This is a genomic window from Trinickia mobilis (assembly GCF_017315705.1).
Taxonomy (GTDB): domain Bacteria; phylum Pseudomonadota; class Gammaproteobacteria; order Burkholderiales; family Burkholderiaceae; genus Trinickia_A; species Trinickia_A mobilis.
The window spans coordinates 1-57,080 of sequence record NZ_JAFLRF010000008.1 but is presented as its reverse complement, the minus strand read 5'-3'; the positions used below and the strand labels follow the sequence as shown (position 1 = coordinate 57,080).

51 protein-coding genes, 1 tRNA gene and 4 pseudogenes (1 of these 56 running past the window's edge) are annotated in these 57,080 nt (G+C 59.5%); 30 read left to right on the top strand and 26 right to left on the bottom strand.

What is annotated here, in order from left to right:
* Window positions 1-730: the 5' portion of an SHOCT domain-containing protein gene (locus J3489_RS13205; protein WP_206998631.1), read on the bottom strand. The gene continues 143 nt to the left of window position 1, outside the view; only the first 730 of its 873 coding nucleotides appear in the window; it begins with the start codon at window positions 728-730; the stop codon falls past the left edge of the window.
* Window positions 731-1,048: 318 nt separating this feature from the next.
* Here J3489_RS13205 and scpC point away from each other — a divergent pair, with 318 nt between their 5' ends.
* Complete coding sequence (gene scpC, locus J3489_RS13200) at window positions 1,049-2,560, top strand: succinyl-CoA:acetate CoA-transferase ScpC (protein ID WP_206998628.1); 1,512 nt, start codon at window positions 1,049-1,051, stop codon at window positions 2,558-2,560.
* Between the two features lie 232 nt (window positions 2,561-2,792).
* On the opposite strand, the gene J3489_RS13195 is transcribed toward scpC, so the two are convergent.
* Window positions 2,793-3,377, bottom strand: a complete 585-nt coding sequence (locus J3489_RS13195) for an amino acid synthesis family protein (protein WP_206998625.1) — start codon at window positions 3,375-3,377, stop codon at window positions 2,793-2,795.
* Between the two features lie 197 nt (window positions 3,378-3,574).
* The gene (gene aptA, locus J3489_RS13190) at window positions 3,575-4,927 is read right to left on the bottom strand and encodes an omega-aminotransferase AptA (RefSeq protein WP_206999019.1); all 1,353 of its coding nucleotides are present in this window, start codon (window positions 4,925-4,927) and stop codon (window positions 3,575-3,577) included.
* 103 nt (window positions 4,928-5,030) lie between these two features.
* Between aptA and J3489_RS13185 the strand changes: the two genes are divergently transcribed.
* Entirely contained in the window at window positions 5,031-5,990 is a 960-nt protein-coding gene (locus tag J3489_RS13185) for a LysR family transcriptional regulator (RefSeq protein WP_206998623.1), read from the top strand.
* Between the two features lie 77 nt (window positions 5,991-6,067).
* Here J3489_RS13185 and J3489_RS13180 read toward each other — a convergent pair whose 3' ends face one another.
* Window positions 6,068-6,973 (bottom strand): LysR family transcriptional regulator, encoded by a 906-nt coding sequence (locus J3489_RS13180; RefSeq protein ID WP_206998620.1) that lies wholly within the window; start codon window positions 6,971-6,973, stop codon window positions 6,068-6,070.
* Between the two features lie 96 nt (window positions 6,974-7,069).
* Here J3489_RS13180 and glaH point away from each other — a divergent pair, with 96 nt between their 5' ends.
* Together glaH and J3489_RS13170 are read left to right on the top strand one after the other, a co-directional pair.
* Window positions 7,070-7,999 (top strand): glutarate dioxygenase GlaH, encoded by a 930-nt coding sequence (gene glaH, locus J3489_RS13175; RefSeq protein WP_206998617.1) that lies wholly within the window; start codon window positions 7,070-7,072, stop codon window positions 7,997-7,999.
* Between the two features lie 86 nt (window positions 8,000-8,085).
* A complete protein-coding gene (locus J3489_RS13170; RefSeq protein ID WP_206998614.1) occupies window positions 8,086-9,342 on the top strand; it encodes an alpha-hydroxy acid oxidase in 1,257 nt (418 codons plus the stop codon).
* 183 nt (window positions 9,343-9,525) lie between these two features.
* Here the strand turns inward: J3489_RS13170 and J3489_RS13165 are convergent, their stop codons facing one another.
* The 4 genes from J3489_RS13165 to J3489_RS13150 all read right to left on the bottom strand — a co-directional run bounded on the left by J3489_RS13165 (window position 9,526) and on the right by J3489_RS13150 (window position 13,887).
* Window positions 9,526-10,179 carry a 2-hydroxychromene-2-carboxylate isomerase gene (locus J3489_RS13165; RefSeq protein ID WP_206998611.1) on the bottom strand — a complete coding sequence of 218 codons (654 nt, stop codon included), beginning with the start codon at window positions 10,177-10,179 and terminating at the stop codon, window positions 9,526-9,528.
* Window positions 10,180-10,466: 287 nt separating this feature from the next.
* The gene (gene gorA, locus J3489_RS13160) at window positions 10,467-11,858 is read right to left on the bottom strand and encodes a glutathione-disulfide reductase (RefSeq protein WP_206998608.1); all 1,392 of its coding nucleotides are present in this window, start codon (window positions 11,856-11,858) and stop codon (window positions 10,467-10,469) included.
* Between the two features lie 35 nt (window positions 11,859-11,893).
* Window positions 11,894-13,159 carry a CaiB/BaiF CoA transferase family protein gene (locus tag J3489_RS13155; protein WP_206998605.1) on the bottom strand — a complete coding sequence of 422 codons (1,266 nt, stop codon included), beginning with the start codon at window positions 13,157-13,159 and terminating at the stop codon, window positions 11,894-11,896.
* On the bottom strand, window positions 13,156-13,887 hold the full coding sequence (locus J3489_RS13150) for a glutathione S-transferase N-terminal domain-containing protein (RefSeq protein WP_206998602.1): 732 nt from the start codon (window positions 13,885-13,887) through the stop codon (window positions 13,156-13,158). Before J3489_RS13150 ends, J3489_RS13155 begins: the two co-directional genes overlap by 4 nt.
* Window positions 13,888-14,258: 371 nt before the next feature.
* On the opposite strand from J3489_RS13150, the gene J3489_RS13140 reads away from it, so the two are divergent.
* The 3 genes from J3489_RS13140 to J3489_RS13130 all read left to right on the top strand — a co-directional run bounded on the left by J3489_RS13140 (window position 14,259) and on the right by J3489_RS13130 (window position 18,135).
* Complete coding sequence (locus J3489_RS13140; RefSeq protein ID WP_206998599.1) at window positions 14,259-15,221, top strand: LysR substrate-binding domain-containing protein; 963 nt, start codon at window positions 14,259-14,261, stop codon at window positions 15,219-15,221.
* 158 nt (window positions 15,222-15,379) lie between these two features.
* Window positions 15,380-16,612, top strand: coding sequence for a CaiB/BaiF CoA transferase family protein (locus J3489_RS13135; RefSeq protein ID WP_206998597.1), 1,233 nt, complete (start codon window positions 15,380-15,382; stop codon window positions 16,610-16,612).
* A gap of 137 nt (window positions 16,613-16,749) precedes the next feature.
* Complete coding sequence (locus J3489_RS13130) at window positions 16,750-18,135, top strand: MFS transporter (protein ID WP_206998594.1); 1,386 nt, start codon at window positions 16,750-16,752, stop codon at window positions 18,133-18,135.
* A 148-nt stretch (window positions 18,136-18,283) separates the two neighbouring features.
* On the opposite strand, the gene J3489_RS13125 is transcribed toward J3489_RS13130, so the two are convergent.
* Window positions 18,284-18,889, bottom strand: coding sequence for a LysR family substrate-binding domain-containing protein (locus tag J3489_RS13125; RefSeq protein ID WP_206999017.1), 606 nt, complete (start codon window positions 18,887-18,889; stop codon window positions 18,284-18,286).
* Between J3489_RS13125 and J3489_RS38805 the strand changes: the two genes are divergently transcribed.
* Entirely contained in the window at window positions 18,787-19,227 is a 441-nt protein-coding gene (locus J3489_RS38805) for a LysR substrate-binding domain-containing protein (RefSeq protein ID WP_206998592.1), read from the top strand. The two genes, J3489_RS13125 and J3489_RS38805, sit on opposite strands and share 103 nt — an antisense overlap.
* A gap of 133 nt (window positions 19,228-19,360) precedes the next feature.
* Window positions 19,361-19,900: a TolC family protein gene (locus J3489_RS13115; protein WP_206998589.1), complete on the top strand. Its 540-nt coding sequence runs from the start codon at window positions 19,361-19,363 to the stop codon at window positions 19,898-19,900.
* A 187-nt stretch (window positions 19,901-20,087) separates the two neighbouring features.
* Here J3489_RS13115 and J3489_RS13110 read toward each other — a convergent pair whose 3' ends face one another.
* From J3489_RS13110 to J3489_RS13085, 6 genes are all read right to left on the bottom strand, one after another.
* Complete coding sequence (locus J3489_RS13110; RefSeq protein ID WP_206998587.1) at window positions 20,088-21,353, bottom strand: LVIVD repeat-containing protein; 1,266 nt, start codon at window positions 21,351-21,353, stop codon at window positions 20,088-20,090.
* Between the two features lie 46 nt (window positions 21,354-21,399).
* Window positions 21,400-22,617, bottom strand: coding sequence for an FAD binding domain-containing protein (locus tag J3489_RS13105; RefSeq protein ID WP_255555068.1), 1,218 nt, complete (start codon window positions 22,615-22,617; stop codon window positions 21,400-21,402).
* A gap of 543 nt (window positions 22,618-23,160) precedes the next feature.
* Window positions 23,161-26,178 (bottom strand): FAD-binding and (Fe-S)-binding domain-containing protein, encoded by a 3,018-nt coding sequence (locus J3489_RS13100; protein ID WP_206998582.1) that lies wholly within the window; start codon window positions 26,176-26,178, stop codon window positions 23,161-23,163.
* A 232-nt stretch (window positions 26,179-26,410) separates the two neighbouring features.
* Window positions 26,411-27,202, bottom strand: coding sequence for a TauD/TfdA dioxygenase family protein (locus J3489_RS13095; RefSeq protein ID WP_206998580.1), 792 nt, complete (start codon window positions 27,200-27,202; stop codon window positions 26,411-26,413).
* Between the two features lie 273 nt (window positions 27,203-27,475).
* Complete coding sequence (locus J3489_RS13090) at window positions 27,476-28,582, bottom strand: alkene reductase (protein WP_206998578.1); 1,107 nt, start codon at window positions 28,580-28,582, stop codon at window positions 27,476-27,478.
* Between the two features lie 55 nt (window positions 28,583-28,637).
* Window positions 28,638-29,378, bottom strand: coding sequence for an NHL repeat-containing protein (locus J3489_RS13085; RefSeq protein ID WP_206998576.1), 741 nt, complete (start codon window positions 29,376-29,378; stop codon window positions 28,638-28,640).
* Window positions 29,379-30,743: 1,365 nt separating this feature from the next.
* On the opposite strand from J3489_RS13085, the gene J3489_RS13080 reads away from it, so the two are divergent.
* Window positions 30,744-31,034, top strand: a complete 291-nt coding sequence (locus J3489_RS13080) for a DUF1330 domain-containing protein (RefSeq protein ID WP_206998574.1) — start codon at window positions 30,744-30,746, stop codon at window positions 31,032-31,034.
* 401 nt (window positions 31,035-31,435) lie between these two features.
* Here J3489_RS13080 and J3489_RS13075 read toward each other — a convergent pair whose 3' ends face one another.
* Window positions 31,436-32,338 carry a LysR family transcriptional regulator gene (locus J3489_RS13075; RefSeq protein ID WP_206998573.1) on the bottom strand — a complete coding sequence of 301 codons (903 nt, stop codon included), beginning with the start codon at window positions 32,336-32,338 and terminating at the stop codon, window positions 31,436-31,438.
* 372 nt (window positions 32,339-32,710) lie between these two features.
* Between J3489_RS13075 and J3489_RS38800 the strand changes: the two genes are divergently transcribed.
* Window positions 32,711-32,992: a hypothetical protein gene (locus J3489_RS38800; RefSeq protein ID WP_374193451.1), complete on the top strand. Its 282-nt coding sequence runs from the start codon at window positions 32,711-32,713 to the stop codon at window positions 32,990-32,992.
* A 50-nt stretch (window positions 32,993-33,042) separates the two neighbouring features.
* Window positions 33,043-33,162: pseudogene (locus J3489_RS13065) on the top strand (IS66 family transposase); the annotation flags it as partial.
* A 305-nt stretch (window positions 33,163-33,467) separates the two neighbouring features.
* Here the strand turns inward: J3489_RS13065 and bufA1 are convergent.
* Both bufA1 and J3489_RS13055 read right to left on the bottom strand, forming a co-directional pair.
* Window positions 33,468-33,629: pseudogene (gene bufA1 / locus J3489_RS39070) on the bottom strand (BufA1 family periplasmic bufferin-type metallophore); the annotation flags it as partial.
* A gap of 328 nt (window positions 33,630-33,957) precedes the next feature.
* Window positions 33,958-34,283 (bottom strand): annotated as a pseudogene (locus J3489_RS13055) (sigma factor-like helix-turn-helix DNA-binding protein); the annotation flags it as partial.
* 860 nt (window positions 34,284-35,143) lie between these two features.
* On the opposite strand from J3489_RS13055, the gene J3489_RS13050 reads away from it, so the two are divergent.
* Window positions 35,144-36,280 carry a porin gene (locus tag J3489_RS13050; RefSeq protein WP_206998570.1) on the top strand — a complete coding sequence of 379 codons (1,137 nt, stop codon included), beginning with the start codon at window positions 35,144-35,146 and terminating at the stop codon, window positions 36,278-36,280.
* A 123-nt stretch (window positions 36,281-36,403) separates the two neighbouring features.
* On the opposite strand, the gene J3489_RS37615 is transcribed toward J3489_RS13050, so the two are convergent.
* From J3489_RS37615 to J3489_RS13040, 3 genes are all read right to left on the bottom strand, one after another.
* Window positions 36,404-36,658, bottom strand: coding sequence for a hypothetical protein (locus J3489_RS37615; RefSeq protein ID WP_242539998.1), 255 nt, complete (start codon window positions 36,656-36,658; stop codon window positions 36,404-36,406).
* 106 nt (window positions 36,659-36,764) lie between these two features.
* A complete protein-coding gene (locus J3489_RS13045) occupies window positions 36,765-37,613 on the bottom strand; it encodes a tyrosine-type recombinase/integrase (RefSeq protein WP_242539997.1) in 849 nt (282 codons plus the stop codon).
* 143 nt (window positions 37,614-37,756) lie between these two features.
* Window positions 37,757-37,841, bottom strand: a tRNA-Leu gene (locus J3489_RS13040).
* Between the two features lie 500 nt (window positions 37,842-38,341).
* On the opposite strand from J3489_RS13040, the gene J3489_RS13035 reads away from it, so the two are divergent.
* The 3 genes and pseudogenes from J3489_RS13035 to J3489_RS13020 all read left to right on the top strand — a co-directional run bounded on the left by J3489_RS13035 (window position 38,342) and on the right by J3489_RS13020 (window position 40,770).
* Window positions 38,342-38,617: a MerR family DNA-binding transcriptional regulator gene (locus J3489_RS13035; RefSeq protein WP_206998568.1), complete on the top strand. Its 276-nt coding sequence runs from the start codon at window positions 38,342-38,344 to the stop codon at window positions 38,615-38,617.
* Window positions 38,618-38,991: 374 nt separating this feature from the next.
* A pseudogene (locus J3489_RS13030) lies at window positions 38,992-39,354 on the top strand (porin); the annotation flags it as partial.
* 492 nt (window positions 39,355-39,846) lie between these two features.
* Entirely contained in the window at window positions 39,847-40,770 is a 924-nt protein-coding gene (locus tag J3489_RS13020; RefSeq protein WP_206998562.1) for a LysR family transcriptional regulator, read from the top strand.
* A 179-nt stretch (window positions 40,771-40,949) separates the two neighbouring features.
* On the opposite strand, the gene J3489_RS13015 is transcribed toward J3489_RS13020, so the two are convergent.
* The 3 genes from J3489_RS13015 to J3489_RS13005 are packed head-to-tail and all read right to left on the bottom strand — an operon-like array spanning window position 40,950 to window position 42,686.
* On the bottom strand, window positions 40,950-41,831 hold the full coding sequence (locus J3489_RS13015) for a universal stress protein (protein WP_255555067.1): 882 nt from the start codon (window positions 41,829-41,831) through the stop codon (window positions 40,950-40,952).
* A 31-nt stretch (window positions 41,832-41,862) separates the two neighbouring features.
* The gene (locus J3489_RS13010) at window positions 41,863-42,201 is read right to left on the bottom strand and encodes a hypothetical protein (protein WP_508617094.1); all 339 of its coding nucleotides are present in this window, start codon (window positions 42,199-42,201) and stop codon (window positions 41,863-41,865) included.
* Window positions 42,180-42,686 carry an aldolase/citrate lyase family protein gene (locus tag J3489_RS13005; RefSeq protein WP_242539996.1) on the bottom strand — a complete coding sequence of 169 codons (507 nt, stop codon included), beginning with the start codon at window positions 42,684-42,686 and terminating at the stop codon, window positions 42,180-42,182. Before J3489_RS13005 ends, J3489_RS13010 begins: the two co-directional genes overlap by 22 nt.
* 363 nt (window positions 42,687-43,049) lie before the next feature.
* On the opposite strand from J3489_RS13005, the gene J3489_RS13000 reads away from it, so the two are divergent.
* Genes J3489_RS13000 through J3489_RS12990 form a run of 3 tightly spaced genes read left to right on the top strand, consistent with a single transcriptional unit; the run spans window position 43,050 to window position 45,509 of the window.
* Complete coding sequence (locus tag J3489_RS13000; RefSeq protein ID WP_242539995.1) at window positions 43,050-44,012, top strand: amidohydrolase family protein; 963 nt, start codon at window positions 43,050-43,052, stop codon at window positions 44,010-44,012.
* A gap of 30 nt (window positions 44,013-44,042) precedes the next feature.
* The gene (locus tag J3489_RS12995) at window positions 44,043-44,669 is read left to right on the top strand and encodes a flavin reductase family protein (protein WP_206998551.1); all 627 of its coding nucleotides are present in this window, start codon (window positions 44,043-44,045) and stop codon (window positions 44,667-44,669) included.
* 24 nt (window positions 44,670-44,693) lie between these two features.
* The gene (locus J3489_RS12990) at window positions 44,694-45,509 is read left to right on the top strand and encodes a cupin domain-containing protein (RefSeq protein ID WP_206998550.1); all 816 of its coding nucleotides are present in this window, start codon (window positions 44,694-44,696) and stop codon (window positions 45,507-45,509) included.
* A gap of 11 nt (window positions 45,510-45,520) precedes the next feature.
* On the opposite strand, the gene J3489_RS12985 is transcribed toward J3489_RS12990, so the two are convergent.
* Window positions 45,521-46,459, bottom strand: a complete 939-nt coding sequence (locus J3489_RS12985) for a LysR family transcriptional regulator (protein ID WP_206998548.1) — start codon at window positions 46,457-46,459, stop codon at window positions 45,521-45,523.
* A 260-nt stretch (window positions 46,460-46,719) separates the two neighbouring features.
* On the opposite strand from J3489_RS12985, the gene J3489_RS12980 reads away from it, so the two are divergent.
* From J3489_RS12980 to J3489_RS12945, 8 genes are all read left to right on the top strand, one after another.
* Window positions 46,720-47,169, top strand: coding sequence for a hypothetical protein (locus J3489_RS12980; protein WP_206998546.1), 450 nt, complete (start codon window positions 46,720-46,722; stop codon window positions 47,167-47,169).
* A gap of 265 nt (window positions 47,170-47,434) precedes the next feature.
* Window positions 47,435-48,127 (top strand): c-type cytochrome, encoded by a 693-nt coding sequence (locus tag J3489_RS12975; protein WP_206998544.1) that lies wholly within the window; start codon window positions 47,435-47,437, stop codon window positions 48,125-48,127.
* A gap of 32 nt (window positions 48,128-48,159) precedes the next feature.
* A complete protein-coding gene (locus J3489_RS12970) occupies window positions 48,160-49,107 on the top strand; it encodes a c-type cytochrome (protein ID WP_206998542.1) in 948 nt (315 codons plus the stop codon).
* Complete coding sequence (locus tag J3489_RS12965; RefSeq protein ID WP_206998540.1) at window positions 49,100-49,240, top strand: hypothetical protein; 141 nt, start codon at window positions 49,100-49,102, stop codon at window positions 49,238-49,240. Before J3489_RS12970 ends, J3489_RS12965 begins: the two co-directional genes overlap by 8 nt.
* Before the next feature lie 12 nt (window positions 49,241-49,252).
* Window positions 49,253-49,783, top strand: a complete 531-nt coding sequence (locus tag J3489_RS12960; protein ID WP_242539994.1) for a cytochrome c oxidase subunit II — start codon at window positions 49,253-49,255, stop codon at window positions 49,781-49,783.
* Complete coding sequence (locus J3489_RS12955) at window positions 49,780-51,534, top strand: cbb3-type cytochrome c oxidase subunit I (RefSeq protein WP_206998538.1); 1,755 nt, start codon at window positions 49,780-49,782, stop codon at window positions 51,532-51,534. Before J3489_RS12960 ends, J3489_RS12955 begins: the two co-directional genes overlap by 4 nt.
* Before the next feature lie 18 nt (window positions 51,535-51,552).
* On the top strand, window positions 51,553-52,191 hold the full coding sequence (locus tag J3489_RS12950; RefSeq protein ID WP_242539993.1) for an SCO family protein: 639 nt from the start codon (window positions 51,553-51,555) through the stop codon (window positions 52,189-52,191).
* Window positions 52,188-52,934: a cytochrome c oxidase assembly protein gene (locus tag J3489_RS12945; RefSeq protein ID WP_206998537.1), complete on the top strand. Its 747-nt coding sequence runs from the start codon at window positions 52,188-52,190 to the stop codon at window positions 52,932-52,934. The genes J3489_RS12950 and J3489_RS12945 overlap by 4 nt, the downstream gene beginning before the upstream one ends.
* 121 nt (window positions 52,935-53,055) lie before the next feature.
* Here J3489_RS12945 and J3489_RS12940 read toward each other — a convergent pair whose 3' ends face one another.
* Window positions 53,056-54,180, bottom strand: a complete 1,125-nt coding sequence (locus tag J3489_RS12940) for a TQO small subunit DoxD (protein ID WP_206998534.1) — start codon at window positions 54,178-54,180, stop codon at window positions 53,056-53,058.
* Window positions 54,181-54,491: 311 nt separating this feature from the next.
* On the opposite strand from J3489_RS12940, the gene J3489_RS12935 reads away from it, so the two are divergent.
* The 3 genes from J3489_RS12935 to J3489_RS12925 all read left to right on the top strand — a co-directional run bounded on the left by J3489_RS12935 (window position 54,492) and on the right by J3489_RS12925 (window position 56,912).
* Entirely contained in the window at window positions 54,492-55,262 is a 771-nt protein-coding gene (locus J3489_RS12935; RefSeq protein ID WP_206998532.1) for a ferredoxin--NADP reductase, read from the top strand.
* 43 nt (window positions 55,263-55,305) lie between these two features.
* Window positions 55,306-55,872, top strand: coding sequence for a DsrE family protein (locus tag J3489_RS12930; RefSeq protein ID WP_206998530.1), 567 nt, complete (start codon window positions 55,306-55,308; stop codon window positions 55,870-55,872).
* A 68-nt stretch (window positions 55,873-55,940) separates the two neighbouring features.
* On the top strand, window positions 55,941-56,912 hold the full coding sequence (locus J3489_RS12925; RefSeq protein WP_374193452.1) for a substrate-binding domain-containing protein: 972 nt from the start codon (window positions 55,941-55,943) through the stop codon (window positions 56,910-56,912).
* Window positions 56,913-57,080 lie beyond the last annotated feature (168 nt).

Here is a 57,080-nt window from a genome sequence, read left to right as displayed (position 1 = left end):
TCTGCACCGACGGCGACGCCGGCTGCGGAACTCCATCGACCGAGACAACCGGCAGGCTGGCGACAGCGACCAAGCCGTGCTGGCTCGCAAATGTGAGGGACGCGCCACGGGACTGCTGCTGTGAGAAGCCGCTGATCTGGTGATTGAGCGTATCGTAAACCGTCACCTTGCCGTTCACTTCGATCGCCAGGCGCCGGGGCTGTGCGAAGTAGGCATAGCGGACGTCGTTCTGCGCGCCGGTGCTGTCGGGCCGCCCCAGATCAGCGGGCCACCAGTCGCCAGAGGTGCCGGGGGCGGGCGGAACGAACAGACTCACCGGTCCGACCGGTCCCGCTGCAGTCTGCTGCTGGTTGCTGCCACCGTAACCGGCGCCGCTTTGCTGTTGTTGCTGGCCGCCGCCGTCGTTGCCCTGCTGCCGAGTACCCTGGCTCTGCGACTGGAAGCTGCCGCTGCGAATAAGGTCGGGCTGGTTAGCTATCAGGCGGGAAAGCTCGGTACAGAGCCCATCGACCCGGCCTTTCAGGTAGTTGTTGAACATGTCGGAGACCATGGTCATTCCCCCCTGCATCCACTGGCCGGAGCCGCCAAATTCGGGGTGATTGAACTGGGCCATGCTGCCGTTGCCGCGGATCACAGACTGCAGCATGCTCATCACGGCATCCGTACTGAACCCATGTCGCTGGGCTACTTCTTCGATCAATTGCTGGCCGGCGGGGGTGAGTTTTCGCATGGTGATCCACTCATGGTTTCTTCCGACACCGGGTCATATAAACCGCAGCGCCGCCTGCTCGGTGCCGGACGGGGCAATTCAGCGAGGATCGCGAAAATTAGGCAACGTCGCGGGGGAACAGTTCAGTGCGCCGTGAGCGGTGTTCTTTTACCGCCTGGGTTGCCTGAGCTCGGAAGGCGGCCCATATCAGCGACGAGTAGAATAACCCGGCTGCACACGGATGGGCTGCGCAAGCGCGCTTCATGGGTCCTTGCCGACAGTCAGTCGGTCTTGCGTGACTCGTTAAAAGTCAGGATCTGCAAAGACAGGGGAATCGATATGGAACAGCGCATCCAGAATTCATATCTCGCGTCCAAAGTGATGCCGGCCGATCGGGCGGCGGCGGAAATTCTTCCGGGCATGATCGTCGGAATGAGCGGGTTTACCGGCTCGGGATACCCCAAGGCGGTGCCCCTGGCGCTGGCGGCACACATCGAAGATGCGCATGCCCGCGGAGAAAAGTTCGCACTTCGCATACTGACGGGCGCCTCCACTGCTCCGGAACTGGACGGTGCGCTCGCCAAAGTGGGGGGTATCGACTTTCGCTTGCCCTACCAGTCCGATCCGGAATTGCGCGCACGGATCAACCGTGGCGAGATTGAGTACATGGATATCCATCTGGGGCAGGTCGCGCAGTACACCTGGTTTGGGTTCCTGGGCAAGATCGACGTGGCAGTCGTTGAAGTTTCCGGCATATTGCCCGACGGACGTTTGATTCCATCGACATCGGTCGGCAACAACAAGACGTGGCTTGACCTGGCCGACAAAGTCATCATCGAAGTGAATTCGGCTCAACCTGCCGGTCTGAATGGAATGCACGACATCTACTACGGTACGGCGTTGCCACCGGATCGCCAGCCGATTCCATTGGTCCGTCCCGGTGACCGTATTGGGGAGCCGTACTTGCGCGTCGATCCATCGAAAGTGATCGCCGTTGTGGAAACCCACGGTCCTGACCGTCTGGGCCGATTCGCCCAGCCGGATGACAGCAGCATTCGAATTGCGAATCACCTGGTAGCGTTCTTCCGGCATGAAATCGCCAAGGGAAGGCTCGGGCAGCAGTTGTTGCCGTTGCAGTCCGGGGTAGGGAATATCGCCAATGCGGTGTTGAGCGGGCTGCGCGACGGCGGATTTGAAGGGCTTACTGCGTTTACGGAAGTGATTCAGGATGGGATGCTGGATCTGATCAGGACCGATACCATTCGCACCGCATCGGCGACTGCCCTGTCGCTGAGCCCGGAAGGTGTCGAAGAATTCGGCCGCAATATCGACCACTACCGCAGCCGCGTCGTTCTGCGTCCCCAGGAGATCTCAAACCACGCCGAGCTGGTTCGCAGGTTGGGCTGTATCGCCATCAACGGCATGGTTGAAGCCGATATCTATGGCAACGTCAACTCGACGCACGTGGCCGGCACTTCGATCATCAACGGCATCGGCGGCTCGGGCGATTTCGCTCGCAATGGCTTTCTTGCGTGCTTCGTTACGCCGAGTACAGCCAAGAATGGAGCGATCTCCTGCATCGTGCCGATGGTCAGCCACGTCGACCACACCGAACATGACGTCACCGTGATCGTCACGGAACAGGGGCTGGCAGACCTGCGCGGGTTGTCGCCCAAGCAACGAGCGCGTGTTGTCATCGACAATTGCGCTCACCCAGATTACAGACCGCTTCTGCAAGACTATTTCGAGCGTGCCTGCCGTGACAGTGTCGGGAAGCACACCCCGCACCTGCTTGGCGAAGCCTTGTCGTGGCACCAGCGGTTCGCCGAAATCGGACGTATGAAGCCCTGATCGCAGCCGCCATCCCTTTTATCGAGGTCTGCACTCACCTTCTATCCGCTGGCCTGCTGTGTGACCGGCCCCATCCTGCGTGCGCGCTTCGCCCAACTTTCTGCACGTATCGCTCGCCTCTCGCCTGATGGACGACATTGAGCGCGGACTTTGGGCGGCGGGCCAGCGCCTTCCGTCCGTTAGGCATGGCGAGTTGTCCCAGCAGGTTCGAAAGCATCGGGTCCCTCAGCAATCAGCGCAAACCGTCTTCGCCCTTGATCTCGCTTGCCTGCAGTCCGCCGATGCGCGGCAGCGGCCGGCCGGACGCCGTCACCGCGACGGCGACCACGATCTCGTCGGCGCGCGGCGCGTCGGCCACGCGCGCTTCGATCGCGTCGAAATGGCTGCCGACATACGCGGCATCCTTGTGGCCGAGCGGCACGTCGATCGCGGTGCCGAGCGTGCCCATTTTCTTCGCCGACGGCACGAGCGCCGCGCCCTTTTCCACGGCCGCGCGCAGCGGCGCGCCGAGCTTCGGATGCAGGATTGCGGCCGCATGCTCGAGTTCGCCCGCCTCGCCGACGATCGCCGCCTTGCCGTAACTCTGCGCCTGCCCCGGCGCGATGCCGAGCGCCTCGACGCAGCGCTTGCCGAGCAGCGCGCCGAGCTCCTCGCCGGCTTCGATCAGCGCATCGAGCCGCGGCTCGTAGCGGCCCGCGTAGGGATTGTCGATCACTGCAATCGCCACTGCACGCCGTGCCGGCGGCTCGACGGCCTGCCCCATCTCGATCCGTGTTTCATCGACCTGCACGATCAGCTTGCGAAGCTTGATAGCCATTTGGCTCTCTGTGTATGGGTTCGCTGTTTCTGCGTGGCGGCGTGAGGGGCCTCGCTGCATTGACGGCAACATGCCGACAACGTGACAGTGCCGCCGCGACAGATCAGCGGCAGCCCGAGCATCACCTGCCGTAACCAGCTCCGGGTGACCGGCAACTGGAACAGCACCTCGTCATCGGGCAGTGCCGCGCAGGCGGATCAGTCGACCCCGTTCAGCGCGTCGGACAGCGCGTTGATCAGGTTGTCGATTTCGCGCTTCTCCGCGATGAACGGCGGCGCGAGCTGGATCGTGTCGCCGCCGTAGCGGACGTAGAAGCCCTTCGCCCAGCAGCGCATCGCGATCTCGAAAGGACGGCGTGCCGGCTCGCCCGGCGCGGCCGCGATCGTGAAACCGGCTGCCAGACCGAAGTTGCGGATGTCGGTGATGTGCCGCTGGCCCCTCAGGCCATGCACGGCGGCCTCGAAGTGCGGTGCCAGCGCGCGCACGCGGCCGATCGCGTCTTCCTTCTCGAGCAGGTCGAGCGTCGCGACGCCCGCCGCGCATGCGACCGGGTGCGCCGAATACGTGTAGCCGTGCGGGAACTCGAGCATGTACTCGGGGCCGCCCGCGGCCATGAACGTGTCGTAGATCTCCTTCTTCGCGATCACCGCGCCGAGCGGCTGCACGCCGTTCGTCACCTGCTTCGCGACGTTCATGATGTCGGGCGTCACGCCGAACGCCTCGGCGCCCGTCATTGCGCCCGCGCGGCCGAAACCGGTGATCACTTCGTCGAAGATCAGCAGGATGTCGTGCGCGGTGCAGAGGTCGCGTAGACGCTGCAGGTAGCCCTTCGGTGGGATGATGACGCCCCCCGAGCCCGAGAACGGCTCGACGATCACCGCCGCGATATTCGACGCGTCATGCAGCGCGATCAGGTCGAGCAGGCGGTCGGCCAGCTCGGCGCCGCGCTCCGGCAGGCCGCGCGAGAACCCGTTTTCCCGCAGCTGCGTATGCGGCAGGAAATCGGCGTCGAGGCCCTGGCCGAACAGCTTGCGATTCGGCCCGATGCCGCCGACCGAGATGCCGCCGAAGCTCGCGCCGTGGTAGCCCTTCTCGCGGCCGATCAGGCGCGTCTTCGTACCCTTGCCCTTCGCGCGCCAGTACGCGCGGGCCATCTTCAGCGACGTGTCGGCCGCTTCCGAGCCCGAGCCGGTGAAGAACACGTAGTCGAGCCCGGCCGGCGTCAGATCTTTGATCCGGTTCGCCAGCTCGAACGACTTCGGATGGCCGAACTGGAACGCCGGTGCATAGTCGAGCTGCGCGACCTGGCGGCTCACCGCCTCGACGATCTCCGTGCGGCCGTGGCCGAGGCCCACGCACCAGAGGCCCGACAAGCCGTCGAAGATCTTGCGGCCTTCGCTGTCGGTGTAGTACGCCCCTTGGCCAGAAACGATCATGCGCGGATCGGCCTTGAACTGGCGGTTGCCGCTATACGGCATCCAGTGCGCGTCGAGCCATTCGGCGTCGGTGCGGAGCGTTTCTGCTTGTTGCGATTTGGTCAGAACGGTCATATTGGTCGGCGCGGCGCGCCCCTCGTCGATGAAGGTGTTGCACATTATTGGTTAGCCAATTAGCCTTTTAAATATCGCAATATCAATATTCACTTGCGCATTCATGCAAACAAAGAAACCGAAGAGCCGGGCGCTGCTCGGCCAGCTTAGTGACATGGACCTGCGCCTGTTGCGGGTCTTCAAGGGCGTCGTGCAGTGCGGCGGGATGGCGGCGGCCGAACTGGAGCTGAACATCGGCATCTCGACGATCAGCCGCCACGTGAAAGACCTCGAAACACGCGTCGGCCTCGTGCTGTGCCGGCGCGGACGCGCGGGCTTTACGCTGACGCCCGAAGGGCAGACGGTCTACGAGGAAACGCTGCGGCTGCTCTCGTCGATGGAGGCGTTTCGCAGCCGGATCGACGGAATTCACGACCGGATGGGCGGAGAACTGCATATCGCCGTGTTCGACAAGACGGCGACCAACCCGAACGCGCGACTCGGCGACGCGATCCGCCAGTTCGCCGACGAGGCGCCGGACGTCGCGTTGAACCTGCACGTCGCGTCGATCAACGAGGTCGAGCGCGGCATCATCGACGGCAGCTATCAGGTCGGGATCATCCCGGCGCACCGCAGTTCGGGCAGCCTCGTCTATGCCGACCTGTTCGACGAGCGGATGCTGCTCTATTGCGGCCGGCAGCACCCGCTGTTCGACGCGCCGCACGGCAAGCTGACCTGGACCGCCATCCGCAAGCACGTGTTCGCCGGGCTCGGCTTCCACTCGCCGAACATGCAATTGAGCCACCGCGCGAAGCTGACGCGCAGCGCGACCGCGTCCGATCAGGAGTCGATCGCGACGCTGATCCTGTCCGGCCGCTATCTCGGCTTCCTGCCGGATCATTACGCGGCAAGCTTCGAGCAGAAGGGGCTGATGCAGGCGATCGCGCCGCAGCGCTTTCATTACATATGCCGTTTCGTGAGCCTCTTGCGCCTGTCGCCGCGGCCGTCACGGGCGGCGCTGCTGTTTCAGTCGTGTCTGGAGGCCGCACATGCGTCGGTGCGGCCGAAGAAAGCAGTCGCATAAAATTGCTTTCAAACGGCTGACTTGCCTTGAAATAGACTGGCACTATACGAGCAGCGCTCAATAGGATCGCAAGTGAGCTAAGACGCCGCGCTGCGGAATTGCGACACGGCGGCTTTCGCGAACGCGCGAACGGCCGGCGACAATTCGCGCCGCCTGCTCGCCAAAGCGAGATGGACGGGAAACTCGAAATTGGCGATTGGCTTGAAGCACAGGCCGGGTTGGGTGAAAGTGCGCATCGATTCCGGTACGACAGCGATGCCGTAACCGGCCGAGGCCAGACTTAAGCCGGATATGAAATCCTGGACCCGATAGTCGAGGAGGGGCGGGAACCCCCCCACGTTTCCCAGTGCGGACAATACCTCGCTGAATCCCTCGTCCTCTTTGAACTGGGGCGAAATGAAGGACTCTCCCTTCAGGTCACGCGGCGTCAGCTTGCGACGGTTCGCTAGAGGATGATTCTCTGCGAGCGCGACCATGAGGCGCTCGGTTTGAACGATTGTAGCCACGATCCCCGAGGGGTACTGACGTCTCGGCCGCACGATGCCGACATCGATCTCGCCGCTGTCGAGCGCCTCAAATTGCCGAGGCGTCTCCATCGAAATCACTTCGATCCGCACATTCGGATGCGAAAGACGAAAGGCTCGCAGCATGCCGGAGAGCACACCGCTAGTCACCCCCGACGCAACGGAGCCGATCCGGACGACGCCAGCCAGTCCTCTCGCTGCCAGCCGCCCGATTTGATCCGCGCGTTCAATATGCCGCAATGCTGCCACGGCTTCCGCATGGAACAGCTGTCCCGCGTCTGTCAGCGTGACGGGCTGACGCTTGTTCCGGTTCAGCAGGCGAACGCCGAGTTCGCGTTCGAGCCGCTGAATCTGGGCGCTCAACGCAGATTGAGCGACATTCAATCGATCGGCCGCACGTGCGAAGTGCAATTCCTCGACCACGGCAGTGAAGTAACGAAGTTGCCGGGTGTCGATCATTTAATCTGAATTTCCGGTTAAAGATTCGCGATTCGTGTCTGGATGCTATCAAAAAAGAGCGCTCAAATGTAGCCTTGACCTTTACGGAGGAACACCATGGAAGCCCTGCACGCTGACGCGACTTTCGCTTCACAGGAGACACTTTTCCGCGTATCGCAGCACCCGACGCACCACCGGATCATGCACGTGACGGGTGATCGTGATGCGCTGGCTCGGTTTCTTCAAGATGCTCGGGATATCGATGTTGAAAATCTCGAATACGTCCCTTATATGCGCTATCACCTCGCTGACCTCTTGGTCCAGCGTCTAGGCGACGCGTTCGCCAGCACGCTGGTCGCGTTGATCAAGGACCGCCGCCATGGCGGCTTCACCATGGGGCTTCAAGGACTCTCTGACGATCCCTCCGATTTCGTCAAATTCGGTACCGCCATCGGTCACATTCTCGGCCCAGGCAACCACGACGCCATGTCCGGCAAGTTCTACGCGCGCTTCGTCGTGAAGCATACGGACGATAGCGACTCCTACCTCCGCCAGGCCTACCGATTGTTCACGATGCACACCGACGGCACCTTTGTGAGCGAGGCAACGGATTGGCTGCTGATGATGAAGTTCGCCGAAAAGAACGCGATTGGCGGCGAATCGAGATTCCTGCATCTCGACGATTGGGAAGAGCGCGACCCGTTCGTGAATCACCGGCTCGGAACTCAGCCATTTCTTTACAAGGCGCCGGGTTCCAAGAACGTCAGCGAAAAGATCGCACGACCGCTCTTTTTCCAAGGTGAGTTTGGTTTGTCGATCTCGTTCATCGACCAGTTCGCGCAACCCGCCAATCGTGAAGAGGCGGCATTTCTTCATGCGCTCTCCGAATCAATGGAGGCATCGGATGGCACCAAAGAAGTGGTCTTGCCGGTGGGCGACCTGGTCGTGTTGAACAATTACTTCTATCTCCATGGCCGTGCGCCGTTCGAAAAGAACGAATCGCTGTCCCGAGAGCTAATGCGACAGCGAGGCATGTTCGCGCAGTGATGCGCTTGCGGCTGGATGCTCCGCAAAGTCAATCGTTCGAACGCGGGGCGCCAGCTAGTTGTGGGACGGGTTTTGTGGAGAGTCAAATGAACGACGACGTCGACGGCGCAGCCGTACACCCTGTGCCGTCTGGCGGGACACCGAATCAGACTGCATACAGCGTCAGGAGCAATGTACCTTCGCGGCTTCGCGGGATACTTTCGTTAGCGGACTTTGAGGTGGCAGCGCGAGGTTTTCTTCCGCGCCCATTGTTCGGATATATTTCCGGCGCAGCCGAGGACGGCCTGTCTCTGGCTGCCAACCGGGCTTCGTTCGAACGGCTGAAATTCCGGACTAGGGTGCTTGTCGATGTGTCGCGTCGATCGCAGGCGACCACGATTTTCGGAAAGCGCTACGCGTCGCCATTCGGAATCGCTCCCGTCGGGATCAGCGCGATCTCGGCGTATCGAGGCGATGTCGTACTGGCGACGGCGGCGAAGGACGAGAACATCCCTGCGATCATGAGCGGCTCCTCGCTCATTCCGATGGAGACGGTCCGGACCGCCGCTCCGGACACCTGGTTCCAGGCGTATCTCCCTGGTGACCCTTCTCGCATCGACGCTCTCATCGACAGAATCACCGACGCGGGATTTTCGACGCTGGTTATCACAGTCGATATTCCCGTGTGGGCAAATCGGGAAAATAACGTGCGCACGGGATTCTCGCTGCCGCTGCGGCCGTCGCTGCGTCTCGCAATCGATGGCATCACGCGGCCCAGATGGCTGGCAGGCACCTTTCTGCGCACATTGATCAACTACGGCATGCCGCACTTCGAAAACTCGTTCGCAACCCGCGGCGCACCGATGCTATCCGTTTCGGCGATTCGGGACACGACAGGGCGTGATCATCTTTCGTGGACAGATATTCGGCGAATACGCAATCGCTGGAGCGGAAACCTGGTGATCAAGGGAATTCTTCACGTTGACGATGCAAAGCAGGCGGCGGCAATGGGTGCGGACGGAATCATCGTTTCCAACCACGGTGGCCGCCAGCTGGATGGTGCGGTGGAACCGCTGTGCGTCCTGCCGCAGATCACTGACGCTGTTGGCGACAAGATGGTCGTGATGATGGATAGCGGAATCAGAAGGGGTGGAGACGTGCTCAAGGCACTTGCGCTTGGGGCGCGATTCGTATTCCTCGGACGACCGTTCATGTATGCCGCCGCCGTGGGTGGCGCGCCTGGTGTGCGGCACGCCATTTCGCTGCTCAGAGACGAAGTGGACCGAAACATGGCGATGCTCGGCACGACTTCAATCAGCGATTTGTGCAGGGAAATGATTTGTGGGGAGGCTTGCGAACGTTGACGCGGACACTGCCGTCTCGTTCGTCCCAGAGTTCGAGTGCAGGCGCGCGAACTGCCGCGCCTGCCTCCTCATGCCTTAGCCGGCCTGCGGGAAGTCGCGGCATTCAATCCGTGCCTTAAGCTATTTATCGTGGATGCCAGCTTAGTGCTGGCGGTTCGACTGAGATAAGGGCACCGAGGATAGTCAATTCTTCGCGCCGATCATGAGCGGGGCGGCCGCGAACGAGTTCGAGCTAACCGCGGAGAGACGTTTTAGTTCGTCTTCCACGAATTCCATTCGATCCTTACCCCAAAAGAGCTCTTCGCCGACATAGATGCTGGGAACGCCAAAAATGCCGCGTTCGACGCCGTCGTCAGTGCTTTTCGCCAGTTCCTGGCCGATTTCTTCGCTTGCACTCACTTCTTCAAACCAGTCAGCATCCACGCCCAGCGCCGTGACCAACGGCCGTAGCCCCGCGTAATCAACGATGGAAGCATCGCCGCGTTCCCAATATGCGTCGAGCACACTTTCCGCGAATTCCAGTTCCAGGTTTTTGCGTCTCATCGCAAGAGACCCTCTCAGAACGCGGCTCGACTTGATGGGAAACTGACGCGGAATCGAAAATGGCAGGTTGTACTTTTCGGCCCAACGCATCAAATCTCGCTTCCGGTTGCGAAGCTTCGACTTCGGCTCTTTCATGAGCTCGTAATTGTTCGACTTGAATACATGACCAAGGTTGTACGGATGCAGGATCAGTTCTGCGTTATTGCGAGCAAGTATCGGCTTAAGGAGCTTGAACGCGAAGTACGTGTTTGTGCTTCCGATATCCCAATACAGTTCAACCTTTTGCTTGACCATCAAAGTCGCTCCTTGTGCATGATTAATGTTTACCGGGGATTCCAGGCAACATTGTTAGTCTATTTTTGTGGCTCAGATTAGGCCAATATTGATTCAACATCCCGGTATAAGGCGAAGGTATCGTTTGTTCGCGAGCCGTTGCGCCGACCGCGGCCTGTTCCATGAAAGGCGGTAAAGATCGAAGATTTCATCGCAACGGGTAGCACGCCTGACTGGTGAGGTGGCGCCCCAACGAATTCACGAGAACACGAAAATATTGCGGCTGGCGATTTCGAATCGCACATTAACTATTCGTCAGCGGTCTCCGCCGACCAATGGCACTTCTCGCTAACTCGCAGCGTTGTCCATTCTTCGGCCACTGTCGGGTGAAGCGCGACCGTTCGATCGAAGTCCCCCTTGGTAGCGCCGGCACGCATTGCGACGGCAATCAACTGAATCATTTCCGCTGCACCGTCGCCGATAACCTGAGCTCCGAGAACCTTGTCACTGCTGGCGTCGACCAGCAGCTTGAAATGAATCCGCTCGGTGCTCGCCGTTATGGAGGATTTCATCGGCCTGAAGTCCGTGCGGAATATTTCGAGCGTGGGACACCGCTGACGGGCCTCAATTTCGTTCAAACCCACAACCGCGACTTCAGGTGTTGAGAAGATCGCCGTGGGGATGTTTTGATAGTCGAAGTAGGAGAATTGAGTGCCGAAAGATCGGTCCGCGAACGCCTGCCCTTCGCGGATAGCAACGGGCGTTAGATTGACCCTGTTCGTGACATCTCCGACCGCATAGATCCATGGAACCGAGGATTGTGCTGTGTCGTCGACGCGTATGGCTCCCTCGGGATCAAGCTCCACGCCGACTGATTCGAGTCCAAGGCCGCGCGTATTGGGAAGGCGACCGGCAGCGAGGATGACGGCCTCGACCTCGAGGCAGGTCCCGTCGGATAGCGTAGCTCGCAAATTTCTGTCTGTGCGGTCAATGCGTTTCAGTGTCGCGTGAAGTCGCACACCGATGCCACGTTTGCGATAGGCTCGCTCGATTTCAATCTGCACATCATTGTCGAAACCACGCAGTAGTGCCGTTCCCCTATGTAGCAGGTTCGTTTGTACCCCCAGACCATGCATGATCCCTGCAAACTCAACTGCTATGTAGCCGCCCCCGACGATCAGGACGCTTCGTGGCAGATGTTCAAGCTCGAATACTGCGTCCGAGTCGATGGCATGTTCGATGCCCGGGACGTCAAACCCGCGATTCGGTGTACCGCCCGTGGCAATCAATACGCGTCTTGCCCGGTATCGGTGGTCAGTTCCCTCGATACGTACTGTCTGATCGTCTTCCACGACTGCCCGCCCGTCGATCAACGACACACCGGCCTTGGCAAGGCCTAGTCGATAGAGTCCTTCCAGTCGGGCGATTTCAGTGTTCTTGTTACGTAACAGTGTCGGCCAATCGAATTGAGCGTTGCTCAGACTCCACCCAAAGCCGACCGCATCACTGAATGATTGCTCGAGGCGGCTTGCGTATACGAAGATTTTCTTCGGCACACATCCGCGAATGACGCACGTTCCACCCACCCGGCTTTGCTCAGCTATCGCAACCGTGGCACCGTGTCCCGCGGCGGCGCGAGCGGCACGTACGCCGCCTGAGCCAGCGCCAATAACTAAGAGGTCTACGTCGAATACGTTCATCTTTTGGGCAGGCTAAATGTCACCTGTGTGCTGGTTCAGGATGGTTGAAGGGTGTTGGTAGCGAGCGGATCTTGCACAAGAACGCCATCGTTGTATAAAGCCGCGATTTGTTCCTTTGAGAGACCCACGAGTTCATGAAGAATTTCCGAGTTGTGCTCGCCTAACAGTGGAGCTCGCAGATCTTTGGCCTCGGTCCATCGAGAGAATTTCGCTGGAAAGCCGGGGATGTCGAAATCGCCGAGATGGTCGTCGTGAACACGCCTCACGGTTCTGCGCTCGCGCACATGTGGATGATCTATTGCCTCAATCAAGGTGAGCACCGGCGCGCTCGGGATTCGCTCCCGGTCCAACTCGAGGAGCGCCTCATCTCGGCTGGGAAATCGCGCGAGCCAGCCTTCGACGATTGCTTTCAGCTGAGCATCGTTTTCACGTCGAAGCCTTGCAGTCGCAAACCTCGGATCCGTTGCCAATTCGGGCAATCCGAGTGCGCGGAGAAACTGCTCCCATTGGTGGGGGAGAACGGCCAGCGTGATAAATGTTCCATCGGGATGGCGAAAAATGCCTGTAGGGCCACCGTCCGGATGTTGTGATCCGGTGCGCGTCGGGTTGAATTTCGGTCCGAGCATCGAAACCCTCGGCACGTTCCTCTCGTGCATCTGAAAGTACGTGTCCAAGAGGGACGTTTCCACATACTGACCTTCGCCTGTGCGTTCCCTGTGCAAGAGAGCGAACCCGACCGCCATGGCTGCAGTAATGCCAGTAGCACAATCGCCGATCGCCATCGTAATCAAGGCGGGGTCGCCGTCCGGCTCGCCGATCAGGTCCGTAATCCCTGCGTATGCCTGGCCGATATAGTCGTAGCCGGGTTTGATACTCAGCGGCCCGCTTTGGCCCGCTAGCGAGATGGAGCACATTACCAGCCGCGGATTGATGGTCTTCAGCGTCTCGTAGTCCAAGCCGGCCCGTGCCATCACCCCCGGCGCGAAATTTTCGACTAACACATCTACGTTCCGGATCATCGACTTGATCAGTTCGATGCTTTCGGCTCGTTTGAAGTCGAGCGCGACGCTTTTCTTCGAGTGATTATGTTGATAAAAGTAGGTGCTTTGAGACGATCGCTCGAACGGCGATTGACGGGGCCGAACGCCTCCCGCGCGAGTTCTGTCACCGTGCGGAGCGAGCTCGATTTTGATGACTTCAGCGCCCAGTTCCGCAAGGATGCGCGTGCAGGTCGGGCCAGCCACGACCTGAGCAATGTCGAGAACGCGGTAACCCGTCAGCATGGCTGTTTTGCTGGTCATGCGTGTTCTCCTCCGTCAGCGCGTTGTCGGCCGCCGAACTGCTTGTCGCCAAACAGGTTGTTCCAACGTTCACCTGAAGGCCGTTTGCCGCTTCTGTCAATTTTTTCCTTGAGTACATCAACGCCACGCTGCACTGCAGGCCGAGCCTTCATTTCCCTATACCAGCGCTGCAGAGACGGAAAATCCTCTAGCGCCTGTCCCTGCCAGTTATGAGGACGGATCCAGGGAAATGTGGCCATGTCAGCGATGGAATAGGTGTCCCCAGCCAGGTACGGCACCTCCGCCAAACGTCGGTCCAATACGCCGTAGAGACGGCGCGCCTCTTTGGTGTATCGATCGATGGCGTATTCGATCTGTTCAGGGGCGTATTTCCGGAAGTGGTGGGCCTGCCCCAACATGGGTCCGATGCCACCCATCTGGAGCATGAGCCACTCGGTGACCCTGAAGCGTTCTTTGGTGTTTTGCGGAAGGAATTTCCAGTCCGCTTTCTCCGCGAGATAGAGCATGATCGCGCCGGATTCGAACAAGGCGAATGGCGCACCTTCCGGCCCGTCATGGTCGACGATTGCGGGGATCTTGTTATTCGGACTGATCTTGAGGAACTCCGGTTTGAACTGTTCCCCTTTTCCGATATGTACCGGAATGACGTTGTAGTTCCAGCCGAGCTCTTCTAAGAGGATTGACACTTTGTATCCGTTTGGCGTGGACCAAAAATATAGATCGATCATGACTTTTCCTTGTTGAGTGTGGCGCCGTCGCACGGAGTAAGCCGACCGTCGTCGACGCTCCACGAAGCCTCGCCCGGATACGTGGCCTCACGTCCGCTTGGCGGGTGTGCATCTCCGGCTGAAAGAGGAGCGGACGATTGGTTGATGTGTCTCACCGTTGTCCTAGATACCGTTCGTCGTCACTGCATCGTAAGAAATTTGACGCAATTGCGACAATACCGATGCGAACATGGGGTATAAGAGGAAGATATGGCTGGAAGCACGCTGCAGGTTCCAGCTCACAAAGCCACTTCCGGTGGCGCAGTACACCAGTTGCGAGACCGGACGATCAAGCCGAACTGGCAGTCGCGCCGGCATCAGGAGACGTAGAAATGGAGATTCGCCAGCTTAAGTATTTCATCCGCATCGTGGAGCTCGGGAGCATGTCACGGGCAGCCGCAGATCTCTTCATCGCGCAGCCGGCGCTAAGCCAGCAGATGGTTCATCTTGAAAGCGAGTTGAACGTAAAGCTGCTCGCGCGCAGTGTCCGTGGCGTGACCCCAACTGAGGCAGGAAGTGTGTTCTATAGACACGCACAGGCGGTCTTGCGGCAATTGGAGCGGATGCGTGAAGACGTTCAGTCAGTGACCGAGGATCCATGCGGCGTGGTATCGATAGGCATGCCCACCAGCGTGGCCAACATACTTGCCGCGCCGCTGATGCTAGCCATGCAGTCGCGCTATCCGAAGATTCAATTGCGGATTACGGAGAGCTTGAGCGGGCATCTTGAGGAATTGATAGCAAACGGTCGCCTGGAGTTAAGCGTGCTGTTTGGGCGCGAGCGTCAGTCCAGTCATTTGACGGTTCGGCCGCTTGTCAACGAACAACTCTTCTTCGTGTGCGCTCAGCGTCACGGGCATTCGTCTGCCGGACGCTTGACCCTGGAAGACGCCGCTCGTGAGCGGTTTATCTTACCGAGCAAGTCGAACGCCACTCGGCAACTCATCGAGCGCATCTTTAGCGAGCGAAATCTAGACCTGCAGATCGCGGCCGAACTCGACTCGCTCTCGACCATCGCCTCGGTGGTGAGTAAAGGCCTGGGTGCGACAATAACGTCTCTTTCAGCAGTTGCGGCCGACCTTACCGCAGGGAAGTTAGTGGCATTGCCATTGGAGGGGGGAACTGTTTCGCGACTCGTCAGCCTGTGCACATACGATATCGTGGCTTTAAGCGCTCCGGCTCAGCGTGTCGCGGAACTGATCCCTTTGGTGGTTCACGAGTTGCTTGATTCAGGAGAATGGCGCGGTGCGACGGCCGCCCCGCAACTGGCCGAATTCGCGGCAGCGGTAGCGTAACCCGTTGCACCGACCGGGGCATACGAATCGCTTATACCGCTAGTCGGAAGCGCTATTTCCCAGCTGACTTCTGTATGCCTAAGATGGTTCCGAACATAAGTTTGTCCATCCGCCCTCGGGCGGATGGACAGATTCATTCATATTGTCGGAACTAGCGAATGCAAAAAATCCTCGATGGCGTGGTCGTACTGGATCTAACACGCTTCTTTTCCGGTCCCCAGTGCACGTTGTTGCTTGCTGGGCTGGGTGCTGAGGTAATCAAGATTGACGACCCGAAGACCGCCGATCCGACAGCGTCAGCGCCGCCGTTCGTTGGACCTCTCGGTGTCTCGTTGCATCGACAAACGGACGACGATTTCGGCATCGCCTATCTGAAGCGGGCAAGAAACAAGAAGTCGATGGCATTGGACCTGAAGAGCGATGCTGGGCGCCAGCTTTTCTTCGATCTTGTCGAAAAAGCTGACGTCGTTGTTGAGAACTTCAGCGTTGGCGTCACCGACAGGCTCGGAATAGGGTATCGCGCTTTGCAGGAACGACGCCCTGATCTGATTTATTGCTCCCTCACGGGCTATGGCTCCAGCGGACCTGCGTCCGGTTTGAAGGCGTACGACCTGATGGTGCAGGCCGCCACCGGCTTGATGAGCATCACAGGGCAGCCGGGAGGCTCGCCTGTAAAAACTGGCTCGCCACTGTCCGACGCCGTTGCGGGAGTGTTCGCAGCAAATGGCGTGATCGCTGCTCTGCTGCATCGCTTTCGTACGGGGGAGGGGCAAGCCATTGACGTGTCGATGGCGGATTGTCTTTTCTCATTGATTCTCGATGAACCGCTCGATTGCTACTCCGATCTAGGCCTTGGGTATCAACAGGGAAATCGCATCATGCGGTTTTCCCCATTCAACGCTTATCCCGCTCTTGACGGTTGGGTCGCGCTCGGTGCCGCCACAAACGCCGACTGGCTCAAATTGCTTGAGATCATGGGCCGCGCGGACCTAAAAGCTGACCCGAATATGATGGAGCTGAGTTGGCGAATAGAGAACAACGCGTATGTGGATCAGATTGTTTCCGACTGGACGCAAGTGCGCGCCAGAGATGAAATTATCCGAGTTCTTGAAGCAGCTGCACTTCCATGTAGCCCTGTGCGCACCGTAGACGATGTTATGCGTTGGGATCATTTGCGTGAACGCAAGATGATCACTCGGTTGCGTCATCCCGTCAGCGGGGAAGAACTCTGCGCGCACGCTCCTGGATTCCCGATCAAGTTCAGTCGAACTCCGGGAGGCTACGAGAAACCGGCGCCTATCCCAAAAGCACATAGCGACGAGCTGCTGCACCGTTTTTTAGGTCTAGATCAGGAATATCTGGATGCCATGCGGAATCAAGGCGTGATTTAGCCGGAAAACGTCATGTATCAGTGAAATTGTCGATATGAGTTTTGAGAAGTTAGTTTAACTAAAAAGTGACGTGTGAGACCGACGTTCCGACGCACCCACGTGAGCCACTACGGAACGATATTGGTAAAGGAGACAACATGAGAGCAGGTGTCGTCAATGCAGGGGCGAGACTAGATCGTTTGCCCATCACTCGTTTTCATTGGAAGGTCCTTGGACTCATCAGCGCCGGGGCTTTTTTTGATTCGTTTGATATTTTTTTGGCCGGAAGTGTCGTTGCTGCGATGATCAATGAGCGATTCGCGGATCTACAGACTGGAGCAATTTTCGTCTCAGCGACTTTCGTTGGGATGACAATCGGTGCCGGACTTTCTGGAATCGCGGGCGATCGTTTTGGCAGACGATATTCGTATCAGTTAAACCTCGCCTTATTTGGTATTGCGTCCCTGCTTGCGTGTTTCGCGCCTGATATCAGGACGTTAATTGGTTTGCGCTTTCTCATGGGCGTCGGGATGGGTGCCGAACTAGTGGTTGCCTCGGGCACGTTGCTCGAATTCATTCCACCAGCATCGCGTGGTCGCTGGATATCGATGCTTGGCTTCGTCATTAATTCCGGGTTGCTTGCGGCCAGCGCTGTCGGATATTACGTGATACCGGCGCTTGGCTGGCGATGGATGTTTGCGGTGGTCGGTATTGGTGCCCTGTTTGTCTGGATTTTGCGCCATAGAATGCCCGAGTCTCCACGATGGCTCGAGTCACGGGGCAGAAACGACGAAGCCGAACAGGTGCTGTGCAGGATAGAAAGCGAAGTATCGAAACGGGCAGGTCCGCTCCCACCGGTCACGGAGGTGCGGGACGTACCGGTCTCGCGAGCGCCGCTCAGTCGGATCTTTTCGGCAGGGATTCGCGGCCGCACGATCGTGGCGGCCCTAACGAATATGTCTATCAACGTGTCGCTGTATGGCTTTGTGGGATGGCTGCCGACCTTTTTTATCAGGCAGGGACTGACAGTCGTGCATTCGCTCGGATTCACACTTTTGATGTCGTTTGGCGCGCCAGTTGGGGCGTTAGTGGCTTTCGTAGTTGCGGACCGCTTGGGGCGAGCGCGCGGCATCACTGTCTTTGCGTTATTGACTATCGCACTGGGATTTGTGTATTCGTCAATGCGGGCAGAAATCCCCCTTGGAGCTGTCGGCTTCATTCTCGTGACCTCCATTTACACTATCACCACCTTGGGGTACTTCGGCTTTATTCCTGAGCTATTTCCGACCGATGTTAGATTGCGGGGGACGGGATTTGCTGCAGTCTGTGGCCGGGGTACGTCCATTGCAATGCCGTACGTAACGCTGGCACTTTTCAGTCTGTTCGGCGTCAGTGGGGTTCTCAGTATGGTCTCCGGCATGCTGGGTCTGTTAGCAATAGCGATTGCCGCGCTGCGAATCGAAACAGGACGTCATGCGCTGGAAGACATCGCGGCTCCTGTGGAATCCGAAAGCGTCAAGGACGTTGTCCGAAGACCGTTGTGATGGGGGAGACGGTCGTTCGAGCTAGCCCATCGCTCATGCCCAGGCTGCAGTCGATATGGCGCTGGCCGACGAGTAATCAATCGGGAGCCCGTCAGTCGACCAACTCGCGCAACCATCTCCGGCCCGGCCGGCGTGCTACTGCACCGGATTACCGGGACTTATTCCTGTCTGCCAGGCTGGCTCCGTTGACGCGGAACTGGACCGTCTTCGTAAGCTCGGCAAACGCCGCTTCCTGTGGCGACAGTTCGGCGGCACGTAGCACCAGCCACATTGCAGAGCGCGCGGCCTTCTCGCGCAGCGGCCGGTACGTCACACCGTTGACATTGATGCTGCTCAGTGACGCCGGTACGAATGCGATGCCGAGCCCCGCTGCGACAAGGCCGATGATGGTCGGCACTTCCCGCGCCTCCTGTGCGATTCGAGGCGAGAAGCCCGCCTGGCGACACAGCGCAACGATCTGTTCGTAGACGCCGGTACCGCTTTCGCGCTGGTACATGACAAATACCTCGTCGGCAAGTGCGCTGACGGGCAGTGCATCGGCGCGGGCCGAGAGTCGATGCTGCGGAGGAAGCGCGACCACGAGCGAATCCTCGAACAGGGACGTCGCACGGAGTGTGGGCGGAAGATCCGGTCGCCTTGCACTGCGAACGAATGCCACTTCGAGACGTCGCTCGATCATGGCGGTCAGCTGCTCCTGCGTGGTCAGTTCCTCCAACTGCAGGTGGACATCCGGAAAGCCCTGGCGATAGGCCAGAGGGGAGCACGTCGATCAAAGTATCGGGAGCCGTTGAAGTCAACGTCTCCGACTCGATCGCGTTCGCAGTTCGCGCCGGCATGGGTATCGGCAGGCGTCCGGTGTTCGCAGCCCGGCAGGGGCTCGCGGATGGGAGCCTCATTCGTGTATTGCCGCAGCATACGCTTCAACGAATAGATATTTACGCACGTCATCCGTCACGGAGGTACACGGACGCGAGAACCAAAACCTGGGTGGAGTTTTTGCGGACATATCTTCCCAGGACGATGGCGCGGAACAATGAATCTCTGGTCGAAGTAAGCAGTTCGCCGCGACACTCAACTGAGTTCGGCAAGTGATCCTCAGCCGGACATGAGCGAATCGAATCGTGGCACCTCGTAGTTGAAGGGGCGCGACGACCCGATTCCGCATCGAGAGAACCTTTACCAATGTTAAAACTAGTCCGGCTGGCGCCGGTCCCCGAGTCCGCTCATGGATAAGCGCAGGATCATGGTCGCCGTCGCCGGCGCATGGCTCGCCGGCTGTTCGTTCGCTCCCGCCTACCAAGTCCCGGCGACGCCGATTCCGGCGACCTACAAGGAGGCCGGCAGCTGGCAGATAGCGCAGCCAGTCGACCGCATCGAGCGCGACGTGTGGTGGAAGGTCCATCGCGATCCCGAACTCGACCGGCTCGAGCCGCTCGTCGCCACGGCCAATCCCGACGTGCGGGCAGCAATCGCCCGCCACGACGAAGCGATGGCGTATGAGCGTCAAGCGGAATCGGGCCTCTATCCGACGCTCGGTGCCGACGCTCAGGTGTCGAGAAACGGGCAATCGGAGCGGCGTCCGCTTCGCTTCGGGGCCGTCCAGCCTTCAACTTACGACGCCAAGCTCGCGGAGCTCGTGTTCGACTACGACCTCGATCTTTGGGGCAAGGTCCGCAATGCGCTTGCGGCGGGCAAGGCGCAGAGCGAGGCCGCCGCCGCCGATCCCGCCTCCGAGGCGGTACGCGCTACCGTCGCCGTACGGTGAAGCGCTGCGACTCGCCCATTCGCCAGCGCGTTTGGCGAATGCGTCGAACCGAAGCGCCGGTTTCGATGTCGCAAATATGGCCACCCGGGCGGCATCGACTGCACGGTGTTCGATGACGACACCGTGGCCGCGTTCAACGTCGGGACAGATGCTTTCCCCACCACCCGAGCCCGACGATTGCTGCGTTTCATCGCCAAGACTCAACCTCCATGATGTAGAGGCCGCCGTTGTAGTCGGTCGAATAGACGATGCCGTTCGAATCCACAAAAACATCGGCGGATTGGATAACTCGTGGACGGTTCGGGCGTTTGTCCATCAGATGCGTCGGTACGGGTGGCACCAACGCCGCAATTTCCACCGGCCGGTGCGGATCTCGTATGTCGAAGGCGCGTACGCCCGCATTCTGATACGTTGCGAAGATAATTTCGGAGTTGACAAACGACCCTGGGCGGTTCTCATGTAAGTTATGAGGCCCGAAGTGTCCGTGCTTCGATTTGTAGTCGGCCTCCGAAGGCGACGGAAATGTCGAGATGCTGACCGGATTCGCCTTCTCGCGGGCGTCGAACACCCAGATAAACTTCTCACCATCTTCTTGATGGTCAAGTACCGCTTCGTCGAGCACGACCAGCAGATCACGGTCCGGGAGTGGCAAGCAGTTGTGCGTGCCGCCGCCGAACGGGGGCGACCAGTTTCGATGGGTAATCAATTTCGGTGCCGACCGGTCAGCCACGTCCAGGATGACCATCCCGGCGTCCCGCCAGGCGCAATAGGCCGTATCGCCATGAACAATCGGGTGGTGCAGGCCGTACCGTCTGGAGTCGTCCCAGGAAGGCACCTCTCCACCGGCGGCATCCATGCCTGGCAACCAGAATCTGCCAGCTTCTTTCGGGGTCCGGGGGTCGGACATATCAATGGTGATGAAGATATAGTCCGTATAGCCGTCGAGAAGCGCCGACGCATAGGCCCAGCGGCCTCCGGTGTACCACACGCGGTGGATTCCGCCTCCATTCACTGGCATGAAGCCGATTTCGCGCGGAGCGCCCCCGTCTGAGATGTCATAGACCGCTAGTCCGGCGCGCCAATGACGTCCGGTGCTCGGCCTACTGGCCGTGCCTACCTTCTGACCAAGCGCGCCGCTGTAGTACGCGCGCTCGTCCTGAAACTCGGTAGCGGCGAACATATCTTTGGCGTTGATCACAAGCAGTAAATCGTCGTGCGCCTGCAGGTGGATGTTCCAGGTATCAGGCGGGGCAGGGACATAGTTGACCGCGGTCGGTTTCGAAGGGTCCCGCACATCAACGACGCTGAATCCTTTTGAGAACATGTGGCCTACGTATGCATAGCCGCGATGGACCATGAGCTGTACGCCGTCAGCGCGGCCACCCTGGTCTGAGTGGCCAATGATCCGCATGTTTCTCGAAAAGTCGGGGACGGGTAGGTCGGAAATAGTCATTTCGAGCTCTCTAGTTGATTTTCGTGCCTAACGTGCAGCCAAAAAATCATTGCGTTTTGAGGAAGTCGGACGAAGCCGTGTTCTTGAGAATCCAATGCGCGTCATGTGTGGTGTTATTGTCGTGCGACATCAGCAGATACCCGCCGAGCGTACGGCCACGTTCCACCGCTTTTAGACCAATGTCCAAACGGTCATTTTCGAACTGCGCGAGTGCCTGTTCGATGCGCACTGTAGGGTCACGCAGAACATCAGCAAGTTTCTGTGCATCCGCCGCAGCTTTGGCGACGCCCATGCCAATGTGAGGACGGCCAACGGAAGCGGCGTCTCCGATAAGTGCGACACGCCCGAACACCATCTTTGGAGAGAAGTGGTCGTAGATCGGCGTGAAGAATGGTCGGGGAATCGCCCTCAACGTGTCACGAAACGACGGCGGAAGCTGTTCTTCGGCTGCACGTTTGATCTCGTCGATCAGATCCTGGCGAACCTTCGGAGGCGCGATCGAAAGCGAATGGTAAGCTCCATTTTCATCTACCAGCATCGTCTCGAGCGTTTTCTTGTCGACTGGCCGGTACCAGACCCAGTTGTACCTCCGACGGCCTCGCTCAAGCGCATGATCTTGTCCGGGAATGGGGTAACCGATGACCTCGTTGTTCGGCGGCAAGAAGAACGCGAACTTGTCGAAGATCGTGTCTCTGGCGGACTTTGGCATTGCACCCTCGTCTGCGACACCGCGCCAGATCACGTAGCCTGCATAGATTGGCTGGACATCCGGCATATAGATGTCCCGAATGATCGAACGATATCCATCTGCTGCAATCAGAAGATCGGCTTTCTCGACGCGTCCATTTGAAAAGCGGGCCGTAACACCTGAGGCGGACTGTTCGACGGATTGCAGATTACAGCCCAAATGGTGGTGCTCGCTTGGAATCGTCGCGCGCATCAACTGGTGGAGCCTATCCCACGAAGTCACGATCTGCGGAAAGTCCAGGCGTTCGACAACCTGGTCATTTTTGTCGACAGCGATTCGTTCATTGATCGCGACACCAAGTTGCTCGATGTTTGCGCCGCTTTCCGTCAGCGCGTCCAGAAGTTCACGGTGTGTGACGATTCCGGCCCCGCGCCCAAACAACTCCACGTCAGAACGTTCGAATAGATCGACGGACCAACCGGCCTTGCGTAGCAACGCGGTTGCAAAGAGTCCGGCCATGGAAGCTCCGATGACGAGCGCCCGATGCGGGGACGACGAATTGTGATGTTGATTCATTGCTCCACCTCGCAATAAAGTGCGTTTTCAATAACAACGTATTTCGGCTTATTCGGAATTCCCAATCGAAACTACGTGGCCGCGGCAGCCGGGTAGCACTGGCGTCCTATCTTCTGTACTCGTCGAAGCCGAGAGAAATCGAAGAAGCTCATGAGCACGGTGGCGATGCACGGAGGCGCGAACACCATCAAGTTCGCGGCGAGGGGTCAGCGCCAGATTTCCACGAGCTTCCCAAAAAGAAATTGTGCGAGCGGCCCGCTTATATAGGATCCGGCCATCGCGGCGGATAGGGCGATCCAATTTGTGCGGGATGCGCGCTTCTAGCGAATCCAGATTGAGCCAGGGTCAAGCTGTAGGTCAGCCGAATTTCGCCGAGCAAACGCGCGAAACGCCTGGCGGTCCATCGTGTTAAACATGTACGAGCCGCCAGAGTCACGACAGGAGCGAGTGCGTCGCGAATGGGCTGGTAAGTATGGGTCGTCAGGGTTGGATGTCACAATGCACTCCGTGAAGGTAGGGTACGTATCGGTCGCCGGGTCGGCTTTATGCGCCTTCCGCTGAGGCTTGCGCAGCTACCGCATCCCCGCTATCCGACCGAGTCTCGGCATTTTTGTGCGCGATCTTTAGAAGCTCAGCGAAGTGCACAACTTGGCGCCCCGTCTTTTGCTGGATTTGCTCTCGGCAACTGAAACCGTTCGTCAGGATGAACGCCTGCTTAGGGGCTTCCCGGACAGCGGGCAATAACACGAGCTCGCCCGCATTCGCAGAAATCTCCTGATGCTTTGGATCAAAACCAAATGAGCCGGCCATCCCGCAGCACCCGCTGTCGAGCCACGTCGCGTTTACTCCCATGGCACCGAGAATTGCTCTTTCACCAGCCACGCCGAAAAGGGACTTCTGGTGGCAGTGCGCGTGGACGATCACCTCGGCGTGAAATTCAGGCGGCCGATATCCGCTTATATTGAGAAAGTCGGCAAGCAGGAAAGCGTTGTCGGAGAGGGCCTTCGCTCGTGGATCATCCGGAAACATCTTCAGCAGTTCGTCCTTGAACACCGACATGCAGCCAGGCTCCAGCCCGACGAGTGCGACGGCGGCATTGTCTCCATCAAACATAGGAGACAAGGTGTCGAGAATCGCCCGCAAACGCTCACGGGCCACGTCGAGGTAACCATAGTCGTAGAGCGGTCGACCGCAACAGAGGCGCCGCGTGGGTAACTGCGTGTCGAAGCCGGCGATCTCCAGTATGTCGACTGCGGCATTGGCTATTTCTGGATGGAAATGCTCGCAGAAGGTGTCCACCCAAAGAACCACCTTCTTCAGCGATCGCACAGGCGTTGCGGGCCGACGTTTGTGCATTCTGCTGTGAGTCTGCGGCGCAAATCGGGGCAGCGTCCTGCCCGAAGCAACACCGGCGATTCGCTTTGCGACGGAGGAAATGACTGGCGTTCGCGTAAGCGCGTTCGCGAGCCCGGGTAGGCGACCGGCGATGGGTGCCCAGTCCCCGATGCGGCCCATGGATATCGCCTGCCGAGGACGTCTCCGGCGTTCGTAATAGTGCGAGAGAAATTCGGCCTTGTACGAGGCCATGTCCGTGTGCGTGGGACAGTCGCTCCGGCAACCTTTGCACGCAAGGCAGGTATCCAACGCCTCTTTCACCGACTCGCTTTGCCAACCTTCGCGGACCAAGTCGCCCTGCAACATCTCCCAAAGAACCCTTGCGCGTCCTCGGGTCGAAAAACGCTCGTCGTGCGTCGCCCGATAGCTGGGGCACATCGTGCCCCCTTGTTCGGCGCGACAGCGCCCCATCCCTACGCAACGCTCCACCGCGCGTTGGAAGCCGTCTCCCTCAAGACTCCTAAATTGAAGCTTTGTTGAAAAATTGACTACCTTGTAGGCGGGCCCCGTACGCAGGTCTTCATCGAGGCGGCGTGCATCGACGACCTTACCGGGATTCATGAGGCGCTGCGGATCCCAAATCCTCTTGAAGGTGCGCATCGCCTCCATCAGCTCGTCGCCGAACATGATCGGAAGCAATTCGCCTTTCGCCTGCCCGTCGCCGTGTTCGCCCGACAGTGAGCCGCCGTAGTCGACGACAAGCTGTGCGGCTTCGCGGGCGAACCGCCGATACTCGAGTACCCCTTCCGGGTCTCTGAAGTCGAACGTGATGCGCGCGTGAACGCACCCATCGCCGAAATGCCCAAACAGCGAGGTCCTGTAGCCATAGCGATCTACCAAAGCCTGAAAGGCACGCAGATAGTCCCCAAGCCGATTCGGATCGACGGCGGCATCCTCCCAGCCGACTTTGGGATCCGGCTCGCCGGGATTGATCGTCAGTTGTGTACTGGAGGCGCCGTTCTCGCGGATGGACCAGATGCGCTTTTGGTCCTCTCGACTCGCGAGCAGCTTGCGGGTCGGTACCGGTCCGTTGCTCCGGCTGCGCAGCTTCGCAGCGGCGCCTTCCGCGTTGGCAACCGCCTCTTCAGGCGTCTCGCCTCCGAATTCCATCAACACCCACGCATCGCCCTCAGGCAGCATCGCAATCTCGGAAGCCGCCAGTTTCCGTGCTTCGAGTCCTCGAATGATTTGGCGATCGAGCCCCTCGATGGCGAGCGGCGAGCACTGCAGAAATTCCGGTACCGCGTCGGCGGCCACATAGATGTCGGGAAACCCGAGTGCCAGAACGACGCGATGCGCGGGACTATGAACCAAACGGACACGAGCGCGAAGCGTCAATGCACACGTTCCCTCGGTTCCCACCAGCGCGCGAGCGACATTAAATCCATTCTCCGGCAGTAGCTGATCCAGGTTATAGCCGGAGACCCGGCGGCTGATGTTCGGAAATCGGCTGCGGATCAAGTCCGCGTACTTGTCGCGGAGCGCCCGCAGGGCCGCGTAGATTTCACCCTTTCGCCCGCCTTCTGCGATGATGCGTTCGAGCTCCTCCTCGCTGGTCGGCCCTACCCAGAACCGGGCTCCGTCGTACGTCAGAACTTCGATATCCTCAATGTTCTCGAGTGTCTTTCCGGCCATCACGGAGTGTGGACCGCAAGAGTTATTTGCAATCATCCCGCCCAGTGTGCAGCGGCTATGAGTAGATGGATCCGGCGCAAACGTGAGTCCGTGCTGTTCGGCCGCGTCGCGGAGCTGATCGCAGATCACGCCGGGCTCAAGAAGCGCCGTGCGCGAGGAAGGGTCTAATTCTATGATGCTCGCACAGTGGGCGGATATGTCGAACACGACAGCCGTGTTGACTGTTTGTCCGCTCATTGAGGTGCCCGCGCCTCGCATCAGGACCGGTGCGTTGTTGCGCCGGCATACTTCGATTCCTTTGATCAGTTCATCGATCGACCTGGGGATGACTACCGCCAGCGGCACTTGTCGGTAATTGGAGGCGTCGGCCGCATATGCGGCCAGGTGTCCCTCGCCGAAATGCACTGACGCGCCCAGAGCGGCGACCAGTTCGTGGCGGAGCTTGACCCATCGCGCTTGCGATCCATTGCTCCCGGCGGGCGATTGATCGCCAGGCGCCGGATCCGGTTGTGACAATTGACTTGTCAACATGATGAGCCGGAAAAGTCCGTAAATATTTCTCGTTGCATTTCAAGTTTCCTTATTGGCGCAGACGCTCATGCACTACCACGATGCCCCTCAGGGAACGCGTGTGTACTCGCAGGTCAATCCGTTCGTAGTCCCCGCCGCATATCTCGAGTTGCAGGGTTTCCGATTTCAGCGGGGTTGACTCGTTGCCGATGCCTGCTCCGCGAATGCCTCGGCGATTCATCGAGCCGTTGTATCAACGCTCAGACGCTTCGCCTCGGGCGTAGCCTTCTCTCCAGTACACACCATCCGCCCGTATCGTCGTCCGATCGAGGATGCGACGCTGATCCACCGAGATCGGCGTAGCACGATGGGCAACCCGAAAGTTGTCGGCGATGACGACATCGCCTTCGAGCCAGTGATGCACGTATGTGGCATGCACGCGGGAAAGGTGATCGTTCAGATCGAGCCGCAACGCCATGAACTGTTCGCTCGTATAGCCGACGATGCGGCCGGTAAGGCCGACATTGAAGTAGAGCGACGGCTCTCGGGTGACAGGGTGTCGCATGACGAGTGGATGTTTTATTTCATTTCGATGAACGGTGATGAGGCCGTCGATTGAGGCCTTTCGTTCATCTGGAAAGGCTAGGTACGCCTCCCGAAGATCGGTAAAATGCGTCTCACCGCCATCGTCCGGTTGCGCAATCAAATACCAGATCGAAATGGGTGTCGCCTGTGCACGGAACGAGCCGTCGGAATGCCAGTAGTGCCCAACGTTTGCATAGCCATCCGAGGGACGGCTGGCGACGCGGAAAATTTGAGGAAAATCGGCCAACTGTCCTTCACCGGAAGGAAACGTCTCGAGGGTTCCAAAGACTTCCGACATCCTGACCTGATCGGCGGGCGAAAGCTTCTGATTTCGGATGACCAACAAGCCGTGCTCGAGAAGCGCCGTGCGCAACAGATCTTCATCCCTTGGTACCAGAGAAGTCAGATCGACCTCTTCGACGCGCGCGCCGAAGCCCATATTCATCGCGGTGATTTTCATCGTATCTCCGATTGCGGCAGCCATCCCAGGCCTTTTTTTCGCCGGCCGTCCGGCGCAGGTTGGACACGGGGTGGACCCGCGACGGCATGAGGTTCATTCCTCCAGGCGACGCGGTGCTTCATGGGTTGAGGCGTATGCTCAAGTGCCCGAACTCCTTGCCGGCAACTCTACACTTTGCGACCTCCCTTCCAATTTCCTTCAGGACCGTGCAAGTCGCCACAAGAAGGGTTAGGGCGGTGCCGCCGTTTGCCACCGGCACCGCGTGAACCGAGCTCAAGCAGCGTCCGCCTCCAAGCCCGGATAGTCTGTGTATCCCACGTCGTCCCCGCCGTACAGTCCGACGTAGCGCATTTCGTTATACGGGCCGCTACGTGCGATTCGGGCCGGCAGATCAGGGTTTGCAAGAAACATTCGACCAAACGCGACCGCATGAACGTCGCCATCGTCGATGAGTTTGCTTGCGCCTTCCGGCGTGATACCGCAATTGGCGATGATCGGCCCGTGATAATACGGCTTCGTGATCTTAAGAAGTTCAGGAAGGTCGGGGGTTCCTGTCCACGCATTGATATCGCAAACGTGCGCATACGCGACGCCGAATTCCTGCAATATCCGCGAAACGTGCTCATACGTCTCCGACGGATTCGGGTCTCGGACGTTGTTATATCCGGCCGTCGGGGAGATGCGCACACCTACCTTGCTCATTGGCACGACTGTGCCGATGGCGTCAAGGACATCGCCAAGGATTCGCGTTCGGTTTTCCGGCGAACCACCGTATTCGTCCGTTCGGGTGTTGGTGGTAGCCGAGAAAAACTGATGGAGGAGATAGCCGTTCGCAGCATGCACCTCAACGCCGTCGAATCCAGCGTCAATCGCATTTTTAGCCGCAACGCGGTATTCCTCGATTGTTTCCTGAATCTCGCCTTCCGTCATGGCTCGAGACGGCGTCGCCGCAATACGCACGTAGTTTCCGTTTTTCAACAGGCCATACACCTGCAACGCATCGAGATCGTCATTTACGCCTGAGGGAGAAAGTGGCTGTTCTCCCGAAAGGAGCCCGTCTGCGCCCACCCTGCCAGAGTGCCACAGCTGCATGAACATGCGTCCCCCGGCGTCGCGAACGGCTTTTGTAACTCCGCGCCATCCCTCAACCTGCTCCTGCGTCCAGATCCCCGGCGTGTTTTCGAAAGCGCAAGACCGAGGGCTAATGTTGGTAGCCTCGGTAATAATCAGACCCGCGCTTGCGCGTTGCGTGTAGTACTTCGCGTTCAATGGGACGGGAACTCCTCCCTCTCCGGCCCGACACCGCGTTAGCGGCGACATGATAATCCGGTTCGGCGATTCCAGATCGCCGAACGTTACGGTTTCAAACAACGATTGCATTTTTGCTCTCCTACTGTAAGTTTAAGAAACCCGACCAATATTGATCGAAATGAAGTTAGTTTTTCGCTTCAGAGCCGGTCGGCTCGCGTGCCGATTGCATCTTGGGAATGAAGATCAGCGACTGAGCATTAATTCCCGGGCTCGATATCACAACTCCATCAAACTTTCCCGTCGCGAGGCTATAGCGGACCACGTTGTTCAGACCGGACGAGTAAAGGTCTCCGTCGGGACCAAATGTGATGCCGCGCGGGTTCTGCGTGACCCGCTGTCCATCGGCGCCCACCCCGGCGTCAAAAACTCGCTTCAGCGTGCCGGTACGCCCGTCATACTCTCTAACCGTCGTCGTCGCGTGAGGCGAATTGAAGGGAATCTCGCTGCCAGAAAACAGGTCACCGTTCGGTCCTATCTCCGTGTCGGTTGGGCTCAAACCGGCATCGACGACATTGAATGTCGTGACAAGGGTTCCATCCTGCCTGAACCGCAGAATGGTGTTTTCCCCTTCGCCCGTCTGAGGGTTGATTCCGCTCGCGAGGTAGATGTCGCCAATAGCTGACACGGCGAGGCCTCGTGGAAATTTCACGTACTTCCCGGGGACGAACGTTTTGGGTTCGGATGAATGGGCGACGTCGAAGACCACAATACTTTTAGCCGACCGTGAACCCACGTAGTAGCGCCCGTCCTTGCCAAATTTGCTGCCCCCGGGGTTTAGACCCTTGACCAGAGGCAACTGCCCCGAGAAATCACCAGTGCGGCTATCAAACTCAAGAATGCGGTCGTCCCCATTGTTGACCATCACGTGTTTTCCATCAGGGCTAAGCCGAATGCCACGCGGATCATATATTTTTGCGCCGCGCCCGAATTGGCCAAGGTACTGACCTGTGACTGGATCGAATCGGTACACCCCATTTTGCACGGGGCCAGTGGCATATGAAGCGCTCGCCACAAGGAGCTCGTAGCGAGACAAGGGCGTCCCTCCCTCGGCTGCCGAGCACGCTATTGGAATGAGACAGGCCGCGATTGATGCCCAGCTACTTTTCTTCCACATTCATCGTCTCCTAGTAATACGCTAGCCGCACCAGTCACCAGCTAGTTTTCCTTTGCATTAGTCGTCTCCTGGTTTTTAGAAGCGTATTTCGATAATTTCCTGAGATCTACGTGGGCGCTCGAATACCTTCCATTCCATTGCGGAATTCATCACTTTTCGTCGCTTCAACTATCAAAAAAAGGCGAGGCGGCGACGCGATCCGGACAACAGTCGATGGACCATCCTGGCAGGTCATCCGTCCCGCGTACAAGTCGATGGTGATACCGCTCCGTTACGTCGCATGGCTTTCTTGCCTGATGAAGTCCGTTGGTGCTCTTTCGGCTGCGCAGGCGGGTCTAGACTCCCGCGGAGGGTGTGCGAGAAACCATCTTCAAAGGCACCGGCTCTACGGCTTTGTCAGTTTGGCGACGAGAGGCGGAGTTTTTAAAAGATACGAAATCCTAATTCTCTAAGCCAGTCCGCCGCGATGCTCACGAAAATCGTGGCAGGCGGGACCACAGGCGCCCCCGAGCGCAACGCCTTGGTGAACTTTATGCCGCTGGTGCACAAGGCTCGGGGGAACTGAATTGGAGGGCTTTCGCATAACAGTTATTCCGGGGAGGAATAGCATCGGGCGACATCGCGTCGCGTAGGATGTCGAAGCGGGGAGGGGAATAATACGAGATTCTGGATTCCGGAACGAACAGTGGTTTCGAACTTGTGGCGGCGTCGAGAGCCCGATGGCAAGACGTTAGATCACGCACTAGGGAAATTCCCAGCAGAGGTGAGGTTGAGACGGACGATTATGATTAAGTAATCAGGATAACCAATAACAAATTGAAGTTGAAGTGATGAAACGTTCCAGGTCGGAATGTACGGCATACGACTCGGGTTGTTCAAGCGGTTCTTTTCGCCGCCTGGTGCTCAATTCACCGGACGAGACAAGGAAAAGATGTTGGTCAACTCTGATCAACATGGGGGCTGACGAACCAAAAATTAGAGGTTTTTCCGCCGAACGAGCTTTTGTTCACGCAGTGATATGGGATACATAATTCGGCGTATTTCCTAACAAAATGTGCTGAAATCCCGATCCGGAAAAGTGCTGCAAATATTTGGAATACAAAGGAGATTCGAAGAATGGCTGCTTACGTTGTGCTGACTCGCGAGGAAACGACAAACCAGGCGGAACTCGAAGCCTATGCGAGGGAGGCTCCCGCCGCCGCCGAGGGTCACAAGATCTCGTTCCTGGCCTTACACGGAAAGCAGGAGGTACTTGAGGGAAAACCAATCGAGGGGGCCGTCATTCTCCAGTTTCCAACGTTTGAAGAAGCAAAGCGATGGTACGAAAGTCCGGCCTATCAGAGAGCCGCCGCGCACCGGCTTAGGGGGGCAAAGTACCGCGTCTTCATCGTAGAGGGATGCGACTGACCATGGACGCGGCAACTCTTCCCTATCATGCGGGATGAGCGGAAAGCGAAAGTACACCGCCGCACCGCGCAACTGATGACCACCCCCGAAAAGCGGGGGCCGCGGAGCAAATGCGTGTTCTCTTGAGCACAACGAGGTTGCGAAAAACGATGCGTGCAAGCGACAACATGCCTTCTTTCCCTCAAATGCCCGCAAAATGAATCGCCGATACATGGCGGCTTTTGCGGGGTAAGGCGGAGGCTGCTTGTCCAAACCAGACCGATCGTCATTTTCGACTCCGCCAACCCGTCTCATCTCGGCGTGCGCAGAACGTCGTTGCGCGGGTGGCGTGATTGAATACCGCGCTTTTGGGACGCCGGACGGGTAGGGAGAATGTGACGAGACCGCCGACGCGGAAACGCCTATGAAGGAGCAAACGACTTTCTGCGCATGACTTCTTCCACGAACACAGCAAATGCCCGCGACTTCGCGCTCGTCTGCCGCCCACCTTGATAGACGGCCCAAAGGTCCAGGGGCTTTAACTCCCAATCGGTCAGAACCGCGATGACCTTGCCAGTTTCCAACTCGGAACTGAACATCCACTCCGACCCAATCGCAAAGCCGGCTCCTGTGAAGACCGCCTCCCGCACACCCTCCGCAGCGGTAACCAACATGTGCTCCCGCAGCGAAACAGACTTCACCGTGCCATTTTTGCTAAAACTCCAGTTCCATCCTCCACCTGAATTGGGGTAGACGATGGCTTGCAGGCCGGTAAGGTCGTCGGGAGTGGCGGGCGCCCCGACCCGGTGAAAATACGCAGGCGTGCCGATAACGAACCGGTCGCATCTTCCGATCCTGCGGGCAACCAATGCGGAATCTGTAAGAGGACCGAGCCGGAGAGCTATGTCGATGCTTTCTTCGACCAGATTGGTGATCTGGTCGTCTAGCACGGCCTCAACTTTCAGTTCAGGATGCTGCTCCATGAATCCCAGGAGGACGGGCATGATATGCAGTCTCGCAAAGGTGACCGGGGCGCTAAACCGAAGCCTTCCGGATAGTTGTGCGCCCGCGCCCCGGGCTGCGAACTCTGCTTCTTCGATTTCTGCGATTGCCTGCTTCGCCCGCTCATAGAAGACCAGACCCGCATCCGTCATCGACAGTGCGCGCGACGATCGAAATAGCAGACGTACGCCCAAGTGATCTTCGAGTTGTGCGATAACCTTCGAGACAGATGACTGCCCGACTCGCATTTGGCTGGCCGCGGCCGAGAACGACCCGCTGTCAACAACGTGGACAAACGCTGCCATCGCAGCCACGCGGTCCATATGGAGACTCCGTTAGGGCCAGGGGCCAAATACACAAGAACGATTTCCCTAGGTAGCGCGGCCGCGCGCGGCACGAGCATTGCCGGGGGATGCACCTAGGGCGGAGCAATACAAGCGGCCCGCATCAACAACACGCGCCCCCCTTTTGTCTGCTCCACGGTGTATTGCCTTCTGCTTGTCTACAATTTTGATCATGTGCGTTCCGCCGATCGACGGGTAGGTAGCCGAGTGGAATAACTTCCATTCCTGTCGAGAATGGAAAATATATGTTGTCGTTCACCCGGAATTGACCTGCCTGGGCCTGTAGTTTTCATCGGATTTTGACCCGCGTGATTGTATCCCATGCTCAATCCTTGAGCAGGGGATACCGAGGTGATCACGGCGGGCATGCCGGCCAAGATCAGGCGGATGTCTTTCCGCGAGAAGGTCCCGCTGCGCGAGATTGCGCGGCGTACGGGCCTGTCCCGAAACACCGCGCGCACATGGTTGCGCCAGACAGAGACAACCGAGCCGAAGTATCCGAAGCGCACGAGTCCGGGCGTCGTCGACGACGGGGCCGATCGCGTCGCGTGGTTAAAGGCCCTCCCGCTCGCTCAGACTGCCGACGACTACGGGACTTTGCTGCCCTCGCGACTGGCCGCCTCCGCCGACTGACGCACGTTCGCTCGCTTCGTGTAAGGTACTTCCCCTGATGCACGGTTACGGCCATCCGCCATCACGTGATAGCGGCGTCGAAGTTGCACGCCGATGACACGCTCGTTCCCGTGCTGGCCCCAGGCAACGGCACAACCAAGATCGAACAACTATGGGTGTATGTGCACGACCTCGATTGGCTCGAGCATGGAACGACTCTCGCGCTGCCTTGCCAGCAGCCGATTCTCTGCTTGTTTCCGTTCGTTCACAGCGCGATTCGATCACAAAGAGATGCCCGATCAACCGGAGGAATTCGCTGATAGGATCAGGGCGACCACGCCGCGCTTTGGGCAGATTCTCCTTTGCCGCGATCATGTCGCGACGCGCGTGCGCCTTATGCCGAGACCGGCATAAAGCATTATCCTGAGTTGGGTATTTTGCCGAGTCTGGCGTCGTCGACGTTGCGCAGACAGCCATTGCGTATCGGCAAGAGTCAATCCTTGCGACCTTTATGCCCGATCAGCGCGACGCCATAGCATTTTTCCTTGTGAGCCGCGAGGGCAGCGCTTTCTTCCGCCTTGGTGAGCGGCGCCGCGTGCGCCATCGAAGCGAGAAGAGTTGCAACTGCGACAGCGAGGAGGGCGGAACTGACATCGATCTTTGCAGGCGCGAAATTTCTCCAGTAGCAAGGATGGAAGGTATCCGCGGCGAATATGTGAGTTAATTCGACGGATATCGTGAGCTGGTTACCGAGGACGAATTTTTTTGATTCGATGGGCCGCGTCGTGCGCTGAGGCAAATAAGGCATTGCTTCGCTGTAACTGGAGAGATGGCTCAAAGGAAATGGCGACGAGCACGGCGACACACCATGCTTGCCGGAATCGCCCATGCATGCATGCGGCATCGAAATACTGAATGGCGCGCCGGGGCGCCGCGTTGCACATGGGCGATACCGGTCGAGAGCAAATTGATGAGGTCATCCGTTCTCACGCAACGCCGCGTACGCGCGCGGCCAGCTCCTTGATCCCCCGATGAATGCTGACCTTGACGGCGGACTCCGTGAGTCCAGTCAGGCGGGCCGCTTCGCCCACCGAGAGCCATTGCAGATTCACGTGCCGGATCGAAAGCCGCTGCTTGTCCGGCAGATGATCGAGAAGCTTGGCGATGTCGCGGCGCCCATCGACCGGCTCGTCATCGGGTTCGAAAATATGAATTCGTGATCGTCGAGCGGCTCGTGCAGCGATTCCCGCCGTGCAGGCGTCCTGAAGAAATCCATCAAGTTATGGCGAGCTATTGCGTGAACCCACGCGGTTCACGGTCGGTCTTCCGATAGTTAGGTGATCACCGTCGCACTGTTCGCCTCGGGAATAGCGATGACCGGCCTCGCGCCCGGTACCTCGTCCGAGGACAATGGCGCCGGCCGAGTGTCATGTCAAGGATGACTGACGTAGCTCAATCATAGTCCGAGAGGGGCTGATGCGTGTATTCCGACTTGGAATGAAAGCTATTCAATCAATCGCATTTACGGACTTGGGGGGGCGCAATATTCTCTAGAAAAAGAGTGGAGACGAGAGATGTTTAGAGGAATTCTGTGCCTGCCTACGGCTTGTGCGTTCCCGGTCGCGTGTTCTGCTGTCGAAGGAGAAAATTCCTTGTCACGCTATGAACTTCTGGTTGCGAGCGCTTCGTACGTGTCCGGCGCCATCCGGAGCGGCGTGTCCGGGTTTGACCCAGTTACCGGTCGATACCTGGGGCCGTTCGGCTGCGGCGCGAAGATCGTTGGTCCGCGCGGAATCGGGTTAAGGCCTGGGGGCGAGACGGTTATGGCGAACAATGGAGATGACGGGGTAGTGATGTTTAGCTCTACTACAGGAGAATTCGCGGAGCAATTGACTATAGGGCGAAAGGCGAACACTTCGGGCCTCACAACCACCTTCACGAGAACCTTCCCGGAAGCTTCGTGAGTTCGGATTTCATCTTCGCGACCTTCCAGAACGCGGGTATCAGAGTGTTTAACTGTGACGTTTTTGTCGATGAAGAGGCGCTGGTTTATTCGACGGATTACAACGGAGGCCGCTACATCCTCGAATGCAACATATAGTTTTTTTTGCTCTATAGGATGCTCGATGGTTTCCTATAGAGAAACTACATATATAGAGTTTGGAGACAAAGTTGAAAAAAACGCGGGTGGCATTGTGGGCGGCATCGTGTCTCGTCCTGAGCGCGCAAACGGCTCAGGCGCAGAGTAGTGTTACGTTGTACGGCATCGTTGATGCCGGGATTACGTTCACGAACAACTCCGCCGGCCATAGCCTATGGCAGGCTCAAAGCAGCATCGCGCAGGGCAGCCGTTGGGGACTAAAAGGAGCCGAAGATCTCGGCGGAGGCACTCGTGCCGTTTTTCAGGTGGAAGACGGCTTCAACGTCTTCACGGGGAAGATTAGCCAGGGCGGTTCCGAGTTCGGTCGCCAGGCATACGTAGGTCTTTCGAATTTTTCGTTTGGAACGGTGACTTTGGGCCGGCAGTATGATCCTTTGGTTGACGTAATTCAGCCGACCGCGTTCAATTCGTTCGGCGCACTTTTCTCGCATCCGAGCGATATCGACAACACCAACAACGGCTTTCGCGTCAACAACGCGGCGAAGTATGTATCGCCTGCCTGGCACGGGCTTACCCTCGAGGCGATGTATGCCTTCGGTGGCGTTGCCGGCAGCTTCGGGCAAAACAGCACCATATCTGGCGGGTTGAGCTATGCCAGCGATGGGCTCTACCTGGGCGCAGCGTACTTTTTCGCAAAGAATCCCTCCAGCCAGTTCGTCGACGGTAACTTTCAACCGAACGGCAAGCCTGGCGTTTCCAATGGAGTGGGGGCGTTCGGCTACGTTGGCTCCCCCAGCAACATGCAGACGTTCGCTTTAGGAGGAACGTACGTCATCGGACAAGGGCGTATCGGCGCCGACGTCACCGATGTGAGGTTTCAGAATGCGAGTGGAGTGAGGGGTAATACTGTTTCGTTTGCCAACTACGAAGTGTGGGGGCAGTATCACTTGACCGAAGCGTTCAGTGTACAAGGGGGGTACACGTTCACTATGGGCAAGGTCGACTTTAACGACGCGAGGCCTAAATACAATCAGCTTAACCTCATGGTTGACTACAACCTTTCCAAGCGAACGGATGTTTACGCGATGAGTGTGTTTCAGCGGGCATCGGGCGGGGCGAAGGCTGATATCTATCAGGGCGTTGCCGGCCAGGAATCGAGTACCCATGTGCAGACGCTTGCGCGAGTTGGTCTTAGGCACCGGTTTTGAAATGGCCTTGGAACAAGGCCGCATGGTCTTCGGAATGAGTGTAGGAGATCCGGTTGTGATGGTTTAAAGCGAGAGCGACCGGGAAGCAACAGTGTTAGACCGCATTGAGGATCTGACGCTTGATTACTTGTTGGTTGCCACCTTGCACAGCTGGTCAATGTAATCGGCCCACTCCTGCATAACTCGGCGTCGATCGTCATCATGGGTCGTTCTGTCGTAGGCCTTTTGTACATCGCCACGTTTCGCGTGGGCGAGCTGTGCTTTCAGCACGTCGATATCTATTCCCAGTCGTTCTCTTCCCACCGTACGAAGCATGCCGCGAAACCCATGCGTCGCGTGTCTCCCTTGGAAACCCATTTCTCGCAATGCCTTGCTCAACGCATCTCGATGCAGGTGAGGAGTTCCTTGACGGGCCGGGGATGGAAACACGTAGCCACCTTTGCCGGTGAGTGCCTGCGACGCTTTCAGCGTGGCTACAGCTTGCTTAGGTAGCGGCACAATGTGGGCGTGTATTCATTCTTTCTGCGGCGACGTGCCACTCGGCCGCGTCCAGGTCGATCTCGTCCCATGGAGCCGCTGCGACCACTCCGGGGCGCAAACCGGTGAGCATAGTTAGCTTCAGAGCCGCCCTGGTAGTCGGCGACTTGTAAGTATCGATGGCCTTCACGAGCGGGACGATTTCGGTAGGCTTCGTTATCGCCGGGATGTGGCCTTTCTTGTGTCTCGGGATGACGCCGCGCAGCGACAATGGCATGCCGTCGTCTCTCAGACTATGGTGGATTGCGTAGGTCACGATACCGCCCACGTATTGGCGCGCCTTGGTTGCGAGGTTGGGCGCGTGCGCCGCTATTCCTTCCAGTATCGGTTTGACCTCCGATGTCGCGAGCTGCGAGATCGGCTTGTTGCGAAGTGGCGGGATCAAGTATTGCCGTACCACGAATTCCGCTTTTCGATAGGTCTCGTCGACCCACTCCTTGCGTTTGAACGCAAGCCAATTCTCGGCAACCAGATGGAACGCGCCTTCGGCAGCACGTTTTCGCGCAGCGGATTCGGCTCTGCGGAGCGCGACAGGATCCGTACCCTCGCGAACAAAGTTGCGAGCGATCGCGGCAGATTTGCGGGCTTCGACAAGCGGAACCTCGGGGTAGGGGCCAAGGCTGAGGAAGTTCTCCTTCCCCGTGCCTGGGCGACGGTAGCGGAGCAGCCACGTTTTGCTACCGTCCGGCCAGATGCGTAAGGCTAGCCCATTCCCATCCGCGAGCAGGTAGGGGCGCTCGCGCGGTTTGGCGACGCGAAATGCAACTTCGGACTTCGGTTCGACGCGTTTTGGCATGGCCTGGCACCTCGATTCCGTGTATACGCAAAAATCGTCGATGCCACCGGTCCATGGCAGCTATCGGCGGAAACAAAAAACCCCGTAAGACCTTGATCTTACGGGGTTTCTCGGACTTCTGCGGCTTTTTCCGGAACTGCTGTTGGTGCCCAGGAGAGGACTCGAACCTCCACGGAGTTACCCGCTAGTACCTGAAACTAGTGCGTCTACCAATTCCGCCACCTGGGCTTGCTTCAAGCTAGACCGCTATTCTAAGGTGATGGCGGAAAGTGTCAATTGGGAAAGTGAATTATTGACGAGGAGGGAGCCAGGCTCGCACACAGTGCTCATGCGTTTCGCTCATTGGCGTGGGAAATGAATAAGGCCGGCTTACGCCGGCCTTATATAAGTCTTGGTGCCAAGAGAGGACTCGAATATGACATGTAATATATTGATTAATAAAGAATAAATTTACTTTCATGTGCGCCATGCATGGACTTGTATACGCAATGATCTCGTACGTGTGGCTTGACTGTCGAGAGGCGAAGTGTTGCTTATATGTAGTTTCGAAATAGGGAAAGATTGATTCGTCTGCAGATTGCCGTTGCTGGTGCGCGATGGCGCGGCGCCCACGCCTGCGGGCGAAGCACTTTTGAGGCACATACAGGTGGTCAGGGCGCTCGAAACGGATACGCTCAAACCAATCAAACCGCAAGGGAGCGAACGCACGCGAGTTGCCATCGCGCTCAATGCTGATTTCGGAATTGGCCCGCGAGACGGGCCTCTCACGTGAGACGGTGCGCTTTTATGTGCGTCTTGGGTTGCTGTTGCCGCAGACCACCGAGAAGGGCGGCCGACAGGTATACGCCGAGCCCGCCGGCCGTTTTGCCGTTATACACGGCAGCCGCGCCGTTGCTTTGCGCGTGAGGCGTCCGGCCGGCGACAAAGGCTCCAGCGGTACCCGACTGGCGATTCTTGACCGACGGTGCATGCGCCGTCGCTTCGCGTATCGACCATCCTTCTAAATAATAAGGATCACTACGCAGATGCCGACGCTGCCGGCGACGACGACGCTCACGCTGGCACGCAGGTGCAGAGCAGTAGTGCTGATTCGGGACCTGCGGGCGAGGATAAAAAGAATTGCCTCAGGCCGCGCGGCTCTGCGCTCTTCGACTCGGAATAATGTTGCATCGATGAATCGGTCTCTATAGATACGGCGAACGGAAGGAACGAAGAGGGGAGCGGTCATAAGCGAAATCGTTTTGTTTGAGCGGCTTAAAGGTCACTAAAAATAGCTTTTCCTGTTCGCCAGGTCCATGAGAGCTCCGTGACATGGCTCTGCTAACGTTTTGTGAAAGATGGTTACGGAAAACGCAATCCAGCTTTACTGTGGCTGACGATCACGGGCATCTGGCAGGGCGGCGGCATCGTCGGACTGACCGGAAACAACCTCAAATTCGACAACGTCGAAGTTGACGGGCGTTATTTCGTGACGCCGACGTTCAGTCTGGGCGCATCCTATACGTACACGATGGGTCGCTTCGAGTCGTCGACGGGGACGCTCAATCCGCACTGGAACCAGGTGATGGGGCAGGCGGACTACTTGTTGTCGAAGCGGACCGATATCTATCTTGAAGGTGTTTATCAGCACGTCAGCGGCGGTGGGGGCAACCCGGCCTTTGATGCAGGCGTGTTCAATCTGACGCCCGCATCGGGCAATGAGCAAGTCGTCGTGGCCCTTGGGATGCGCCACCGGTTCTAACCAGCCAGGTTTCGGCCGGCCGCCGGTCCGCGCTTCGATAATCCCTGCCGGTGTTGCACGATGGGTGTGGCGGCGGGCAAAACCTGCTTGGCGGCGCTCGAGTCGAGGTTGAGCAGCAATGCTGCAAATTCGAGGTGTCAGGCGCAGGTATAAGTCGAAGTAATGGCATCAATGCCATCATTGTATTTTTCGGAACGGAAGTCGCTCCTTACACTGCAAGCCATGCAGTCGTGAACTGCGGATCGCTAAAGCCAGTGTAATGAATTGTCGTGATCAAACTTCACTCCTTTAGACGCCAGAAAATTCGCTATGAACGATATTCCAATGTGCAGGAGGCTTTCCTGTCGCTCGCATGTTCACTTATTTGCTGGCGACAACTAAAGCCACTTCTTAAACAATTTCGCAACAGCTTCTTAATGAGCCCGGCAGATGGAATTTAATCGCCGTCGTCCATGATGCACGCTATTGCGCTTCCCCTGTGTCAGAAAGAACATGAATCAGCTACAAGCAATGCGGGTGTTCACACGTGTGGTCGATCTGGGTAGCTTCAGTCTGGCTGCCCAACAGCTAGGCTTATCGACGGCGGCGGTGACGCGCAGTGTCGGCATGCTGGAAGCGCATCTGAACATGCGCCTTTTGAATCGCACGACGCGCAGCCCGTCGCTGACGGAAATCGGCAAAGACTATCTGGACGGCTGCCGCACGGTCATCGAAAAGCTGGACGAGATGGAATCCAATCTCGTCCAGGCCACGCGCGACCCGAGTGGTACGCTGCGGATTGCGGCGCCGATGACGTTCGTTGAAGCTGGCCTCGGCGCGTTGCTCGCGTCATATCGATCCTTGCACCCGCGCATCGATTTCGACGTGACGACGTACGACAGGCAAATCGATATCGTCGAAGGCGCTTTCGATGTGTGCTTCTCGGATGACCGGCGACTCGCCCGCTCGACGCTCGTGAGCCGCCGCCTGACGAGCGTGGAGGAAGTGGTCGTCGCGTCGCCCACGTATCTTGCACGGCATGGCGCCCCGCGCGATCCATCTGCATTGAACGGCCATAGTCTACTTTCGGTATCGAACGGTTCGCCGCGCATGTGGGAGTTCAGCGGTGCGAAGGGCGTCTGTCGCGTCTGCACCGGGCGCGGCATCAGCGCAACGAGCAGCGCGATGGTTCGCATGGCGGCACTGAATCACATCGGCATTGCACTGGTGGCGGCGCCGCTGGTGGCGGACGATGTTGCGCGCGGCACGCTCGTGCTGCTGCTCAAGCAATTCGAAGTGAAAGGCGGCCCGCGCCAGATTTCGATTCTCTATTCCGGCCGCAATAACCTGTCGAGAAAGATCCGCAGCTTCATCGATTTCACCGTGAACCGGTATCGTGCGCCCGAAAAGCCGGTCGCGCTGCGTGCTGTCGCCTGAGAAAGCTTCGAAACATGGCAAAGGTACTGACGATCGAGGACGATGAGCTGATCGCGCGTGACTTCGTGCGTACTAAGGCTTTTCGTTTTCGCGGTTAAACCTGTATTGCCCCACGGGGGGCCTGCGTCACCGGTTCTGACCTTCCAGCGCACGCCGGGCTCTGCGCACTGCGCGCCGTCTCAACAGGACAAAAGCGTCGGCAGATGCATGTGGCCGAGCAGATCCCGGGTGACGCTGCCGAGCATTTTCTCCCACAGTCCGGCCCGTCCATGGGCGCCCGCCACGAGGAGGTCCGCGCCCTGTTCGAGAGAGGCCGACTGAAGCAGTTCGCCGACCGGACCATCTACGACCGGCAGCGAATGCCCATGCACGTTCGGGCAGTGCCGGCGCAGATGGTCGAGAACAGTCGCGGTGGGCAGCCGGTCGGGGCGCGACAGCCCAGGCGCGTCGACCAGCAGCACCGTCGTGCGCTCTGCTCGCCCGATCAACGGCAACGCATCGGAGAGCGCACGCGCCGAGGCACGACTGCCGTTCCAGGCGACGGCAATATGGCGCCCGAGCGTCGCGTTCGCGCAGTTGACCTCCGGCAGTTCGCCTGACGGAGGAACGATCAGCAATGGCCGCCCAATGGAGAACAGCATGGCCTCGGCAAAGGAGTATTCGTCGGGCAAGTCGGGGTCTTCGTCGGTATCGTGGCCGACGATCGTGAGGTCGGCGTAGCGCGAGTACTGCGGGACGACCCGGCTTGCCTGTCCTTCGATACATTGCCAGACGGTTTCCACGCCATAGGCGTGTCCGTGTTCGCCGAGCAGGACTTGTAGCTCAGCCGCGTGCGCGTTGAGCTCCTGCTCGATGTCTTGACTGAGTGCATCGGCCTGCTTGCCGGACACCAGCCCCAACTCCGAGCTTTTCAGCCGCTGCGCCTGAGCGATGCTGTATTCGCGCACATAGAGCGCAGTGAGCCGCGCACCGTGGCGCACGGCAAGGCGTATCGCCATCGCCAGGCGCAACTTGCCGGATTCGCTCGCGTCCACGTGAACCAGTACGTTCCTGAGTGCCATATGTCAGTTCCTGTCGAACGAAAGTCCCGCGCTATTGCGGCTCATGCACATCCGATTGGGCGGTGCGCAGGCGTAGCGGACTGAAAGGGACCGTTTGCGCCTCGGTGGGCAGGTCGGCCTTGCTCCATCCGCCCCCAGCCGCACCGATCAGCGCCACGGCTGCCTGCAGGCGCCGCGTCTGGACTTGCACCTCGGCAATCTGGGCGGTCAGGGCAGCGATCTGGGCGACCGTGACGTTCAGATAGTTGTCGAGACCGTCGGTATAGAGACTCATCGAGATGTCCTGCGCCTTGAGTGCGGCCTGCAACGCGGTGTGCTCCTGGGCGGACTCGGTCGCGAGCTTGCCGGTCAGCACGAGCTGATCCTCCACTTGGCGAAACGCTTCGAGCACGGTGGCGCGGTAGTTGTCGCCCGCCTGCGCGAGTGGCACATGACGACGGTGCCGTTGCCGGTGGCGACTGCTTTTTGCATGCCCATCGCGCCGTAGCCGGCGAAGCGCGGCGAACTGGAGAAGCCGCGTTCGCCGTCGATGAAACGCGTGCGGGCGACCAGCGTGCGCGCCTCGTCGGCGGAATCGACGTGCGGAACCAGCAGTCCTGATGCGCCCAGATCGAGCGCGGACTGAATCGTGGCGACGTTCATGTCGGGAATCCGGACGAACAGCGGCAGATTCACGGAGCGCGCAGCGATCACCATAATGTCGAGCGTGGCGCGGTCGAACGGCGCATGTTCGGCGTCGACCACAGCGAAGTGGAGACCTGCGCCGCCGAGAATCTCAATGATCTGCGGCGCGCCCGTTTTGACGAAGGTGCCGATCTGGTGCGTGGAGGTGTCGTGCGTGGTTATTGTCGGCATGGTTGAAAGCGAAAAGGAAGCCCCGCGTCAAGACGCGGATGGGTTGAGCGACGCGCAATCGCGCGACGCCGCGCTGGTTTTTGTGTAATTGGCTCAGCTCCGGACGAGGTCCGGTCCACGGCGAGCAATACTAAGTCGCGCCGATCTCGCCATCCAAGCGGAATTCCTGAAGATTTCGCATCTCGGAATCAAAGCTAGCCTTTGCATTTTTTTTGGGGTCGCCGGCGACCTGTACTTTTCGCGCTGCGAAAAGTTGTGGAAACGCGCTTGGTGCGCCGGGGTACACGTGGAACCATACGGGGTGTCGAATGGGGCACGCGCCGACAGGCGCCTTTGCGCAACCCGTACCTCTTTGGAGACGAAATGCCTTCCATGCAGAACCACGCGAATTCCCCAGGCGGTCAGCACGTCAAACTGTTCGACTCGCACGCACACCTCGTGGCTGACGACCAGACGCGCTACCCGCGCAATCCGATGAAGCGCTCGCCCAATGCGCCGCCGCGCCTGCCCGGCGTGGTCGGTCTGCCGGGCGGCAAGCACGGCCCGAATCCGCTCAACGAAGTGCCGGACGTTTCGCGCATGCTGCCGTGGATGCGGGAAGCGTGCGTCGAGGGCGCGGTGGCGGTGCAGAAGCGGATGATCTACCGCTACGACAATAGCTACATCCTCGACTCGTCGGACAAGTATCCTGAGGTATTTTCTGCCGTCGTCATTCTCGATGCGCAAGACGAAGGCACGCCAGCGCTGGTGCGCTCGTACATCGCGAAACACAGCCTCGCAGGGGTGCGTCTGTTCGGCGGGCGCGAAGCCGACGGCACCATGCCGTGGCTGGATTCGCCGCGCGCGCTGCAGACGTGGGCGGTGGCCGACGAATACGGCATCGTGATGGATCTGGAAGTGTTGGCGATCGGCGGCGGCGGCCCGTCGGTGCCAGCCATCATCGCACTGGCGCGGCGCTTCCCGAACGTGCGGGTCGTGCTCGATCACATGCTCGAACCGGAAGTCGAAGACGACAACTATGGCTTCGACGCGCGCTACGTACCGCTCGCCGCCGAGCCAAATCTCTTCTTCAAGTTCACCTCGATCAACCTCGACATCTACCGCGAGACGAATACGCCGGCGCATGAAGTGCTGCGCCGGGCGGTCGATATCTTCGGTGCCGAACGCGTCATGTGGGGTTCCGATATCGGCACGTCGTCGGGCACGTACCAGGACATGGTGCAGCGCATGCTCGACGCCACCGCGCTGCTGACCGACGCGGAGCGCCACGCCGTCCTCTACGAAACGGGGAAGACGGCATTCGTGAAAGGCGGCGTGCGCGGCTAAGCACAACCCGAGTCAGCTAAGGAGATGACGATGTTTCTAGACCCGGCGGCCACGCCCGGCTTCAAGCGCACGCTGTTCAATGCGATCGTCGCTCCCCGCCCGATTGGCTGGATCAGCACGATTAACGGCAAGGGGCAGGTGAATCTCGCGCCATTCTCGCATTTCAATCTCGTCTCGACCGCGCCGCCGGTGGTGATCTTTTCGTGCAACGCGCCGGCCGACCGCCACGAGAAGGACACGATAGTCAACGTGCGCGAAACCGGCGAATTCGTCACGAATCTCGTAACCTGGGATCTGCGGGAGCAAATGAATCTCAGTTCGATGAACGCCCCGTACGGCGCCGACGAGTTCGAACTGGCCGGGCTCGACAAGGCGCCGAGCGTGATGGTGAAGCCGCCGCGCGTGGCAGTCTCACCGGCCAGCATGGAGTGCAAGTTGCTGCGGATCGTCGACATCGAGCCGACCGGGCCCGGCGAAACGTTCAGCAATGTGGTGTTCGGGCGCATCGTCGGCGTGCATCTGGACGAACGCTACGTCGATGCGGACGGCCGCTTCGATACGGCCCGCACCGATCCGCTGACCCGCCTGGACGGTAACCGTTACGCGACCGTCGGCCGCATGGACGTGCTCGGCCGCCCGAGTCCGCGGCGCGACTAACCCCCAATAACGAAGGAGCACGACATGACGACTCCGATCGATACCGGCGTGAGGGAAACCGCCGTCTACAATCTCGCGCCCGGCACCGTGGCGCGCGGCCAGAACTTCTTCGTGCAATGGCTGCAAGGCGACGGCACGGCCTTCGAAGCGCACAGTGCGTACGAAATGCTGCTGCTGCTTGCCGAAGACGGCGCCGAGGTCCGCGTCGGACAAAGAGCCGTGCAGTCCGTGCCGGGCCGCAGCGTTTGCGTGCTGCCGGCGGGCGAAATTACCGTGCAGCCGAAGGACGGCGGCCGCGCGGTGCTGATCGCGTCGTCGCGCGACGACCTCGCGCCCGGCGCCGCTTGCAACGAACACGACTATGCGTCGCCTGACGCGCGCATAGTCGGCAGCGATGCCGGTTATCGGCGCACGCGCGGCAACGGCGAGCTGCAGGTGATCGGCATCGACAGCATCCAGCCGCCAGCGGACAAGCCGCGCCTAAAGATGCTGCAATCGGACACGCTCAGCATCAATTGGGTCGAGTATCAGGATGCGCGGGACCGTTCGAACCTCAGCCCGCACAGCCACGCGGATTTTGAACAGGGCTCGCTCGCGATTCATGGGCATTTCGTCCATCACCTGCGGGTGCAATGGGGTGCCGATGCGAACCAGTGGCGCGACGATCAACATCTCGAAGCAGGCCCTTCTTCGATGATCACGGTCCCGGTTCATCTGATTCACACCACCGAAGGCGTCGGCGCGGGCCGCCATCTGCTGATCGACGTGTTCTCGCCGCCGCGCAAGGACTTCATCGACAAGGGATGGGTCGCCAATTCGGCCGATTACACGCGCGGTTGAGCGTGCATTTGCTAGGCGGCAAGTCCGACAGATGCTCGGGAATTCGCGTTGCCTTGAGAGCCAAAGAAAAGCACGCACGCGTCGACGAAATTGCGTGTGCGGCGCGGTATCGTCTGTTGACGAACGTATGCGACGCCAAGCGCAGCCGGTTTTCTGATCAATCGGCCGCCAGGAAAGACAAGCCGGAGCTGTTCGTCGGCTAGATGCTGTGCCACCAAAAGCTCGGGAAGTAGCGCTAAGCCGAAGCCGGACAGCGCCAATCGAATCGCCATCGATTCGCCGATGTTCATTCGGACGCTCTCGGGTTTCAGCTCGGCGACTTTTCCGTTCATCTCGATCCGTATCGCTTTGTCCGTGTCGGTGTCACCTTGGCAAGACACGATGATGTGGCCGGACAGGTCGCCTTGAGAAATATTGCCGTGATTTCGCTGCAAATAGGTATTGCTGGCTACCAGCGCGATGGGCGTGCATATGAGACGCCGGCAGACCGCTTCTGCATCGAGGATCAGTTCCGGCGGGTAGACGGCGACATCGTACCCGTCGTCATCCAGACGCAATGGGGTGGTGTGCGTGCTGACCGAAAGACCGACTTCAGGTGCGTTGCCCTGATACTCGCTGATGACTTGCGCGAGACCAGCCTCGATCGCCATCGGATGTGCCGCAATCCTTAACACGCCTTTTGCTTCGACGCGATCGCTTAAGAGGCGTTGCTCGCCTTCGTGAAGCCGGTTGAGGACGTCGACGCACACATCGAAATAGTCGCGTGCGCCAGGAGCCAGCAACACATGCCTGGACGTGCGGTTGACGAGCCGAGTCTGGGTATGCGACTCAAGGCTGCTGACGGCACGCGAAAGGGATGCGATCGAGAGGTTCAGTTGGCGAGCTGCCTTGGTGAAGCTCTCTAAGCGAACAACGGTAACGAAAGCTCTGATTGATTGGATGTAGTCCATGGTGCCTAACCGGGCCTTTAATGCAGGCGTGTTCGATTTGACGCCCGCATCGGGGGCGTCGCGATCGAGAGTGCTTTCGCGACAAGGAGTGGAGTGTAGGGACGTCATCGCCGCAGCAAAAATACAATACTGATATGCGTGCCATGCTTTCCGCGTATGTCAGCGATTAGCGCGGGTTAGGGCGGCTCACCCATCATCAACGTCATTGCGACCCGTCAACCCGGTCACGCCGAAAAATGGATCGCGGGGGCGCACACGCGATGCGTTTCGTTTGCGGCGTCTATAGAAATGATTGTGGCGACGTGTCAGGCGCAGGCATAAGTCGAAGTAATGGCATCAATGCCATCATTGTATTTTTCGGAACCGAAGTCGCTCCTTACACTGCAAGCCATGCAGTCGTGGACTGCAGATCGCTTAAACCAGTGCAAGGAATTGTCATGATCAAACTTCTTTCCCGCCTCGCTCCCGTCGCTATCGTGCTCGCAGCTTCGCTGGGTTCCGTTGTCGCCCATGCGGCAGATTCACAGGTCAGCGCGGGCAATGCGGTCGTCGCGCAAGCGCAAGGCCCCACGGATCAACAGGCTTCGGGCGTTGCGACGGTTCAAGCGCAACACGGCCTTACGAGGCGCGACGTTTATAACCAACTCGTTCAGGACGAGAAAGACGGGACGCTCGACAGGCTGAATGCAACCGTTTATTTCGGATCGTAACGACGCTCAGTGACGCACGCCGATTTGTATGCACCGTTGAGGGTTCCTTGAATGTTTAGTGGAACTATCCGACTGACGTGACGGAACCAGCGCGCTTCCTACAATCGCCATGGCGGGAACGGCAGGCTGTGTGCGATCAGTTGCCCATCTCGCCCGCTGCGGCTTCGACGTGTTCGCAGTGCAAACGGGCAACGACATTCAAAGTAATGAAACAACGCGCTCAATACAACGTTCGAAATAGCACTATTTGTGCCGGGGGCCTACGATGACCATCAACCGGCGCGCGTGTACTGCGGTACTGCTGGGCTTGTCTCTCTGGTTCCAGTCAGCGGTCGCTGACGAGGGCGTCATGCAATCGGGGCAGCGCATCGTCGAAATGGGCGATCAACACGGACATGCGAGTTGCGCAGCCTGTCATGCGGCCAACGGCGCCGGTCAACCGGCGTTGGGTATTCCCAGGCTGGCGGGCTTGCCTGCCGATTACCTGGAGCGGCAGCTGGCCTATTTCGCCGACGGCGAGCGCGACAGCGTCATCATGGCGCCCTACGCGAAGCGGCTGGATGCGTCGCAAAGACAGGCCGTGGCCCGCTATTTCGCATCGCAGGCTCCGCAGCCTGCCGACACCGCACCGCGTGCGGCGTCGGCTGAATTGCTCGCGCATGGCAAGGACATCTACGAGCGCGGGATCAGTGCGTTCCGTACGCCGGCCTGCGCGCAGTGCCATGGCGTTCGGGCGCTCGGCGTCGACGGCTTTTCGCCGCCGCTCGCGGGGCAATCTCCGGGGTATACCGTGCGCCAGCTCGAGCAATGGCGATCCGGTTCACTGCGCGGCGCGACCGGGAAATTCATGCGAGCCGAGGCGGCACACTTGAGCGACCTGGACATTCAAGCACTCGCGTCGTACGTCGCGACGCTGCCTGTCCCGCTCAATGCCAGTTCGAATGGAGACAAACAATGATGAAACGAGTCGGCGTGACAACTGTAGTCCTAATGATCGCGGCCGCCGCAATCTGGGCGGGAACTCGGGCTGCCCGCCATTTCGGCGGAGACGGGAGCGCCGCACAGTCCGCAGGCTTCCGGCCTCCGCCGGACTCTGCCATCCCTAAGGATCAGTTCGGCGACGTGGTCAGGCAAGGTGAGAAGATCTTTCACGATCCAGGAAAATACGCACCGGCGTTCGTCGGCAACAAGCTCAGTTGCGTCAACTGCCATCTTGCGGGCGGACGGTTAACCAATTCGGCGCCGCTCTGGGCCGCGTACATCTCGTATCCGGCCTATCGGAGCAAGAATGGTCACGTGAACACGTTGGCCGAGCGGCTGCAAGGCTGCTTCCGGTTCAGCATGAACGGCAAGGCTCCGGCGCTCGGCGATCCCACGCTCGTCGCGCTGGAGACGTACGCCTACTTTCTCGCCAAGGGCGCGCCCACCGGAATGTCGATTCAAGGGCGTGGCTATCCGAAGCTGCCGAAGCCGGACAAGCCCGCGGATTATCAGCGCGGCATGGTGGTCTATGCGCAGAACTGCGCCATGTGCCACGGCGCCAACGGTGAGGGCAAGTCCTCCGGCGGGCACGTGACGTTTCCGCCGCTTTGGGGGGCGCGGTCATATAACTGGGGTGCCGGCATGGCGGGGATAAACAATGCCGCCGCGTTCATCAAGGCAAATATGCCGCTGGGGCTCGGCGGTTCGCTGACTGTCCAGCAGGCATGGGATGTGGCCGCCTACATCGACAGCCAGGTCCGGCCGCAGGATCCCCGCTTTACGGGTGACGTCGCGCAAACGCGCAAGAAGTACCACAACTCGAAATCGTCCATGTACGGGATGACGGTGGACGGCGTCCTGCTGGGCGACCCGGCGCATACGCCGCCATCGGGGACGGTTCCGGCGGTGTCCACGACAGCTGTCGTATCGCCCAAACCGGAGGTCCATCATGAGTGAGCGCAACGACGCCGAGCCGCAGAGCTGTGAAACGGTCAAGCCGGTGGGCACCTGGGTGGTAGGAGGCTTCCTGATCGCAACGGTGCTGGCAGCCTGGTTGCTGGTATCGATGGTATTTCTAGCGAGAAGCTAAAGGGGGGAGCTCTTGAATCTCATTTCATCGGAAGAGGCGTTTGAGGATGCCTTCCATCGGGCCGCGCAGCAGCATGAGCGCGCGTGGGTCTTTATCGTGCTGGCCATGCTTGCCGTGCTGCTGGTCGGTACCATGTTCTTTGTGGTACTCGACTACGGCCTCGTTTCCCGAGGGACTTCGTTCCTTCGCCGACCTGACGCGGTCATGGACGATCCAGCCTTCCGCGAAGGCAAGGTGGTGCAGACCGGCTCGAACAGTTACGCCGTCTATATGGTCGGCCATGCCTGGGCCTGGTCGCCCGGCGTCGTTCATGTCAAAGAGGGCGCACAGGTGACGTTCTACGTCACCAGTACGGACGTGCTGCATGGCTTCGAGCTCCAGGGAACCACCATCAATGTCACTGCGATGCCGGGCGCGGTAGGAAAGGTCGAATATAAGTTCGATCGCGCAGGAACGTACTACATCATCTGCAACGAATATTGCGGCATCGAACATCATTCGATGATCGGCCGCATCATCGTCGATCCAAAGGACAAGTCATGAGCGCCGTCTTCCCGTCCTCGCCGGTATCGAGCGCGCCGGCTGTATCGGTGCCGCGAATGACCCCGGCACAACGCACGATGCTGGCGTTCCTCGTGACCGGCTTTTCCGCACTGATGATCGGCGCCACCATCGGCCCTTTTCAGGCACTTAACTACAGCGGCGTCGACGCGTATCCGTTCCTGCGGCCGCTGCTGCAGACCTACTACCAGGGGCTGACCATACACGGCGTCCTCAACGGCTACGTGTTCACGTTCTTCGTGACCTGCGGACTGCTTGTCTATCTGCCTTCGCGCGAGCTCGGGCTGACACCGAACCTGTTCCTGTGGCGCGCAGGTTTCGGCTGCATGGCGCTGGGTACGGTCATGCTGGTCGTGGCGATGTTCGACAACTCCTCCAGCGTTCTCTGGACGTTCTATCCGCCGCTGAAAGGGAGCCCCTGGTTCTATCTCGGCATGACCTTGCTTGGCTTCGGCAGCGTGTTCCCGCTTCCCGTCCTGCATGGGATGCGGAAACGCTGGAAACAGCACAATCCCGGCCGGATCACGCCGCTCGTGACCTATATGAGTCTGATCACGATGTCGATGTGGGTGCTTTCGGCGATAGGGATCGTGCTGGAACTTGTGCTGCAGCTCGATCCCTGGGCGCTGGGGATGATCGACACCGTCGACCCGCTGATCAGTCGTACGCTGTTCTGGCTCACGGGCCATCCGATTGTGTATTTCTGGCTCATGCCGGCCTACGTGTCGTGGTACGGCCTGCTGCCGAAGCAGGCCGGGGGCAAGCTGGTATCCGACCCGATGGCGCGCGTGACCTTCGTCCTGCTGCTGGTCTTCTCGCTCCCGGTCGGCAGCCATCACCAGTTCCAGGACCCGGGTTTTTCGAACGTCTGGCGCGGCATTCTGACGGTGTTGACGATGTCCGTCGCCTTGCCCAGCCTGATAACGGCCTTCACGATTGGCCTGTCGCTCGAATACGCGGGAAGGCTGCGGGGAGGCCGGGGCTTGTTCGGATGGTTCAAGGCGCTTCCGTGGCGCGATCCCAGCGTGGCGGGTCAGGTGTTGGCCGCAACGACCTTCATTCTCGGAGGCGCGAGCGGCATCGTGAACGGCAGCTGGCAACTCGACTCCGTGGTGCATAACACGACGTTTTTGCCGGGCCATTTCCACTTGACCGTCGGCAGCGTCACCGCAATGACGTTCATGTCGATTGCGTTCTGGATGGTGCCGCACTTGACCGGTCGCGAACTGATCAGCCGGCGCCTCGCGCTTGCCGCTGTCTGGGCCTGGTTTGCAGGAATCCTGATTTTCTCGTTTGGGATGCTGTGGGCCGGCCTTTATGGGGTGCCCCGTCGGGCATGGGTTTCGGAGCTGCCGTCTTCCGCCTATGACGCGCTCTATGGCACCGCGCATGTTCCGCTCGCGCTGGTGGCGCTGGGCGGCATCATCCTGTGGGTGGCCATTGCCTGCTTCTATATTGTGTTCTTCGGCTCGCTCTTTGCCGGAGCACGACGGGAAGCGCGGGTGCTGATCCCCTTTGCCCAGGCGTTCGGCAGGCGGGAAAGCTATGCGCTCGACGCGGCCGAGCCGGCGATGCCGGCGGAGCACGAGCATGAGTCGCCGACTGCCCGGGCGCTCGAACCGGTCGGCTGGTGGTCGCTGTTCGCCTTCGTGGTCATGCTGGCCGCCTATTTGCCGATCTTCTGGTCGTTCATGGGGCACGTGATCCATGCGCCCGGCTGGATGCTCTGGTAACAAGGCCAGGAGATACCGATGCCCTGCCTGCCAATCCGCTCGCGGTCGATATGGCGTTCGGCCTTGAGGGCGAGCGTGGTGCTTGCAGGCCTGCTGGCGATGCTTTGGGGCTACGCCGTTTTGGGCAGGAAGGCGGAATTCGAGGGGACGCCGGTCGCCGCGCGGCGGGCACCGGAGCTCGCTCTGCCGGACGATGACGGCCGGGCGTTCACGCTGCCCTCGCTACGGGGCCGTGCGGTGCTGGTCTACTTCGGGTACACGCATTGCCCGGACGTCTGTCCGACGACGTTGGCGGCGCTGCACCCGATCTTCGATCAGCTTGGTGCGCAGGCGGCTCACGTGCAGGTGCTCTTCGTCACCCTCGATCCCCAGCGCGATACGCCTGCACTGTTGCAGGCGTATCTTGCTGCGTTCACGCCGACCCCTCTGGGGCTGACGGGAACGCCGAAGCAAGTCGCCGAGGCGGCCCGTGCCTGGGGGATCCATTGGCGATCTGCCGAGACGGGCCGTTTCATCGACCATACCTCCGTCGTCACCTTGGTCGACCCCGAAGGACGAATCCGGGTTCGTTACGGGTATGCGCAACTTGCCGACCCCCGCGCCATGGCGCACGACATTCTGCGCGTGTTGCACGCGTCTGCCGCAGATAAAACATGAAAGCTGACTGGAATGCGTCCACGCTTGTGGTCTGGCTGTGCGCGAGTGGGATGGTTCCGGTGATAGGCATCGCCGGCGTCGCTCGCAGGGGCTGGCACTGGCGCCATGCGCTTGCCGGACTTGCGGCGGGGGCCTGCATGGCAGGCTCCGTACTCGGCTTGCGCGATCCGTTGGGGTCGATGGCCAGCTACAGCGCGTCACTGATGCTGCTCAATCAATGGGTGCCTCCGCTGCTGCTGATGTCGGGTCCCGCTGCCCAAAGGTCGCGCTGGCGCGGCACGGCTGCACCTGCGCCGGCTCGCGGTCTGGCAGGCTGGCTGCTCGACCCCTGGGTTGGCATGACCGTGTTCACGACGTTTTCCGTGATGGTCAGCCTCCCGGGCATATTCGAACCCGCGCTAGCGAATGCGCTCTTCAGCGCGCCGCTCGGCCTGCTCGAACTTCTTTCGGGCCTGATGTTCTGGGCTCAACTGTCAGGTAGCCTGCGCACGTTTCGATACGACTGGCAATCGGGCTTGTATGCGCTCGCCGGTTCGTTACCGATGATGGCAGTCGCTACTGTGTGGATGGTGTCGGCCGATATTCTCTACATGCCCTACGTCGACGTCGTTTGCCAATGGAATATTTCGCCGCTCGCCGACCAGCATTGGGCCGGCTTCGTCATGCTGACGATGGGTTTTCCGTTGCAGCTAGCGGGCGCCTGGCGACTGACGCAGCTGAATATGCCCGTGCTTCAATCTTGAAGCGACCCGCTGCCGGCGAAGATTTCGCCCCTTTTACCCGTGTCGTTGCCAGCGCGCGAAAGGGCCATGCGCTGGCTGCTCGAATCGGACCTCGCGGCAGGGCGGCAGACGCCAGGCAAACTTAACGGCCGGAGCCAACCGCGCGCCCTATTGGCACAGAGAACACGCGGCCGTCTACATCCGTCAGTTGCAGCTTGACGGCATGTGAGGCGTCTGCGGTATGTCCAGCCGGCAGCGGCAGCGTGATGTAGGACGCCGCCCCCATTGCCGCCCGCAATCCGAACGGTCCCGGACCAAACCTGTTATAGGCGTAGTCGTTCGAGAAGGCGGACTTGGGCAACTTCGAGAGCGCTTCGGCGTTCCATTGAGCGACGGGGGTGTTGTTCGCGTCGAGCAGTGCGGCGCGCACGATGTGAGCGGGTGCCTCAGGCGTACCCGCGTCGAGCGTTGCGTGGAAGTGCACATCGCCCTCGGCGCTGATTGTCGCGTCGCTCAGCGTGACGTGATGGGCGGTCGGGCTCACCGGGCCGCTATGGAACGGCGTCAATACCGAGCCGCGATAGTAGTTGTAGGTGCCCACATCGAACACGACCACGAGCACCACCGCCACGAGTGCAAGCTTGCGGAAGCCGATATCGGTCAGCGGCAGCGGCAGGCTGCCCGAGGCCCAACGGAACAGCTTGCTCTCGGCGCGCTGCGGCTTGTTTCTCACCAGGACATTGTCGAGCGCGTATGCGCCGCCGCCGCCGAGGAACAACGTCGCCCCCATCGCAAGGTTGCATGCGGCCATGGTCCATTCATCGATACAGGTGGCACCCTGCCAGCCGAACATCAGCATCAGCACGACAGAGAAGCCCATCGACGCGAGCGCTGCGGCACGCGTGTAGAGACCCATCATCAGCATCAACCCGACGATCAGCTCGGCTGCGCTGAAGAGAATCACGCCGGCGTACAGCAGAACGAAGTGATGGAGCATGTAGCTGATGACGTGGCTCATGCCGAGGATTGCACCAGGCATGGCCGTCTGGAACTTGTTCGCCATCCAGTGCGTGGCATTTGGGTTGAGCTTGCTCGGTGCGTAAATGAACCGGCGCGAGCCGCCGCCCCAGTAGATGAACCCCTGAATGGCGCGAACCGAAATCAATGATAGTGCGGCAATTCGCCCTGCGCGCTGCTCCAGTGCGGAGCGGGTGTGATCGTCGTCGGCCGCCCTACGCGCTGTGCTTTGAATGGAAATCGTACTCATTGCAGTATCCGTGAAATGAGAGTGTTGGTTGAAAGGCCCAGTTCGAACCTTGGGGCGGGAACTGTCGCCCGCCCTTGGGAACGTGGCGACAGCGTATCGGTCAACGCGGACCGCTAAAAATACTTTGAAGGCATTCGCGCGATGCCTTTTTATTATTCAGCTTCCCGAAAGCTCACTCATCGCAAGTTCCGGTATGCGTTGAAGTGATGGCCGCGATGCCATCAATGTATTTTTCGCGGCAAACATCGTTCCATACACTGCAGCCCATACGGTCATGAACCGCGACGTGTTTGATCCTCCATCGAATCATCATGAGCAACTTCGAACCCCAGACAATTCTCTCCGTTCGGCATTGGACGGACTCGCTTTTTAGTTTCTCTTGCACTCGCAATACGTCATTTCGTTTCGAGAACGGACAGTTCACCATGGTCGGTCTGGAGGTCGAAGGCAAGCCGCTCATGCGCGCGTACAGCATCGCGAGCGCGAACTACGAAGAAGATCTCGAGTTCTTCAGCATCAAGGTGCCGAACGGTCCGCTGACCTCACGCCTGCAGCATTTGAAGGAGGGCGACCCGATCCTGATCGGCAAGCGTCCGAGCGGCACTCTGATCGTCGACAATCTGTTGCGCGGCAAGACGCTGTGGCTGCTCTCGACAGGCACGGGGCTCGCGCCGTTTCTTAGCGTCATCCGCGATCCGTCGGTCTACGGCCGATATGAAAGGATCGTCCTCACGCATACGTGCCGCAATGTGCGTGAGCTCGCCTATCGCGACTACCTTACGCAAACGCTGCCCCAGGACGAGTTTCTCGGCGAGTTCGTGCGGGAGAAGCTGATCTATTACCCGAGCGTCACGCGTGAGGACTTCGCGAACCGTGGGCGGATTACCGATCTGATCGCTAACGGCAAGCTGTTCGGCGACCTCGGCGTGGAGCCGCTTTCCGTCGAGCATGACCGGTTGATGCTGTGCGGCAGCGCGCAGATGCTGAAGGACACGCGCGCGTTGCTCGAAGCGTATGGGCTTCAGGAGGGTAGTCAATCGTCGCCCGGTCACTACGTTGTCGAGCGCGCGTTTGCTTCGTGAACGACGTGCCGCTAATCCTTATGTCCAATTGATTGGAACATCCATGAAAGTCATCAAGTCGATTGCCGCCGCCACGCTGATTGCCGCCACGGCGGTGTCGTTTGCGGCCCATGCCCAGCAGGGCGAACCTCAAGGCTTCTGGAGTACGCCGACGATTCAGGGCTACGGTCCGATACATTTTCTGCCCGACGCCGCGTTCAAGCCGCGAGCGGATCAGACGTACAAAATAGTGTTTGCAATGACGCAGGCTGCCAAGTCCCCGGATGCCGTCGATCCGGCGCTGGACCACGTCGCCAGAACCGTCAATCTGTATGCGGCTGCGGGTGTACCGCTGTCGCATCTGAAGTTCGTCGCCGTCGCGTACGGCGCAGCGACTCCGCTCGTGCTCGACGACGCGCACTACCGCGCGGCGTACGGCGTGGCTAATCCGAACCTGCCGCTGATCGCGGAGCTGAAGAAGGCCGGCGTAACGGTGGCCGTGTGTGGGCAGGCCGTAGCCGAGCACCATTTCAACTATGACTGGGTTGCCTCGGACATCACGCCGGCACTCTCGGGCCTGACGACGGTCACGACGCTCGAGTCGCAGGGCTACGTCCTGATGCCGCTTTGATTATCGCTACGAGAGTGATCGACATGCCTTCATTCAACAAGACTTTTCTCGCATGCGTCATCAGCACGATGTGCGTGCTTGGCGCGCCGCTCGCCCATGCGTCCGGTTCTGCCGGAGCCAGTGAGGCGGCCGCGCCTGCGGCGGTATCGCAGAGCGTGTCGCCGCCCTGGCAGCACGGTGCGAACGACGACGTCGCGCAGCGCGGACTCGAATTCACCGAGCCCGACGCCGACAATCTCGCGGACTTTCACGGCGATCCGGTGCATCCGGCGCTGGCGCTGTATGTGGGCGGCAACTATTTCTTCGCAATGGCGCCACTCGTCCACGCATTCGAAGACAAGTATCCAGAATATCGTGGGCAGGTGTACTGGGAAACGATTCCGCCCGGGCTGCTCGTCAAGCAGATGGAGAACCGGGGCACCGTCACGGTCGGCAACATGACGTGGCCGGTCAAGCCCGATGTGTACCTTGCGGGCCTGAAGGCCGTGCAGAAGCAGATCGATGCCGGATTCCTGAAGGCACCGGCGACGCCGTATGTGACGAATACGCTGACCATCATGGTGCCGAAGGGCAACCCGGCGCACATCACGGGGCTGGCTGATCTTGGCCGGCCGGACGTGCGCCTCGCGATGCCGAACCCGGAGTTCGAGGGCATTGCGCGGCAGATCAAGACTTCGCTCGCGCACGCGGGCGGCGACGCGCTCGTCGATACGGTGTACGGCACGAAAGTGACCGACGGTACGACGATGCTCACCCACATCCATCACCGGCAGACGCCACTGTGGATCATGCAGGGCAAGGTGCAGGCGGGCGTGACGTGGCAGTCGGAGGCGATGTTCCAGGAGCAGGCCGGGCATCCGGTCAGCCACGTCGACATCCCGGCAGCGGAGAACACCACTGCGATATACGCCGGCGCGGTTGCCGCGCATGCGCCGCATGCGCAGGCCGCGCAGCGCTGGCTGCAGTTCATCCGTTCGCCCGACGCACTACACATCTTCGAGCGATATGGTTTCAAGCCGTACACGGGCGGCGCAGCGTGACGCGTTGAGAACAGTACGCCATCTTCGCGCGGATTGCGGAGGCGGCGCCATGGAGCGAACGATGTACCAATACGATCGGCATGATCAGACCATCGTCGACGAGCGCGTCGCGCAGTACCGCGACCAGGTTCGCCGCCGCCTGTCCGGCGAATTGAGCGAGGAAGAGTT

Bases quoted from the DNA above. Each gene is read 5' to 3' on its own strand.
- scpC (WP_206998628.1), top strand. From the start codon at position 1,049: ATGGAACAGCGCATCCAGAATTCATATCTCGCGTCCAAAGTGATGCCG.
- J3489_RS13195 (WP_206998625.1), bottom strand. From the start codon at position 3,377: ATGGCTATCAAGCTTCGCAAGCTGATCGTGCAGGTCGATGAAACACGG.
- aptA (WP_206999019.1), bottom strand. From the start codon at position 4,927: ATGACCGTTCTGACCAAATCGCAACAAGCAGAAACGCTCCGCACCGAC.
- J3489_RS13185 (WP_206998623.1), top strand. From the start codon at position 5,031: ATGCAAACAAAGAAACCGAAGAGCCGGGCGCTGCTCGGCCAGCTTAGT.
- J3489_RS13180 (WP_206998620.1), bottom strand. From the start codon at position 6,973: ATGATCGACACCCGGCAACTTCGTTACTTCACTGCCGTGGTCGAGGAA.
- glaH (WP_206998617.1), top strand. From the start codon at position 7,070: ATGGAAGCCCTGCACGCTGACGCGACTTTCGCTTCACAGGAGACACTT.
- J3489_RS13170 (WP_206998614.1), top strand. From the start codon at position 8,086: ATGAACGACGACGTCGACGGCGCAGCCGTACACCCTGTGCCGTCTGGC.
- J3489_RS13165 (WP_206998611.1), bottom strand. From the start codon at position 10,179: ATGGTCAAGCAAAAGGTTGAACTGTATTGGGATATCGGAAGCACAAAC.
- gorA (WP_206998608.1), bottom strand. From the start codon at position 11,858: ATGAACGTATTCGACGTAGACCTCTTAGTTATTGGCGCTGGCTCAGGC.
- J3489_RS13155 (WP_206998605.1), bottom strand. From the start codon at position 13,159: ATGACCAGCAAAACAGCCATGCTGACGGGTTACCGCGTTCTCGACATT.
- J3489_RS13150 (WP_206998602.1), bottom strand. From the start codon at position 13,887: ATGATCGATCTATATTTTTGGTCCACGCCAAACGGATACAAAGTGTCA.
- J3489_RS13140 (WP_206998599.1), top strand. From the start codon at position 14,259: ATGGAGATTCGCCAGCTTAAGTATTTCATCCGCATCGTGGAGCTCGGG.
- J3489_RS13135 (WP_206998597.1), top strand. From the start codon at position 15,380: ATGCAAAAAATCCTCGATGGCGTGGTCGTACTGGATCTAACACGCTTC.
- J3489_RS13130 (WP_206998594.1), top strand. From the start codon at position 16,750: ATGAGAGCAGGTGTCGTCAATGCAGGGGCGAGACTAGATCGTTTGCCC.
- J3489_RS38805 (WP_206998592.1), top strand. From the start codon at position 18,787: ATGCCACTTCGAGACGTCGCTCGATCATGGCGGTCAGCTGCTCCTGCG.
- J3489_RS13115 (WP_206998589.1), top strand. From the start codon at position 19,361: ATGGATAAGCGCAGGATCATGGTCGCCGTCGCCGGCGCATGGCTCGCC.
- J3489_RS13110 (WP_206998587.1), bottom strand. From the start codon at position 21,353: ATGACTATTTCCGACCTACCCGTCCCCGACTTTTCGAGAAACATGCGG.
- J3489_RS13105 (WP_255555068.1), bottom strand. From the start codon at position 22,617: ATGAATCAACATCACAATTCGTCGTCCCCGCATCGGGCGCTCGTCATC.
- J3489_RS13100 (WP_206998582.1), bottom strand. From the start codon at position 26,178: ATGTTGACAAGTCAATTGTCACAACCGGATCCGGCGCCTGGCGATCAA.
- J3489_RS13095 (WP_206998580.1), bottom strand. From the start codon at position 27,202: ATGAAAATCACCGCGATGAATATGGGCTTCGGCGCGCGCGTCGAAGAG.
- J3489_RS13090 (WP_206998578.1), bottom strand. From the start codon at position 28,582: ATGCAATCGTTGTTTGAAACCGTAACGTTCGGCGATCTGGAATCGCCG.
- J3489_RS13080 (WP_206998574.1), top strand. From the start codon at position 30,744: ATGGCTGCTTACGTTGTGCTGACTCGCGAGGAAACGACAAACCAGGCG.
- J3489_RS13075 (WP_206998573.1), bottom strand. From the start codon at position 32,338: ATGGACCGCGTGGCTGCGATGGCAGCGTTTGTCCACGTTGTTGACAGC.
- J3489_RS13045 (WP_242539997.1), bottom strand. From the start codon at position 37,613: ATGCCAAAACGCGTCGAACCGAAGTCCGAAGTTGCATTTCGCGTCGCC.
- J3489_RS13035 (WP_206998568.1), top strand. From the start codon at position 38,342: ATGCTGATTTCGGAATTGGCCCGCGAGACGGGCCTCTCACGTGAGACG.
- J3489_RS13020 (WP_206998562.1), top strand. From the start codon at position 39,847: ATGAATCAGCTACAAGCAATGCGGGTGTTCACACGTGTGGTCGATCTG.
- J3489_RS13015 (WP_255555067.1), bottom strand. From the start codon at position 41,831: ATGGCACTCAGGAACGTACTGGTTCACGTGGACGCGAGCGAATCCGGC.
- J3489_RS13005 (WP_242539996.1), bottom strand. From the start codon at position 42,686: ATGCCGACAATAACCACGCACGACACCTCCACGCACCAGATCGGCACC.
- J3489_RS13000 (WP_242539995.1), top strand. From the start codon at position 43,050: ATGCCTTCCATGCAGAACCACGCGAATTCCCCAGGCGGTCAGCACGTC.
- J3489_RS12995 (WP_206998551.1), top strand. From the start codon at position 44,043: ATGTTTCTAGACCCGGCGGCCACGCCCGGCTTCAAGCGCACGCTGTTC.
- J3489_RS12990 (WP_206998550.1), top strand. From the start codon at position 44,694: ATGACGACTCCGATCGATACCGGCGTGAGGGAAACCGCCGTCTACAAT.
- J3489_RS12985 (WP_206998548.1), bottom strand. From the start codon at position 46,459: ATGGACTACATCCAATCAATCAGAGCTTTCGTTACCGTTGTTCGCTTA.
- J3489_RS12980 (WP_206998546.1), top strand. From the start codon at position 46,720: ATGCGTTTCGTTTGCGGCGTCTATAGAAATGATTGTGGCGACGTGTCA.
- J3489_RS12975 (WP_206998544.1), top strand. From the start codon at position 47,435: ATGACCATCAACCGGCGCGCGTGTACTGCGGTACTGCTGGGCTTGTCT.
- J3489_RS12970 (WP_206998542.1), top strand. From the start codon at position 48,160: ATGATCGCGGCCGCCGCAATCTGGGCGGGAACTCGGGCTGCCCGCCAT.
- J3489_RS12965 (WP_206998540.1), top strand. From the start codon at position 49,100: ATGAGTGAGCGCAACGACGCCGAGCCGCAGAGCTGTGAAACGGTCAAG.
- J3489_RS12955 (WP_206998538.1), top strand. From the start codon at position 49,780: ATGAGCGCCGTCTTCCCGTCCTCGCCGGTATCGAGCGCGCCGGCTGTA.
- J3489_RS12950 (WP_242539993.1), top strand. From the start codon at position 51,553: ATGCCCTGCCTGCCAATCCGCTCGCGGTCGATATGGCGTTCGGCCTTG.
- J3489_RS12945 (WP_206998537.1), top strand. From the start codon at position 52,188: ATGAAAGCTGACTGGAATGCGTCCACGCTTGTGGTCTGGCTGTGCGCG.
- J3489_RS12940 (WP_206998534.1), bottom strand. From the start codon at position 54,180: ATGAGTACGATTTCCATTCAAAGCACAGCGCGTAGGGCGGCCGACGAC.
- J3489_RS12935 (WP_206998532.1), top strand. From the start codon at position 54,492: ATGAGCAACTTCGAACCCCAGACAATTCTCTCCGTTCGGCATTGGACG.
- J3489_RS12930 (WP_206998530.1), top strand. From the start codon at position 55,306: ATGAAAGTCATCAAGTCGATTGCCGCCGCCACGCTGATTGCCGCCACG.
- J3489_RS12925 (WP_374193452.1), top strand. From the start codon at position 55,941: ATGTGCGTGCTTGGCGCGCCGCTCGCCCATGCGTCCGGTTCTGCCGGA.